This window comes from Desulfogranum marinum, from assembly GCF_963675105.2.
Taxonomy (GTDB): Bacteria; Desulfobacterota; Desulfobulbia; order Desulfobulbales; family Desulfobulbaceae; genus Desulfogranum; species Desulfogranum marinum.
Genome location: NZ_CAXXRO010000002.1, coordinates 872568 through 930238, shown reverse-complemented (window position 1 = coordinate 930238; position 57671 = coordinate 872568). Strand labels below are relative to the sequence as shown.

Here is a 57671-nt window from a genome sequence, read left to right as displayed (position 1 = left end):
TTACTTCAAGGGACTAGTCCTCTCCGCTATGAAAAAGAGCGTGGTTTAGCGGCTAGCTCTGGCGAAAAAAAGGTATGTTCGATCGTACATAAAGACAGTGACGATGCATGGATGACACTTGCCCGGTGGGGGGAATGGAGTAATCAAAAGTATCGAGAAAATGCTTTTGACCCACGGGTCACAGAATGGACAGCCCTTGAAATAGCCGACCAGATAGCTGAAAAGGTAAAATCGTTTCTTCAGGGTGGAAACAGTGACTGCTACCCCCTTCATCCTTTGAATTTTCTTGTACCTACCAAGTGGATCGAAGAGGGGGAGACAATATTAACATGGGACCATTGGCGCGATCAGATACGTGAGAAGACGTTTTCAATAGGACTGAGGGAAGCGGAACAAATTACTGATTATCGCTATATGTTTGATTTACAAACTGCTGATAATGTTAACCCGGAACTTCCTATGATTCGTGGATTCGGCCTGTTGCTTCTGGGGCTGGTGACCCATTCATTTGACTGGCCGGCGATGTGGAATGTAAGGGGGCATGAATGGCAGTACCTCCCCTTGGTAAGTACTAGAATGCGAAATGTTCCTTTCTCGTCCTGGACACATGCGATTCTAGAAGCGTGTCTTTTGCCACGTCAGTTGGAGACAGCTCTAGTGGATGCTTGTCAGCAGGGAAAATATGATGACGATACGGCACAAGATCCACCTCAAATACTTGATTTGGCTCGTTTCCAATCCTGTGTTCAAAAAGCCAGACAGGTATTGGAAGAGTACCAGATGACCCTTCAGCATCGGGTGCCACGGCAATTGGTACCGGTGAAACTGGAACATTTTACTCGTCCGGACTGGGCAACTGACTTTGGATAACTGATCAGCGCACACTATCTATGAATAGTCTCGTTTTACCGATAGTTAGGCTGCACGGACGATCTTTTTGTTCACTTATTTGCTTAAGCAACGATCAATCCTACTTAGGGCACCTTCGATCAGTTACAGTTTCGAGATAATTATATGCCGGGGAGTTTACGATCTCCGTGATCATCGACCATTTTTTTGGGGGAGAATATGTCGGAAATACAGACTGGAAACACGAGAAGTTCACTGTCTGATTTTCTCACGATAGGACTGATACAGACGACAACCAATGCTCAGGTTGCGTGGAAGAATTATCCAAAAATGACTCCTGCTGAGTCAGATCATGTCTGGAAAGAGATTCGGCATGGGTTCCATATTCTGTCTGAGATGGATGAACCTCCGCAATTTACTATTCTTCCCGAGTTGGCAGTGCCACTTTGCTTTCGTAGTCGATTGCTGGACATGTGCAGAGAACTTGGTTCAATCGTGATTGCCGGTATGGATTATACCCTTGACCACGGAAATAAGATCGTAGGGAATCAGGCCCTGGTTATAGTTCCACAAGAGTGGCCGAAGAACCGGACCAGTAAACGTTGCAGTACGTTTTATTTCGGGAAAACGTACATGGCCCCTGCAGAACAGCTTGGCATCGGACAATCAGGGTTTGATTTTAAAGCCGATCAGACCATTTGGATGTTTGATGCCGGTCAATTCGGGCGCATTGGTGTTTGTATCTGTTATGATTTTATGGATGTTGAAAGATACATGGTTTATCGGGGAAAAATTCACCACCTTTTCGTTCTTGCCTATAATCGTGATATTGAATCATTTAGCCATTTGGCAGAGTCGCTTTCAAAGACCGTTTTCTGCAATGTGGTTATTTGTAACACAGGTTTTTATGGAGGATCCCTTGCCGTAACACCCTATTATGAACCTTTCCGCAGAACACTATACCGTCATGAAGGAAAAGACCTCTTCGCTGTTCAGGTTGTCCGGCTTCCGGTCGCCGACCTTGATGCTGCCCAGGAAGGCAACACTGAATATTACCTGGATGCAGGGGGAAGTCCGCGTCGTCAGTTTAAGAATTTGCCTCCCGGCTATTAGATCAAATTTTTCGCTTAAAATCAATATTTTGAGTTGGAGTGCAGGAATTGCTGATACTGCTGATGCACAAACAAAACACTCAGCAGCGTTTTTGAATCTATTATTTCATTATTGGATACCTTTTCATACAGTTCCTGAAACGGCATTTTGACCTGCTCAATATATTCCGATGCATCCTGTTTGGTATTTCCGGAATGTATTGGATCGAGCCCAAGAAAGAGAGTGATAAACCCGGTAGAATATCCTTCGGCATGAGCATATTTAACGATTTTATGCAAACGTTGGGGAACATACCCTGTTTCTTCTTCGCATTCTCGCCTAGCTGCCTCTTCCTCACTTTCGCCTTCATCAATCAACCCGGCTGGAATTGAGATAAGTGTCCTCTCTATTGCAGGGCGCGTTTGTCTGACAAGATGAATATTCTGGTCATCGTCTAACAGTAAAACCGCAACAGCATCGCGTACCCGCACTATTTCACGGGTGGCTTCCCTTCCATCCGGAAGGTGGACATCCAGCCGTTCAAGTTGCATATATTTTCCAGAAAAAAGAGAGTGTCGATTTACGATTTTTTCAAACGAGGAGTCATTATTCATTTATACAAATTCAGGGTGGAGGGAAGATTAAAAAAGGCTTGTAAGCAATTATTCGAATAGCGCATTGTCAAAGAAAAGGATATTTGACAAAGACATCTAAATTAAGTGTGTTCAACCCGTTTTTACTTTTCATGACCTAAGGCATGAAATTGCACATAAACAATAAAAAACGGCTGAAAGACATATTGTCTTTCAGCCGTTTTACTTTACGCCAGAGTTTCAGTGTTAAACTGAGTGGAATTATTTTTTAACAACACGCTTCAGGAAATAACCATCGGGATCGCACTCGTCTCGAAGCAACCGCAAATCTTCTTCTGTAGGCTCTGCCATTTCTTTAAGATCTGGTGAAATGAGCAGTTCAAAACCGACCTTTTCTTGAATATCCGCAGGTGTTAATCCTGGCAGAACCTCAAGCAACATCATTCTGCGAGTATCTTTGTCATAGCCAAAGAGCGCTTCATTGGTGATGACGCGGTAAGGTCCGGAACCGTATACACCAGCTTTTTCCCTGTAATCAGGAGAGCCGTCACCGTATCCGATACTGGTGACAAATTGCAGTTTTTCTGTAAATCTACGTTTTTCCAGTGCCATAATAGCAATGGTTTTTTCACAGTTTGCAGACATCGCACCAGCACCACCACTACCAGGGAAGCGAACTTTGGATTCACTGTAGGTTCCACCCTGGAATGTAGAGTTCAGGTTACCGTACATATCGATTTCCGCACCGCCAATAAAGGCGTAATCGGAATATCCGCGTTGGGTTAACTCAAAAGCACCGCATAAACCTTTGGCATAAAGGGCTTTACGGAATGCTTTCGTATCACCAACAGAAAGCGGTAAGCCCTGCTCAAGTATAGCACCAAGAGACCCAGCCTCGAAAATCATTTGCAGTTGCGGGGCATGCGTCAATTGAGCATGCAGAGAAGCGATGATTGGTAGTCCTGTACCAACAAAAACTACGGTTTCATCCTCTAAGACCTTCGAACCGGCGTACGCAATCATTTCAAATGGACCATAATCAGGCATTATACATCCTCCTTAAGGTTACAAGCTATTAGATAAATCTTGTGTTTTTGTTGTATGTTGCGCGTTAGTCGATCAGAATCGGCTGAACACCGTCGTTTTGTTTCATCTCCTTGATTTTGCTGTAAGGACGTGTGGCGAGAAAGTCGTCAAACGTTTCACAACCGAAGATATATTTGTCAAAGTAAGCTTGCATGCCGTCTTTGTTGCCTGTTTTTCTGAATTCATCACATCCCTTTCTGAATTCAAGGATCTCCGGCATGTCAAACCAGTTATACCCATAAACTGCACCTGGATATGCGCCTAATGGTTGCTCGACAACTGCATCTACGATCATGTATGGGATTTCTGTCAAGTTAGGATATTTGCGGATGCTTTCGTTAGGGATTACCTGCTCAACTGTCAAAATTGTGTGGTTAGCGGCCATTGCAATTTCAGGACATGTACAGAGTGCACCGAAAATTCGTGCATTACCGTGCATATCGGCAACCTGGGTATGGATCAGGGCAACATCAGGGTTGCATGCCGGCACCAAGTAAATATTTTCGTTGGTGAATGGGCATTTAATCATTTTACCACGGTTTACCAGTTCCATATCACTACCACCATGGTCACGGGTAGGGATAAACGGAAGACCTAAGGAGCCAGCTTTAAAACGTGCTGACATACCATAGTTGGTGTAATCATCGACAAGAATTTCTCCACGGCTAACAAGATAACGGAAAATTGGTGCAATACCAATAACCTCATATCCCCACCAAGCCATTTCAACACGCTTCACAGAGACGTGATCCGGATCCAGAATCATGGCAGCTGCTAACAATTCGGCACAGATTGAGTTGGACTGCATGGAAAGAGTAATGTCTTTGCAGCCCTGGCGAATGATTTCATGAACGGCAGCAACCGGTGTTCGGGTGTTTACGAAACCACCGAGACCGATGTTCATGCCATCTTTAACATACTTTGAGACAGCTTCTTTAAGGGTTGTTCTTTTATCGTGCAGCCCTTTTTTCTTACCGACTGCTGCTTTCCGTGCTTCTTTTGGAGTAGGCCCCCAGTACTCAAATGGGACATCGCGTTTTTTGAGCTCTTCTTCTCCGAGTTGGCTGACGTTCTTGATCAAGGAACTTGCTGTCTCCGTCATCATGATCTCCTTACGCTGCTAAATTAATAAGATTTTACCCATGCCTTATTTTTACATCAAAACCGATTATGCAGTTAGCGAGGTTAACAGCAGCTTCGCAACAATAATCGGGTTATGATCTCCTCTCAAAAGTCTAATGCTGCAGCAAAAAATATAAAATAATACAAACGATATTGAAATTCGTTTTAATAAGCTGGTCGAGTAAAGCAAAACTAAATGCTCTCCGACCAGCGTCGCATCCGGTAACGAACATTGATCACAGAATCGTTCTGCGAACAATCTTATACCTGATTTTATAAATCCTTCAATCGAATACTCCAACCTGCTGATTATTATTTATAATCCTATAAAAAATAGGTCAGTAGATTAGTTGTGAATTAATATAGTATTGCAGTATCAGTACAGAATTAGCAGAGAAAAAAACAAAACGGATTTTTGTCATATTTGCAGAACGAATCTACTTCTGAGGAACAGGTAAACAATAATTTCGTTTTCTCAAAGCCCTTTTTATTATGGGTAAAAAGGGCTTTTGGGAAAATAAAATTATGTCCTCGGATATGACGCCAGGTATTGCCAAAAAACACCTCAAAAACCACCCGCTGCATAATTTACTGTTTTGATAGTCAAAAATTGTAAAAAAGACAGGCAGGCGTTCTGCAACTCTGACAAAGACCCAAAAAACCTTACACTCCCATTGGGCTTAATCTACCTGCTAGAATCCTCCTATTTTAAGTTAAGGTTTTTGTCAACTTAAAAATAAAGAACCTATTGTTTTCCCTCATACTTTTATTACGTCATTGTACCTTATATTAAGAAGTTAAAAACCAACGGCTCGTGTATCTAAATTGCTTATGCATCTGTTCAGTTTGTTTGAATTGGGTTGGTTTTTCGGCTTATATTTTCGATAATTTTTAGTTAAGTTGTTGTAATGTTGAATAATATTTTTTATTAGAAGCTAGGAAGGTCTTTTTAGGGACAAAAAGAGAGTGTAAAAGGCAGATAACAACTTAGAAAAATGAAGATTGTAGGTGATTCCTGGTGAATATCACCTCGGATGTGTGGTAAATGCAAAAAACAGGCGTTGTAAATATAAAAGATGCTATGTGAGTAAATTGCGAGAGTGGGCGAGCAGGAGACAACACGAAACAAGGAGAGAGAAATGAAGGTGTATACCGGTGGTGGGGATAAAGGAAAGACAAGTTTATTTTCTGGTGAACGTGTTGCGAAGTATAGTTTGCGCATCGATTCCTATGGTGATCTGGATGAGTTGAATTCTGTTATTGGCGCAATTCATTCCCATCTACCAAAGAATACCGAAAGCATAAAAAATGAGTTGTTGCATATTCAGGCCCGATTATTTCAAGCAGGTGCTTGGCTTGCTACTACTCCGGAGTCTTCTGCCATTGATTTTTTAGAAGAACTTGAAGAGTCCGTCGTCAAAGATTTGGAAAATAAAATAGATGAGTTAACAGCAGAATTGACACCACTTAAGGAATTCATCCTTCCTGGAGGAACTCCAGGTGCTTCCTGGGCACATATTGGCCGCACTGTTTGTAGAAGGTGTGAACGAAAAGTTACGCAACTGGTTGAAGAGGAAAAAGGAAGTAAAATTGATAGTGCATTACAGGTTATTTTAGTCTACCTCAACCGCCTTTCAGATTATTTGTTTGTTGTTGCCAGGTTTGCTAATAAGGCTGAAGGTAGACCTGATCAAGTATGGCGACAACCATGAAAAAAGGCAGGTCTAATTTTGTAGTAACTCTGGAAAAACGTAGGTGGTTGTCTCAGGACACCTATGAAGTAACTTTCAATAAGCCTGAGGATTTCTTTTTTCGCAGCGGCCAGCATGTAATTTTTCATATGGGCGGGGAAGAGCGTGATTATACTATGGTCTCGCCGGAAAATGACAGTTGCTTGGTATTTCTTGTTAAAGAAATGAAGGGAGGGGTGGTCAGTAAGCAACTTGCTGAAATTCCCATTGGTACGGAATTGAAAATGACCGGACCTGGTGGATATTTGGTCGAAAGGCCGACTCAAAAACAACGAGTGCTTGTAGCAACAGGTACTGGGATAGCTCCTTTTTGCTCGATGATAGCCAGTGGTATGAATGCTGCTTTTTTGCTATATGGTGTACGCAATCAAGAGAGTCTTCATTATAATAGCCTTTTTGAAGGAACTACGCTTCATTATATAAAATGTTTATCTGCTCAACCTTGCATGAAAAACAGCAGCACATGCTATGATGGGCACGTGACTGGTTTTATCAAAGATATCTTGCCGGTTGGTCAATATGAATTCTACTTGTGCGGTAAATGGGATATGATAAAGGATGTTACTCACGTCATTGATACCCGTTTTCCTGATGCAAACATATATAGCGAAGGGTTTTACTAAACACAGATAGAAATTTAATTATCCCTTCGCTGATGCGTTTTTCAGGGGAAACGTAAATGTCTCCTTTTGGTGACGGTAAAAGACTCGGTTAACCTGTTATCGATGCTCCGTATTGATTTTTTCTTTTATTATTATATTGGATAAATACAAAACAACCCTTGACTGTATCGGGTTTGGTTTGGTATAGAAAATGTACCAATGACACATAGGCGCCTTTAAGGGGGATAAAATTCAGAGTAAGTCGGGATGCTCATAGGTTAATTTTGGAGTCTCAAAAGATTCTATACCAAAAAAATTTACCTGTTGGTTATTCCGGTTTTTCGGTTTTTGTCCCGTCCCATCTTTATAGGTTCCTGTCCTATCAACAACACTTCATCAAGGAGGGTTCAATAGGATGTATTCTTCGACGTACATGCATTCCGTATGTACTTTTCACTGGATAACTTTGCGATACATAGCGGTTATGGGGGCTCATTGCTTCGTTCTTCGATCCGGTGGCTTCTTATGCCCGATTTCCGGCATTATTACTCCTCTGTTTTTTTTTAATTATTCCAATGTTTAATCAATGATCAATCAATGATCTGCAGAGAGTGAAACACATCAACACGTTAGGAGGCGATTGATGGACGGAACAACAAATTATGACATTAATTTTTTTAAACCCAGGACAGCCTTTCTCAAAGAAAATGTCCGCATCATCACGATCGGTATTACCATCTGGGCAGTATGTGTCTTTGGATTTCATATTTTCATGAAAGTGATCGAAAAAAGAACTCCGGAGCCTGGGTATCTGATTTATGAGCAGGTGTATCCTAAGTTGACCGACGGTACCGCCACGGCTGAGGATAAATTGAACATTGCCAGGGTCTACCTCGGATTAATCGGCAAATCAATTGATCTGCAGAAAAATGATGCCTTGAAAGGGGCCTTTACGGCAACGGTCTATGATGTCCTTCCTTCTGCTGAGAAAGAGGCCTTTAAAGCTGCAACTCTCACAAAAACGAACAAAGGTGTTACCGGTGTCGCAAATGTTGCCAAGCTGCTGGGGATTGAGGACGACATCGTTCTCAAGGGCGTAGTCCCCTTTGCTCTGGTGGCTATGGAAGGCGCTGTTCCGCCTATGACTGCACCGGAAATCCCAGCAATAATGGAGAAGTACCTCATTCATTTCCAGTCATTTTTGACAGACACAAAATTGTTTGGCTTTCCTTTTCATTATTTTTATTCCGCGATCTTTCTTTTAACTCTTTTTAATCTCATATGCCTGATTTACTGCTATGTCATTGATGGTGTCATGAAGAAACACGGTATGGAAAGCGATAATGAATAGGAGAACCGATACAATGATGAAAATGAAAAAAACTACGTTGTTTTTTGTGACACTTGTTCTAGGGTCGCTCCTGTCTGTTATCCCGGTTTTTGCCGCCAGTGGGGCAAACCTTGAGGGGGGCTTTAAACTCGTACCTGCGCTGATTTTGATTGCGATGATTGTTTTGTTTGTAAGCATTGGCTTTTTGAATAAGGCCGAAGGAACGAGCGATTATTATGCTGCAGGTAGATCGATCTCCAGTTTCGGTTCAGGGATGGCTATTGCCTCGAATTGGATGAGTGCAGCCTCGTTTCTCGGGATGGCTGCCATCATGTATGGAAGTGGCTATCATGGATTGTCGTACGTCGTAGGGTGGACAGGCGGCTATGTGTTGTTGTTGGTCTTGATGGCTTCTCAAGTCCGTCGTTTTGGTAAGTATACAGCCACTGATTTTATCGGAGACAGATATTATTCCAATGGTATGCGACTGGCTACCGCAGTTATCGCTATTTGTATTTCGTTTAGCTACTGTGTCGGTCAGTTTGGTGGTATCGGCATCATGTTTAAATGGATTCTCGGCATTAACTACACCTGGTCCGTACTTATTGGTGCATCTGTTGTTTTAACATATACCTTGGTTTCAGGTATGCTTGGTGTTACAAAAAATCAACAGATTCAGTATGTTATTCTTATTATAGCTTTTTTGATACCATCTTTTATCCTTACCTTTAAATTTGATTATTTTTGGCTCATCCCGCCCATTGGATATGGACAGGTTGTTTCTGATATAGTCGCAGGTACCGCAACCCCATTTGTCAGTTCTCTTGGGCACCCTATGGCTACTGTTCCTACACCTGAGTTTGCAATGCCTTGGGATCCGGCAACTGGGAAAGATTTTTTTCAATGGATGGCAACCTGCTTTGCCTTGATGATCGGTACTGCCGGGCTACCCCATGTGATCCAGAAATTTTATGTTGTTCCTAAGCCGAGTGATGCACGCTGGTCGGTCACCTGGGGCCTGTTTTTTATCTGTATTCTTTACTGGACGGCGCCGCTTTATTCCGCTTTTGGTAAAATTCTGTCCTCCAACCCAGAAGTCGGTGCTTTGGCCAAGGATGCTATTGTGGTATATACGGCACAGCTTGGTTCAATTCATCCGCTGATTGTAGGTTTTCTTGCTGCCGGGGCAGTTGCAGCCGCGTTTTCAACGGTTTCCGGTTTGTTGGTAGCTGGATCATCTGCTTTTTCTCATGATATATATTTTGGCGTTTTTAATCCTCAGGCAACAGGCGAACAGCAAATGCGGATGGTAAAGCTTGCAACCATAGTGATGGCTATTGGAGTCGCAGGTGTATCGTTGCTCAAGCTTGGCCTCATTGCTCAGCTTGTGGCGGTTGCTTTTTCTCTTGCTGGGTGTACCATGTTTCCTTTGTTTCTTATCGGTATTTGGTGGAGTCGTTCCAACAGGGCTGGAGGTATTGCCAGTTTAACCACCGGAAGCTTCATTTCCCTGGTTGTTATTGCTTATTTTATTGCAGGTAAGTATGGCATCAGTCTTCCGGGTAAGGACTTCATGAATTATTGGCTTAACCCATGGTATTTCGCTTGGATAGCCGGTCCACTTGCCGTAGCGGCTAATATAGTGGTCTCTCTGATGACGGCTCCGCCGCCACTTGAGGTGCAGAAGCATCTTGCAGAAACCGTTCATGGTGTGAAATAAATCCACACATGAGATAACTTCTATTTGCCTCTGCTGCATATTTGCAGTAGAGGCTTTTTTTTATTGATAAATGAAGATAATTTCCGCTTTTCAGCGCCAATCGGGCATCGTTAAAGTTTTGTTGAGCACTCTGCTCGTGGTGATTTTTATATGCGTATATGCAGTGTTTCATTACGGACGGATAAACAGCGCCGAGGATCCTCGGGTAAGGGAGGCGCGGGAACTGCTGCTCCAGTATGAAAAAGGGATTGCAAGCGACCAGTATGGAACGGCTCTGAGCATCTTAAAGGCCATGGACCTGATTTACCGGAACACTGATGGATATGAGCAGTCTTTTGAACGCGGCGTGATTCTTAATAACATGGCTTCTGTTCATCTGGTTAAACTAGAGACCGGTCTTTTAAGCGACGTGGCAATCGATCGTGAAGTTATGCTCGAAACGCTTGAGACTGCCGAAAAATATACCCGTCAGGCCATAAGGCTATATGATCGATGGTTGACTGATATGGGTGAGATGACCCGTGATAAAGTCGAGCAAACGGTACGTCCTACATTTGCTACCGGAGACCCGGCTTTAGTGGGTGTTGATGTGGAAAACGTTATCCAGAAGAGAGTGGACGACATCATGCTGGCTCAGCTGGAAACCATCCGCAGACTCTCTGTTACCTATACAAATCTGGGCGTGATTGAGCGATACAAGGGTAATTTGGAGGAAGCGAAAATGTGTTATGAAAAGGCGATAGGACTATGGGATAGGAATTATACGGCTAAGGACAATCTTAGTGTGTTGTTAAACCAGCCTGTAAACAAACGATCAATCATAGATCGCCTGTTTCCGCCTGAGAGGGCGGCCGAGTTAAACCGGTAAGAAATGTTAGAGTGTCTCGAGTAATGAGATTTTTCAATCAAGATCAGGCAAATCTTGCCTTCCAGGCATGCTGGAATTTGCTTGCCACTGAGGAGGGAAATGTGGCATGATACCGATATTGTGGGGAAAAGATGTTGATCGAGATGCTTGTAAGTTTTTCTTGTCGGAAGATACACTTTTATGTACCGGCCGCCAGGAAGGATCGAATTTGTTGTTCTGTAAGAAAAACACCAGACAACCTTTTGTCGTTCTCCAGGATAAGGGTAGGAATCATGGTTACTTTATTTTGTAAGCTCATCAGGGGATGACGGACTACGTCAATCGGGAAAATTTCAAGGTCTTTCCGTTGCTCGGTAATATGGTTGAGGAGCTTCTCGGTGTGGCGACATCTAGGGCAGAGAGAAGATTTAAAGAAGCGAACGCAGGTTTTTTTTTGTGTCATTTCAGTTGGGTGATCAAAGAATTGTTTGTACTTTACAGGGGTTGCGTTAATAGTATTATTTCAATAAAGAGGCTCATCTTGTTTTCTTTAAGAAAATTGCCTTAGGACATTAACAAACAATTAACCATATGGGAAATGACATCTCTGTTACTCTTATCAGTGACCCGGCTTACAGTAAACATGATACCGGCGGTGGGGAACATCCTGAAATACCGGAAAGGTTACAGGTCATTGCAGATGCTCTACAGGAAAGCTCTTTAGGCCCTTATTTAAAATGGGTATCACCCAAGCCGGCCACCCGTTCGCAATTACTTGTTTTTCATACCGAAGGTTGGTTGTTTCGCTTTGAGGAGGCTGTGTTAAAGGGGAAGACTTATATCGATCATCCTGATAATCAGGTTGGATATGAATCCTATGATATTGCAACCCTTTCTGCAGGAGCCGGACTTGTAGGGGTAGATAAGGTTGAGGCAGATAGTGGGACCGTCGTATTTGGGTTGAACCGACCTCCCGGTCACCATGCAGAACCCAATATGCCTTTTGGGTTTTGTTTTTTTAATAACTGCGTGATCGCTGCTCGCTACTGGCAGGAGCAATATCATCGTAAACGGATCTGTATTCTTGACTTTGATGCCCATCACGGCAATGGTATTCAGACTGCTTTTGAGGAAGATCCGGATGCCGCCTATATTTCCATCCATGAACATCCCAGTTTCAGTTATCCCGGAACAGGATGGCCGGAGGAGAATGGGCTCGGAGCAGGGAAGGGAACCTTGCTCAACTTGCCCCTCCTTCCTGGAGCAGGCGATGAGCAGGTGAGAGAAACCTTTGCCGCCATTGTTTCTTTTCTTGAACGATTTCAACCGGAGGCTCTAATTGTCGGCGCAGGCTTTGATGCCCATGTCGACGATGATATGTCAGGCCTCGCTTTTTCAACCGATATATATTTGGAACTAGGAATGTTTGTCGCAGAGTTAGCTCACACTTTTACTCAGGGGAGATTGCTCTCTTTGCTGGAGGGTGGGTACAATATCGAAAAATTAGGGAGCTGTGCCGCCTTGTTCCTTCAGGGAATTGTCAGGTATCGGCAGGAACATAACCCAGGTTTGTAAAGGATTAGAGGAGTAAATAATACAATGTTTGTTCATTATTACATGACACCAACTCCCATTACCATCGGGCCTGAGCAAACGGTTCCCGAAGCGATCGAGATACTCAATACCCATAAATTTCGCCATATTCCTGTGGTGGACGACAATGGAGTATTGCTGGGCATGCTGACTGACCGGGATTTGCGTTCTGCGACCCCGTCCACTGTAGCACGAAGCAAGGAACGCCGGAATGTTGAACAAAAAGTAAACAATACGCCGGTTTCAGTGGTTATGTCCGTTGATTGTCTCTCACTGAACCGTCTGTCAACCCTTGATAGAGCTCTTTTGCTTCTTCAGGCTGAGAATGTCGGCGCACTTCCTGTGCTTAACGACAGTCGCCAGGTCATAGGTATTTTTTCGGCGATGGATTTAATGAAGGCCTATCGATTTCTTTTTGGGCTGGGAGAAAAAGGATCCGCACTGGTATCCATTGAGGATGACGGTGATGCAGAGGCGTTAAGTAAAATAGTCAAGGCGATGGAGAAGACCCATGTTGCTTTTACCCGTCTTATCAGGGCTAAAGGGACCGAACAGGAACCACCAATGATTTATCTTCGCATAAATACCTACAATATTCGTGCTGTACATAAGGCTATAGAAGCAGCCGGATTCACCATTCATGTCCCTAAACTCTAAAAGAGGTCTGTTGTGGAAAGACTATTCTATCCTCAGTCAATAGCAGTCATTGGAGCATCTAAAACTGTCGGAAAGGTTGGATATGAGGTTCTGAAAAATATTGTCAACGGTGGATTTGAGGGGCCGATTATCCCGGTAAATCAAGCGGGAGGGGAGTTGTTGGGACTCAAAGTGTATCCTGAAATTAACGACTACCCCGACGCAATAGATATGGCTGTCATAGCTGTACCTGCAGAACAGGTACCTGATTCGGCAAGGTCGGCTGTGTACAAGAAGGTGACCGCAGTGGTCGTGGTTGCATCCGGGTTTAAGGAGAGTGGGGTCAAGGGGAAGGAGCTGGAAGAAGAACTGGTACAGGTTTGTCGGCGGGGGAATGTGCGTCTTCTGGGGCCGAACTGTCTGGGCCTGATCAATACTGAAAATAATCTCAATGCGTCTTTTTCTAAGCGGGGACCTAAACCGGGAAGCATGGCCATTTTTTCCCAATCAGGTGCATTGTGTACCTCCATGATGGACCTTGCTGAAAGCCGGGAATTAGGGGTCTCGAAATCAATATCCATTGGGAATAAAGCCGATATAACCGAAGTGGAAGTGCTGGAGGCGCTTACCGAAGATGAACAGACAAAAGTCATCGTCGGTTATCTTGAGGATATCAGCGATGGCGATGGTTTTGTTAAGGCCGCAGAAGCGGCTAGTACCAAAAAACCAGTGGTTATTTTAAAAGCAGGCACAACTGCTGCCGGGAAAAGGGCTGCATCCATTCACACTGGTGTGGTCAGTGGCAAAGATACAGCCTATGGGGCGGCCTTTAAACGTGCCGGCATTTGCCGTGCAGACACATTTGAGGCCTTGTTTGATTATTCTGCAGCTTTGGCCATGCAACCCTGCCCGAAAGGCAACCGTGTTTTTATCATAACTAATGCTGGGGGACCAGGAACCATCGCCGCTGATGCTGTGGAGAAGGAAGGGCTCGAAGTTGCTGGAATAAGCAGTAATCTGAAAACAACCATTCAACATATTCTTCCTGCCGCAGCCAAGGTGAATAATCCCATTGATGTCTCTGCTGATGCCGAGCCTGACGATTATGCCAACCTGTTAACAGAGGCATTAAAAGATGAAAGTGTAGATGCGATTCTTTTTCTACTTGCACCACAGTATTTGAAGCACCCTAAAGATACAGCGCGAATTATCGCTGCAACCCAGGATTTCAGCAAGCCGGTACTTGCCTCGTTTCTTGGCGGTGATGATATGATGCCCAGCAGAACGGAAATGGCAGCAGGAAGACTGCCCTTCTACGACACACCGGAACGTGCTGTGGCTGCACTGAGGACAATGTATAACTATGGGGCTTGGAAAAACAGACCAGCCAGGCATGTGGTTAGGTTTCCAGTTAATCGACGCCGTGTGGAAAGGATTATTACCAGAAGGCAGCGAACCGGTAGATTGCGTTTGGGCGAGGTCAAGTCTAAAGATATTTTAAAAGCCTACGGCTTTTATACCCTGGAAGGGAGGTTAACCGTCAGTCCTGAGCAAGCGGTGGAAATTGCCAAATTTATCGGCTTTCCGGTTGCAATGAAAATTGTTTCTCCCAACATTGTCCACAAATCTGATATGGGAGGGGTGAAGCTGAACGTCGGTTCCGGTCAAGCCGTTGCTGATGCCTTTGAATTGATGATGTTACGGATTAAAAAGCATGCACCGGAAGCACATATTGAAGGCATATATGTGGAAAAAATGGCTGAAAGCGGAATGGAAGTGATTCTCGGTATGACCCGTGATCCTCAGTTTGGGCCCATGCTTATGTTTGGTCTTGGTGGTATTTTCGTGGAAATGATGAAAGACGTGGCCTTTCACCTTGCACCTATTACCGAAGAAGAGGCGGTGCAGATGCTGAAAGCCACACGTTCCTACGAACTGCTAAAAGGGAAGCGAGGTATCAAGGAGGTGGACATTAATGCCATTGCTGTGTGTTTGCAGCGAATAAGTCAGCTGGCTACCGACTTTCCACAGATAAATGAAATTGATATCAATCCGCTCATTGTCGGGGAACTCGGCAATGAACCTGTTGTTGCAGATGCAAGAATGACCTTTGCGACTTCTGTACCATTGCGCCCCAAAACAAGCTGGTAACCCCGACCCGGATGAGCAATTCGGGATAGAACGCAGCGAATTCTTCCTTTTACTTCTAGGAACACCATGGAATACGATACCGATTGGCAAGAAAAATACAGCGATATGATCTCGACTCCAACCAAGGCGCTTGCTCATTTGCGGCCGGGACAGAGGGTTTTTATAGGGACAGGATGCGGCGCGCCGCAAATGCTCATTACTGCCATGACCAGGCGGGCAGGGCAATTGGCTAATGTTGAGATTATTCAACTCATCACCAAGGGAAACGCTCCCTATGCCGAAAAAAAAATGACCGAATGTTTTGCTATTAACGCCTTTTTTATCAGCTCTAATATTCGCGAAGTTATTCAAGAAGGACTCGGTGATTATACCCCTATTTTAATGTCCGATATTCCCGATTTGTTGAATACCGGAATCATGCCCATAGATATTGCGCTTATTCAGGTAACGCCGCCTGATAAGACAGGTAAGGTCAGTTTGGGAATATCGGTGGATATTGTTCGCAGTGCTGCTGACAATGCCTCTCTGGTTATTGCAGAGGTGAATCCAAATATGCCATGGACCCACGGCGATACCTTGGTAGATGTTTATGATCTTGATATTTTAGTCCCTGTGGACCACCCAATCCTTGAACGCCAGGTAGACCCACCCAACGAAATAAGCAGGAAGATAGCCAGGGAAGTAGCAGCGTTAATTCCCAATGGTTCCACCATCGAGCTTGGTCTTGGCCGTGTACCCGGGTACGGACGAATTCCACAGGTGGTCATGGAGTTTCTCCATGAACGAAAAGATATCGGATTTCATACGGAAATGATTTCAGATACTATCATCCCGCTTATCGAATCCGGTGCTGTTACCGGGGCAAGGAAAACCATAGATAAAGGGAAAATCACGGCCAGTTTTTGTATGGGATCAAAGAAACTCTATGATTTTATCCATGATAATCCTTTGTTTAGTTTTCGACCGACCGAATATATTAACGACCCCGCCGTGATTGGTAAGCAAAAACGAATGGTGGCGGTGAATATGGCCCTGGAGGTGGATTTAACCGGCCAGGTTTGCTCTGATTCCGTGGGTGGCAGTTTCTATTCCGGTATTGGTGGCCAGATTGATTTCAACCGCGGGGCTTCTAAATCTGAGGCGGGGCGAGCCATTATTTGTCTACCTTCTCTTGATGAATTCGGTACCGGTTCGCGGATAGTCACCACCCTCCGCCCTGGATCAGGGGTGGTCATAACCCGTGGTACTGTTCATTATATAGCGACCGAATATGGTGTTGCCTATCTTCACGGCAAATCTATCCAGGAAAGAGTGATGGCATTGATTTCTATTGCTCATCCGGATTACAGGGAGCAACTGTTTAAAGAGGCGGTTGATGCCAAATATCTTCGGCCTGATTTGGCCCGCTTCGGCAGCCGTTTCTTCGTGCCCGGTGAGGAGGCCATGATAGCAGCCTACCTGATGCCTGACGGCACCAATGTCGCTATTCGTTCCATCCGGCCTACAGACGAGCCCCATATGCGCGATTTGGTTTATAATCTTTCCCAGGAAACCATCTATTACCGGTTCATGAGTAACCAACGTTTTACCCACCGCCACATTCAGGATTTTGTCTACATTGATCACCGTCGTGATGTGTGTATCGTCGGCACCATTCCCGAAGCAAGTGGTGATCAGATTGTTGCCGTCGGCAGGTATTACCTTAATGAAAAAACGAATATGGCCGAGGTGGCCTTTATTGTACGTGATAACTGGCAAAACAAGGGATTAGGTACCTTTTTCTTTCAACACCTTATCAAAATTGCAAAAAGAAACGGTATTGCTGGTTTTACAGCCGAAGTCTTACTTGACAATAAGCGGATGCAGAATGTTTTTAACAATTCAGGGTTGAGGGTCGAGAGCAAGATTGAAGAAGGTGTTTATAGTTTTGATATGGAATTTTGAATGTGATCCTTGTGGTGGTTTCGGGCAGGAGAGAATACACAGTCAACAACGTGGCCTGAATTTTCATGCACAGTGTGTTATTCGACGTTACATTGAGTTGCTTATTTTCACAATGTTCGTCATAGTTCAGGCCATCCGGCATTATTTTTTTCAGTGTTTCGGCAATAAATATAAGCAGCTGACGGAGTCTTCGCTTACCCGGAGTCTTCGCTTACCCGGAGTCTTCGCTTACCTATTCATTGCTAAAAAAATGAACCTGACGCCGCCTGAACTGACGAGAAATCCAGGCCGGGCCAGTTGCCTTTCTCGCAAATAGCTTGTATCTTCCTCCCTTTCTTTTTACGCACTGAAGCATAAGGCAACGGATACCGTGAGTAGCCAGCATTACAATACTGATACACCTTTTGAGCTTGTTACCGACTTTACTCCTTCCGGTGATCAGCCGGCAGCCATTGAAAAATTAGTGACCGGAATCAATGAAGGGGTTCGGGACCAGGTTTTGCTCGGAGTAACCGGCTCCGGCAAAACCTTTACCATGGCGCAGGTGGTTGCCGCTATCCAGCGACCGGCACTGGTACTTGCTCCTAATAAGACCCTTGCCGCCCAGCTTTTCTCCGAGTTTCGTGAGCTTTTTCCCAATAATGCAGTGGAGTATTTTGTTTCCTACTATGATTACTATCAACCGGAAGCCTATATCCCTGCTTCAGACACTTACATAGAGAAAGACTCGTCCATAAATGATGCTATTGATAAGATGCGTCACTCAGCCACTCGATCGCTGCTAACCCGTCGGGATGTATTGATTGTGGCATCTGTATCCTGTATTTATGGTCTTGGTTCGCCTGATGAGTACAAGAATATGCACCTTTTTCTTGAAGTGGGGGAAGATTACCCTATGGAGGAAGTGCAAAGGCGGCTGGTTTTTATGTTGTATGAACGGAATGATATTTCCTTCCACCGGGGAACCTTCAGGGTTCGTGGCGATGTAATTGATATTTTTCCTGTACATGAAGATAATTTTGCTGTCAGGGTAGAGTTTTTTGGGGATACTGTTGAGGCCATTTCCATTATCGACCCCTTACGAGGAGTGGTGGTGGAAGATGTACATGAAACAACTGTTTTCCCTGGTAGCCACTTTGTTACCAGCCAGGACAATCTGACCACTGCCATGCGGTCTATCAAAGAGGAACTTCGATTTCGCTTGGAGGAGCTGCATCATGATAATCAACTGGTAGAAGAGCAGCGGCTGGAACAACGAACCATGTTTGACCTGGAAATGATTGCAGAGCTTGGTTATTGCAATGGCATCGAAAACTATAGTCGACACCTGACAGGTAACGCGCCTGGGGCCCCGCCTCCCAACCTGCTTGATTACTTTCCCGATGATTATCTTATGATTATTGATGAGTCGCATATTGCGGTACCGCAGATTCGCGGTATGTATAATGGCGACAGGTCAAGGAAACAAACTCTGGTCAACTTTGGTTTTCGCTTGCCCTCAGCACTTGATAATCGGCCCTTGCAGTTTAACGAGTTTGAGAAAAGGGTCCATCAGGTGGTCTATGTATCGGCCACACCGGGAGACTATGAGCTTGACCATGCCCAAGACAGGATTGTTGAACAATTAATTCGGCCGACAGGATTACTTGATCCCCATATTGAAGTGCGTCCGGCTTCTACCCAGGTTGATGACCTGTTGGAAGAAGTTCGATTACGCGGCAGTCGTAACGAGGCTGTCCTGGTGACGACCTTGACCAAGAAAATGGCGGAAGACCTGACTGAATATTACGATGAATTAGGGGTCAGGGTGAGGTATTTACACTCTGATATTAAAACCCTTGAAAGGGTTGAGTTGATAAAAGCTTTGCGCAACAGAGAGTATGATGTGCTTGTCGGGATCAACTTGCTTCGCGAGGGACTTGATATTCCGGAGGTTTCGCTGGTCGCTGTTCTTGATGCCGACAAAGAGGGATTTCTTCGTTCCGAACGTTCTCTGGTGCAAACCTGTGGGCGTGCAGCCCGAAATGCTCAGGGACAGGTCATTTTATATGCTGATAAAGTGACTCGGTCCATGCAGTATACCATTGATGAAACAAACCGGCGCAGATCTATCCAAGACGCATACAATAAGGCGCATGGTATAGAACCGACAACCGTTATTTCCGGTATCAAGGATTCCATTGTAGAACACTTGAAAGCGTCGGGATGGGAAGAAGATATAGAGGGTATAGCTAGCGATAAGCTTGTTACCGCCGAGTCGTCCACCGTGTATCATACAGTGGACGAACTGCAAGCAGAGATAGTTCAATTGGAAAAGAAAATGCTTGAAGCCGCAGAAAAATTAGAATTTGAGGCGGCGGCAGCCTATAGAGATCAGATTAATGCCTTGAAAATGCTGGAGATTGAAGTTGGCTGATTTTTGGTACAGAATATCAGTACGGGTAGTGCCTAGGATTTTTGTAGGGTTGACCAAGGTGTGGTTCGGAACCTGCAGAGTGCGCGTTACAGGGACTGAGCACCTTGAAAAATGCGCTGCGGCAAGAGCTGCAGTGGCAGTGTTTTGGCACTATTCCTTTGCCTATTTATTTTATTATCTCAGAAAGTTTCCGGCGGCTGCCATGGTAAGTGCCAGTCGCGACGGTGAATATATTGCTGAAGTCGCCAGACTCATGGGACATATTCCTGTCCGAGGCTCTTCCAATCGGTTTGGAATAAGGGCGTTGCGAGCTCTTATTGCAGAGGTGCAGAGGGGGCATAATGCAGCTATTGTGGCTGATGGCTCGCAGGGACCGGCAAGGAAGGCCCAGGCTGGTTGTATTTTGGTGGCAAGTAAGTCCGGTGCTCCCATTTTGCCGATTGTCTGGTCAGCCAGCCGTTACTTTGCCTTTAAAAGCTGGGACCGCACAGTGGTCCCCCTTCCTTTTTCCACAATTTTTGTGCGCTATGGAGAACCTGTAAGTATTCCCGCAGATATTAAGGGAGAGCAGGTTGAAGAATATCGTCAAATGTTGGAAAAACAACTCAACGATTTGTATGATCTCGCCTGGGGCGAGACCGGGCAACACTCCCACGACGGTAAGGAAACACCGTCATCATGATTTTTTCAGATCAACTTTACCTTTATCTAATGTCTTATTATGCGATCTTCTGCCACTGCCCAATGCCGTGAAGTAAAGAGTCTTATTGTTGCCGGTTTAAGCGGTGGTTCCGGAAAATCAATGGTCAGCGTCGGCTTGACTCGTGCCCTGCTTGACCAGGGATCTACTGTTGTCCCGTTCAAAAAAGGCCCTGATTACATTGACGCCGGCTGGTTGACAGCTGCAGCTAAGACCCCGTGTTACAACCTGGACCCTTATCTTATGTCTGCTGAGAGTGTGCTGCATAGCTTTCATACTCATCTAGGGCAGAGTGATTATGCAATCATTGAAGGCAATCGAGGTTTATACGACGGGGTCAATGCAGAAGGGCAGTTTTCCACCGCAACCCTTGCTAAACAGCTGGATCAACCGGTACTTTTGGTGGTGAACTGTTCCAAAACGACCCGAACCATCGGAGCTTTGGTACTTGGTTGTTGCGCTTTTGATGATAATGTCCGTTTTGCCGGGGTCATTCTTAATCAAATTGCTACCCCACGCCACGAATTTATTATTCGACAAACCATTGAAAAATATACACCTCTGTCTGTGCTGGGCATCATGCCAAGGTTGAAACAGGATGTTTTTCCCATGCGACACCTGGGGGTGACGCCGCTTCAAGAATATGAAAATGCTGACGAGGCAGTCTGCACTTTGGCAGATTTGGTTCGCTCTAACTTTGATCTGGAGGAGCTTACTGCAGCCATGCGTCGAATACCTAGGAGGCCTGTAGCAGGAGTATCCCCGGATGTACGCACCCAAAAAGATGTCGTCATTGGGGTGCTGCGGGACATGGCATTTCAGTTTTATTATGAAGAGAATCTTGAGATGTTGAAAAATCAAGGAGCGAAGTTGGTAACCATTGATGCCATCTCCAGTAAAACTCTGCCCGACAACCTTGACGGCTTGTATATTGGAGGTGGGTTTCCTGAGACCAGTGCGAGGCAGCTCGCGGAAAATAGATCTTTTCGTGAGTCTATCCGTATGGCAGCAGAAAGTGGGCTTCCCGTTTATGCAGAGTGCGGTGGGCTCATTTATTTAGGAAGATCAATCTGCATGGAGGGAAAAAAGTATCCCTTAACCGGAGTCTTTCCTGTTGAATTCGGGCTGTCAGTTAAACCGCAGGCCCATGGGTATTCAGCATTTACGGTTGAAGGCGACAATAGTTTTTATCCTGTTGGTACGGAGATTAAAGGTCACGAGTTCAGGTATTCAACTGTTGAGCGGTGGGACGGCACTGATGATGATCTGGTACTCAAGATGGAAAGGGGAACAGGGTTTATTAACGGACGAGACGGTTTAAAGAAACATAATGTGTTGGCCATGTATACCCATGTGCTTGCTCCTGGAACTCCGCTTTGGGCTGAAGGGCTACTTAAAGCGGCACGCAAATATCAGCAACAAAAGTTCGTTAGGTGAAAGAGCAATGAGCTGGAAAGCTCTGGTTTCTTATGAACATTGTGGAAACGTGGATTGTGCAGCTGCTTGTTGTTACATTTTGGAAGCACACTGTACACAAAAGGGATTTGCCGGATCAAGATTTAAGCGACGTTGGGCAATTTCTTCATCACAGGCAGCACAGTAACCGTATTCTCCTTCTTCTATCCGCTCAAGGGCCGCATCAATACGGGTGAGTTCAATTTCCCGACGGCGTTTGTTTTCCAGTGCCATGGCCTGAGACTGCATCGCATCCATCCTTGACAGTCTGCCGACACTGGATTGATCAAGATCAACCGGGCGGGTTGAATCGTTTGCTGTTTGCTGCATGGCAAGGATATCTTTTTGCTTTTGGAGAAGGACTTTTTTGTAATGAGGTAGGTCTATATTATTCATACTATCAGGGCATAAAAAGTGAGATTGTAACCAGCTTGTTGTCCAAAGGGGTGATTATACTGATTTCAGCCGGAAAGTTCATCCATTCAATAGACTCTCTATCGGTAAAATTATGAGAAAACGTGTTCGGATAGATATAGATTATAGAAAAGACTGTTGATGGGGCTTTGATGACGTGCGGGCACGTCTGGGCAAAATGCATGTAGGCGAGCTGTTTACCTTTCTCTGTGTCCCATATATGGCAGAAAAAATGGATTGCATCATTCCTGAGTTTGGCGGAGAAATTTGTAGAAAAGAGGAGCGTGGGTATGGGATTGTTATTACAGCCGTTAAAATAGAGTTATGAATAGCTTCTTTTTTCGAAAGATTAACAGCAACAAACACACAATGCGATTAGGAAGAATGTTGGATCATCATTATGTGTTTGCTGGTCCTGTTATTCGTCAAAAAAACGGGTAAACACCTCAACCTCTTCGCGCGGTGTTCTGTAATTATTGACCGGCGCTTCTTTATTCTCGTATCCAAGAGCCATTCCACCAATAAGAATCGTTTCTTGGTCATATCCCAGTGATGTTTTCACTAATTTCGGAAATTGGCCCAATGCGGCTTGAGCGCAAGTCGCAAGGCCTTCTTCAACGGCTGCCAGCATAATAGACTGGATGAACATGCCGTAATCAAGAAAAGAACCTTTTTTCATAACCGGATCCAGAAAGAAAAAAAGAATCACAGGTGCACCAAATGCCTGGTAATTTGCAGCCCATTGGGTAAGGCGGGCGACTTTATCCTGCCGTTTTATATTCAGGGCATCGTAGAGTTGCGCACCACACGAAACGCGCCTTTTTTTATAGGGGTCGTGCCATTCAAGCGGATAATACTGATAATCCATTTCGGCGTCGCTTCCCTCCTTAAATGCATTCTCCATGGCTGTGGTGAGTTCCGTTTTTTTCTGTCCTGTGACCACGGCTACCTGCCAAGGCTGGGCATTGGTGCCGGAGGGAGCATGACGGGCAGATTGGAGAATTTGTACTATTTTTTCTTTACTCACCTTTTTATCAAGAAAAGCCCGGGTAGATTTACGGGCGAGAAGAGCTTCGTGTACGTTCATATGTAAATGTCATATAAGGGTTATTGTTATTTAGCTTACCGATATTATTTAACATGTATGCTGTGGGCTTTCTTGTTCCCAAAGTAGCAGATAGCGCAACAGTAAACATGGTATTGGGTCAAGGCTATATTTTTTGTGACATTTTTCACTTCACCACAGAGATTAAAGGCGCTTGTCGGTTGGAGGTCATAGTAAAGAGGTAAACAGCGGTCAAAATCAAATTTTGAATTTGTCTTACTTGTTTCTTGTCGATACCTTTTGTGGCCTTACGGTGGTGGGAGTGCATGTCAATCCAAACGATGATTCTGGTGCCTCGACCCAAAATAGATGGAATTTGTGAGGCAATATTGCCTGCCGCTCAACTATTAGCTGGAGAATCTTGGGAAACTGTCGCAGTTTCCGAGACGGGATTCAATTTGACAGCAATAAAGGCTGGCCTGCTTGCTGTACCGATGCGTATGCAATCGAGTTTTAGAAGGGTAGATCGCATCGAGAGCATGGCAGGGTCAGTGGTGACTCTGCCTTGGTTGCTGCTGTGTAACGCTCAGGCTCTCCGCAGATTCTCACGTTGGTCTCTTGCCTCTTCGGACGGTCACGGTTTCCCGCATAGGTAGACTATCAGAGTCTTCGTTCACCTGCGGCAAACCGCGCTAGTCCAAATATGACTTACCTGAGAGCGGTTACATCTCATAAGTAAGAAAAATTATACCGTTATAGACCAAGTTACATTGCTGTTATAATAAAATCATGATTCTGAATCTTGCTGTATGCTTTTCCCCTTATTAAATGCCCTCAGGTCTTGCGCAAAGCGGAGCAGGGTAGCCTCTACTCTGCTGTTAATGGAATCTTTCGGGTAGCCGTCTTCGCTGGGTTCACCGGCCTCCAGACCGGTGAGCAATGCTATGGCCTCGTCTACCTTTGTGACAAGGTAAATAGAAAATTGTTGCTTACCAACGGCCTCAACCACTTCTTTTTTGAGCATGAGATGGCGGACATTGGTTTCCGGAATAATTACGCCTTCCGAGCCGGTTAATCCACGCGCTTTGCAGATATCGAAAAAACCTTCAATCTTTTCATTGACCCCACCCACCGGCTGGATTTCTCCTAATTGACTCACTGAACCGGTGATAGCTATGTCCTGGCGTATTGGAACTCCAGCGAGCGAAGAGAGCAGGGCACACAGTTCGCCGCACGAGGCACTGTCGCCTTCAACTCCTCCATAAGATTGTTCAAAGACCAAGCTGGCCTGTAGGCCCAGTGGAATGTTACGGGCATAACGGGAGTTTAAAAATCCGCCAAGGATCATCACTCCCTTAGAATGAATAGGGCCAGCCAGTTCCACCTCACGTTCAATATCAACTATATTGCCTTTTCCCGGCCTGGTTACAGCGGTGATACGGGTTGGAAAGCCGAACATATTGTCACCGATCCCAACCACAGACAAGCCGTTCACCTGGCCAATTTTTTTGCCACTGGTATCTATATGACGGATGTTTTCTTCAATGGATGAAAAAATGCGGTCACCGATTCTCCCGCCTCTCCGTTCGGAAGCTTTCAGGGCCATTTCTATATCCTGGCTATCGATATGGTGTTTGTCCGTTTTACGAGCCAGGTAATCAGCCTCTTTAATAAGGTCAGCTATTTTGCGAATATGCAATGAAAGTTTACTGGAATCACCGGCATGACGCGCTGCCTCTTCGGTTACTCGGGCAACCGCAGTTTTATGCAGGGGCAGCAGATTTTTTTCCCCGGCGAGGGTACCAATCAACGCTGCATATTGTTGTTGACTGGCTGCATTACGTTCCATGTCGTATTCAAAATCTGCCTGCACTTTAAACAGGGTGTTAAACTCCGGATCATGAGCCTGCAGCAGATAATAGATCATGGGTTCGCCAATAAGCACCACCTTGACTTCGAGCGGTACCGGTTCCGGCTCTAGGGAGACCGTGCTCACCAGACCAAAAAGACGCTCGACCGGTTCTATCCTTATCTGTCGGGACCGCAGGGTTCGTTTCAACCCCTCATAGGCGAAAGGCTGCATGAGAAGTCTCCTGGCATCGATAATGATGTAACCACCATTGGCACGATGCAGAGCGCCTGGCCGGATTAGGGAAAAGTTGGTGGTCAGCATACCCATTTGCGCTTGGTGTTCAATACGGCCATGGACGTTCTGGTAGGTTGGCATGTCTTCATAAATAACAGGAGCTCCAGCCTCTGTCTGACTGACAAGGACATTGACTCCATATTGATTGAACGTCGGAGGGCCAGGCTTGAGAGAGAGAAAAGGATTTTGGTGACCATCTGCATCTTGGAGGAAATCATCCACATGTTCAACAAGCTGAGCAGTGATAGACTTGAGATATGCTATCACTTTTTCGTGATCAGCATATTTGTTCAACAAAGCGTGAATGAGTTGGCCGATAGAAAGACCGGCGGTTTCTTCTTTTAACTTTTTCTGCTGCTCCTTTGCTTCGCGATTGACCTTGTTGACTTCATGTACGGTCTTGTGCAGTGTGCCATGTAGATTCTCTATTTTTTTTTCAAATTCTTTTTTGGTTGATTCGGGCAGTTTTTTAAACGATTCCAGATCCATGGGTTCTCCCTTCTCGTCCATGGGAGAAAACATCATACCCTGGTCATTTCTGATAACGGCAATGGACTGCTCTTTGCCTTTGTTTATCAGTCCTTCATAGAGTTTGTCCACTTTTTGCTGCAGTTGTTCGCCCAGAGCTTTTATTCTGATACGGTAATCGTCTCCTTCGAAAATGGTGGGTAGGGTGGTTTTAACCGCTTCGATAAGCTCGGACATTTCCTTTTTAAAAACTGGGCCCTGTTGGGGAGGGAATTCAAGAACCAGGGGTTGGTGGGCACTCTCGAAATTATAGACGTAGCACCAGTCACTGGGGGTGGTTTTGTTTTTTGCCTGTTTGTGGATAAAAGATTGAACTACACTGTGGCGCCCAGAACCTTCCGGACCGACAACGAACAAATTGAAGCCCCGTGAAGGCATGGATATAGCAAATTCGACAGCCTCTAAAGCACGTTCCTGGCCAATGTAACTTATAAGTTCTTTTATTTCTGCTGTGGTTTCAAAAGGGAAATCATCAGGATTGCAGTGGTGGTAAGCTTCTTCCTGGGTAACGGTGCGTATTTTCATAAGCTCTCACAGTGTAAGGGTTGAACTTTTGCACGTCAGGTCGTTTTTTCGATGGTGATTGCAGGAGTCCTTTTGTTACGCATACTTGGGAAACATGCATCGGTCCGCAACGTTCGCCAAGTATTTTTTCAGCCCTGCCACCATTTCTATTTTAGCAGGTGCAGTAAGGACAGTTCAAGTTATCAGTCTTTAGTTGCCGAAAATTCTGTTTTTTTATCAAAAATTGAACTGATCAAATCAATGGGCAGGGGAAAAATAATAGTTGATGCATTTTCATTGGAGATATCATTTAAAGTCTGCAAATATCGCAGCTGCAAGGCCTGAGGATTGCGGGAGATAATGTTGGCGGCTGCCAGTAATTTTTCCGAGGCCTGCAGTTCTCCTTCAGCATGAATGACTTTTGCTCGCCTTTCACGTTCCGCCTCAGCCTGTTTGGCGATGGCGCGGATCATGTTGTCGTTAAGGTCCACATGCTTGATTTCCACATTGGTCACCTTGATACCCCATGCATCTGATTGCTTGTCAATTATTTCCTGAAGGTCGGCGTTCATCTTTTCCCGTTCAGACAACATCTCGTCCAATTCATGTTGCCCCAGGACGGACCGGAGCGTAGTTTGGGCCAGTTGACTGGTTGCGTTAAAATAATCTTCCACCTGGATAATCGCTTTTTCCGGTTCGACGACTCTGAAGTACAGCACCGCGTTGACCCGTACGGTTACGTTGTCTTTGGAAATAACATCCTGGCTGGGCACATCCATGGTGATTACACGCAAGTCAACCCGAACAGCCTGTTGAATGCCAGGAATGATAAGACGAAGCCCTGGTTTTTTCACCGTTTGAAAGCGACCCAGGAAAAAAACAACCAGCCGCTGGTATTCCCGGACAACCTTGATGGAGATGGCCAAAAGACTAAGCAAAAGAAAAAGGGAAACAACAATGGGAAGGGAATAAGCAGTATCAATCATTTTTTTCCTCCTCAACGCATTCAAGTTCCAGTATAAGCCCGTTTCGGGCGGTAACCTTGACTGTTTGACCTTGTTTAACCGGCTTGGAGCAGCGACCCCGCCAAGATTCGCCGTGAATCCAAATGCGACCTTCAGTATCAAAATCTTCCATGGCGTGGCCAAGACTGGCAAGCATTTGCTCACTGCCGGTAATTATTTTCCTGCGGCGAATGGTTATTAGTTTCCCCGCTAACAGAATAAGGAGCCCGGCCGACGTAAAGGCAGTTGCACTGATTATGGGGATGGATATTTTAAAAGCAGGCTCATCCATAAGAATGATTGAGCCAATAACAAAGGCGATAATGCCTCCTATTCCTAAGGCACCGAAACTAGGGACAAACGCTTCGGCCACCATGAAAGCCATACCAATAATGAGCAACAATAATCCTGCATAATTAACGGGCATAATCTGAAAGGTGTACAAGGCAATGACTACTGATATTGCTCCGATAACGCCTGGTAAAATATATCCGGGATTTGCCATTTCAAAAATCAGCCCATAGATACCGAGCAGGAGAACGATGTAGGCAACATTAGGGTCAGTGAGCATCATCAAAAGACGAGTGCGCCAGTCAGGCTGCTGGAACTCAAGGGTTGCCATTTTGGTTTCCAGGATCTGTGCACCGGATACCGTGTTTACTTTTCTGCCGTCTATTTGTGTGAGCAGGTCGTTAAGGTTGTTGGCTACGATATCTATCACTTTTAAACGCAAGGCCTCTTTTGCAACCAAACTTTCACCTTTGGTGACAGCTTTTGCCGCCCACTCACTGTTGCGTCCGCGTTTATCTGCCAGGGCCTTGATATATGCTTCGGCATCATTGATCATTTTTTTCTGCAACGTGTCCGGTAACGATTCCTTGTTAGTTTTTTGTTGTTCTGGGTCGTCCTCTTCTGATGGAAGTGCGGGGGTAGGAAGCCTGCCGAAATTTACAGGGGTGGCGGCTCCAAGGTTGGTTGCCGGTGCCATTGCCGCGATGTGACTGGCGTAGAGAATGTAGGTTCCTGCGCTGGCGGCCCTGGAACCTTCAGGGGCGACAAATGAGATAACCGGAACCGGAGAAGCTAGAATGCCTTTGATAATTTCTCGCATGGAGGTGTCCAAGCCGCCAGGCGTGTCTATGCGGAGAACAACGGCTTTTGCCTGTTGTTGATGGGCTGTTGTTAAACCTTTTTGAATATACTCGGCGAGCGCAGGCCCGATCACTCCTTTTACTTCCAGGACCAGCACCCTGTTAGTGGTTTGAGCAGTTACAGGCATGCTTAGGCAGAGTAGTGCAAGGATAAAAAACAGGATACGGTGGACAATACGCTGTAAAATGGCCTGTCTCCATTTGTTCATTTTGGAAAATCCCTCCTCGGCAGCCATCTGCGTATAAAAAACATATTATATTACATATGTTACATTTTAAGCATCGGTCATGGGATGTAAACAGTGTGCTGGTGAAAGTTTTATCGACGCATTGGCTGTTGGAAAAGGCTCCGAGAGTATGAAGGCCGTATCCCAACTCTCCACGAGCTGCTCGGCCGGCATTCCTATGTGTCGAAGTCGTGGCTTACCTGCTGAACAGTTATAGTTAGGGGTAGATTGACTGTTGTTAGATCTTCGCTGAATGGTTACTGGAAAACAGTTTTGATGGTGAGCTGGTTCGCTGCGCTCTCAGTCTTTTTGTTTTTTGCGAAGCCCAAGCCGGGTTGCCAGGTTATGCAGATTGCTCCTGTTCATGTCCAAGTCACGGGCAGCGGCAGACCAATTTCCATTGTTTTTGTCCAGGGCGGATTTGATGAGCCGAATTTGCAGTGCTTTCAGCTCTTCACGCAATGAGATTTTGCCGATAATCTTTGAAGAAGGCTCTTCTGCTTGAGCAGGGTTTGTATAGATTGTTGTTCCCAGGTCTGCAGTTAAGTGTTGCGGACGCATGGTGATCATGTCGTGATGATCTACGCCTGCTGATGCCTTTAATATCGACCTGGAGATAATGTTTTCCAGTTCGCGGACATTGCCTGGCCAGTTGTAGCGGAGGAGCAACTGCAGTGCGTCTTCACCTATTCGAACTCTTTTCAGCCCTAATCGAGCCATGGACCGTTCTGCAAAATATCCTCCCAGCACGGCTACATCTTCTTTTCGTTCTCTGAGCGGTGGTACTTTGATGGGGTAGACATTGAGGCGGTGATAGAGGTCTGCCCTGAACCTACCCGCTGCGACCTCATTTTCCAGGTTTCTATTGGTTGCTGCAAGCAGCCGCACATCCACATGCGCCATTTTTTCGGATCCAACTGGTTGAGTTTCGCCTTCTTGGATGACGCGTAATATCTTGGCCTGGTTTTCAAGTGAGAGTTCACCGATTTCGTCCAGAAACAGGGTGCCTCCGTCGGCAAGCTCAAATTTTCCGGTACGGGTATGGGTGGCCCCTGTAAAAGCCCCTTTAACATGACCAAAAAGCTCGCTTTCGGCCAGCGAGTCAGTCAAAGCCGCACAGTTGAGATATAATAAGGGCTTTTCCCTGCGCAGGGATTGAGTGTGAAGAGCTCTGGCCACAAGTTCTTTACCCACTCCTGTTTCGCCTAAAATGAGTATGGTAAAATCAGATTTGGCTACCAAGCTTATCTCTTGCCGAAGTTGCTCAATAACCCTACTGGTGCCAAGAATCTCCGTACCCTGCTGGGCGAGAGCATCCTGCATTAAATCGGTGGCTATCTGTCCTTGGCGTTCGGCCTTCTTTTCCAGGGCTATAAGCAGGTCAGCTGTCTGCATTTGTGCGCCTGCCATCAAACCGATAACTTTTAGAAATTTTTGGGGAAGATGGTCAAAGGCGCCAGGGTCGAGGGCGTCGGCGGTCAGCACGCCAACAAGTCTGTCCCCAACATGAAGGGGGCACCCCAGGCACGCGTGTATGTGCTGGGTTGATTCTGGTACCGGAGCAATTAATCCATCAAAAGGATCGGGCAGAGTTGAGTCCTTGGAGAAGAGCACCGGCTCACTGGAGTTGCAGATAATATCGAGTCGGGGGTGAAGTTTGCGTTGATATTGGCGTCCCAAGGCGTCGGGAGTTAGTCCTTTGGCTGCCAGCGGTATCAGTGTATCGTCTTGGATTCTTAATAATGCTGCAGCGTCATAAGGGATAGCAATGTGTAGTGCATCGAGCAGGCGCTGGTAACGGTCCTCTGCGCTTAAGATGGCAGTGAGATTGGTTGCTATTGCTGCAAGGGTATCAAATTTGCTCATAATATGGCCGGTCAGGGGACCTTTTGTTCCTTTTTCTTGATCAGCCAGTCGATCACATCTGCCGGGGCAGGCTCATGCTGGAGTATTTCCTTTTGTTTCTTGAGTGAGGAATGGATCATTTTGATTTCCCCTTTTAAATCTGGTTGTTCTTTGTTGATGTTTTTGTTGAGATCAACGAATGCTCCTCCTGCCAGAAAACGTTCCAAGTGTTGATTCCTTTTGCCCGTTTCGGGAAGGGGCAATTCTTGTTTATTCTTGGGGATATTTTCTTTGGGTGAGAGAAGAACTACTTCTTCTCTTTTTTTCTGCTCAGTAGCAAATTGGACCGGTTTTTCCTGCAAAAGGTCACTGGTCGTTTCCTGAAGAAGGTCCTCAATTTGGTCTTGAAGTTGAGGCATAACCAGTTTATCTCCTTCACCGTTTTCTTCAGCAGTTTGTGTTTGTTTAAGGAGTGGAATTGGTTGAGGAGTGAGGGAATCCTCCTGTAAGAGCACATTTTCTGGATTATCCGTTTTTGTAAGGGGAGCTTTTTTCTGTGCAATGGGGAGCGTGTCATCAGCCTGATCTGACGATGTGGTAGATGAAGAGGCTGAGCTTCGTCCTTGATCAGGAGGCAAGCTGGCTAAAGACATCTGACTGACAGGTTTTTCCGTTTGTTGTGCCTGGGGCTGCTCCACTTTTATCTGGGGTAATCCTTCCGGTCTCTTTGCCCATTGATTAAAATACACATAAACACCGACTCCAAGTACCAGGATCAGGCATAATCCAAGTCCAGGTAAAGCAATAGATTGTTTTGGCTCTGGTTGTTGCTTTTCTTTGTCTTTGTCCATTTTGGCAAAAACTTCCAGGGCAGAAATTCTTTGTTTTTCTGCAGTTTTTACCTGTTGAACAGGTTTGGTGTTTTTTGAGGTATTTTTTGGGCTTTCATCCTTGCCTGCGGTATCGATGCCCTTGCGAAGTTTCGGTACGTCGCCCCGGCGGCGGGTTGGGAATTGGAGTTTGTCGACGCTGGCGAGGATAAGCGGTGCATCAATTTCCGTTGTTTGTTTGCTTTCGCCCATAAACAAGGCCAGGTCGCATATATTGTTGATTTGTACCGGATACCCGTTGGCGTGTTGGTGGATTTCCTGAATAGCATCGTCGGTAAAAATTTTACGGGTGCTCCCTGCAACCTGGAGACGATGTCGAATATAGTCAGATGTCTCTTCCAGGGTCATTGCTGGAAGATGGTGGAGAACCATGTCATGCTTTTCGAAAAAGGTAAGGAGATGACCTTTTAAACACTCGGCATTGTCAAGTTGGCCAACCAGGCAGACGGACAAGCCTTCAAGCTCTTGAGTAGCAAGGGCGATGATTGCTTCTATTTCCTCTATTAATTGCGGAGAAAGCTGCTGGGCCTCATCCAGTACCAATAGGACATGCTTCTCCTGCTCTTCTGCTTTGTGCAGCAGGGCCAGCATTTGTTTGTGGAAGATTTTTCGGGTAGGAAGAGGTCCTGGCAGCTGTAAGGCGTGGCCGGTTAAATCATAGAATTCACGGACAGAAAGCCGGGAGTCCTGAACCAGAGCAATAAGTACGGATGGATCTAGCGAATCAAGGACCGCACGAATAACGCTGCTTTTACCGCAGCCAGGATCACCCGTAACTAAACTGATTCGTGTGTGCCGTTCAAAATCAAACTTGAGGATCTTGAGTAATCTATGAATTTTTTTCCCCTGCCAAAAAAAGGCAGGGTCAAAAGAACTCTGAAAAGGAGCTTTGTTGAGATCATAAAATGGTAGATACATGATCAGCCGGTGTCCATTTATATATCACCGCTTGTGCCCTACATATTTTCAAAGTAGCCTTGAATTATAAAAAAGTGATTCATTATAACAGAACTCCAGCTAAAAAAGAACGCCTGATAGCTAATTTTGCAACACATCCTTAATTGCTTCCAGAACCGGATTTACTGTCTCTGTTTGCTTGGTGGCTGCCGGTCTGGCTGCCAGTCGTTTCTGTACACAGTCATACTGTTCCCAACCCTTTAGAGGAAAATCCAGATCCACTGCATTCCACTTGGGGTGACCGTTTTCCTGTAGCCATGCTAGATTGTCATAAATGTAGCGTCCTACCCGGCCAACATTTACACAGTTCTTATTACGAAAATTGTACGAAACCAAAACAGCTTTTACTGCTTTTGTTGGTACGGTTTGCTGTTGCCAGCCATAGGTCCCGGCGGGGATATCTGTTTCCGGATAAAATTCACCTATTGCCTCGTTTCGAATAGGGACCAATATCAAGTTGTCGCTTTCACTGATTTCATCGGAAAAAAGCTTTACCGGGTATCCAGCCACATAGAACATGGCATCTATCTGACCAGCTTTTAATTGTGTGAGTGCTTCGTTGGTCCCAATGGTAACGATTTTTCCAGGAGTTACTCCGGAAATTTCAAAAAGGAGGCGGGCAGTAAGGTAGGTGCCGCTTCCTTCAGTGCCGATTGCGACCTTTTTTCCTGTCAGGTCGGCAAATTCTGTTAACGTATTATTGCCGATAAGGTGAATCTCTTCATTGTAGAGCGGAAATACCAGTTTGATTTTTCTGGCGATCTGCTGCAATACAGGATCTGTCTCTATCCGTGACACAAAGGCCAGAACATCAGCCTGGACAATGCCCAGTTGCGTTCGGGGACGTTTAAAAACGGCGTAAACATTCTCCACCGAACCTTTTGAGGGAGAAACGGAGAGCTGTATGTTTTTTGTTTTCACAAGCTCGGCAATGTTCAACCCAAACTGATAATAGGTACCTTTAGTGCTACCGGTTACTATTCCCATTGAAACGGGAGGAGCCGCATTGCTGGTAGTTGTGATGAAGAGGAAAAGGCTCAGGTTGAACAGGATGATCGTGCAAATTCGTTTCATGGCCGGCCTCCTTTGGGAGTAATAAAAGAGCATTTAGACGTAGCAGCCAGCCATGGAACTTCATATGTTTCAAATCTAAATCTGTGAGCGTGCAGGAGCAGCGCGGAGGCTAGGTGGCAACATGTTTATTATACTGTATAAGTATGTCGAAACGTTGCCGGCATAGCAGGTGCGCCGCTTTTTGACGCCCTGTAAGGCGGCTTGGTGTGTCTGAGCTTTTTAGTAATTTGCAGGAATGTTATTTTATAACAAACAATAAACCATACTCAGCTCCTGGGCCGCCACAGATTCAGGTAACAGTTTAGGCTGGTCATATAGAATTTATAACATGCCGCTTATGAGGAATTATGTCAAGAGTTACAAAGTGTTAAAATGGTTTTGAGTGTGTTTGTTGTATTTCCAGCTTGCTTTGTTATAGAGCATTGGCTATGCCGCTACCGGCAGACTTTTTTTCAGCAGCAAGATAAGTAAAAATTTGACCCGGTTTTATCGATATTTATGCTTTTCTCTTAAAATCATGTACACAAACATATTTTGCCGCAACTATTTAAATAATCTTGGATTCGTATACAATGTGTAACCATTCTGGAACACTCCAGCTCTCCATGATCTGCCCGTCCGGCATATCGATGTATCGAAATCGGGGCTTACCTGTTAAATCGGTCAGCTTGTGAACATGTGGAGCACTGCTGAAAGGTAGAGTTTTGGGGGCGATTGACAGTTTTGAGATATTCGCTGAATGGTTCTGAAAATATTATCAAAGAGGTGAGCAGGGGTATGGAAGACGGCACTGTGGGGCACACTGAAATTGAGCAAGAAAAAATGAGACGGGTGAAGGCCGAAGAGACTCTTGCTTCCATGCAGCTTTTTTTATACGATTATTTTCACAGGCTAGGGCCGGATCCAATGCAAAATATTGATATTATAGTAGAAACAAGTTGCAAGGCTCTTCACTCAGCGGTCGCGTTGTATAATCGTCTTGAAGATGGTGTTCTTAAAACTTGGTCGATATACAATGGACCATCAGATTTTAAAAGAGAAGACAATCCTTCCGGACATATCTGTTATGATATGACCATCAGGAAGCGATCAGCAACAAATGTATCCCCTATTGTTTTCGAAAATTTGGAAGGAACAAAGTGGGAAGAACTTGACTCCAACGTAAAAACGTATGGCATTAAATCGTATATAGGTTTTCCGGTCATCTTAGAGAATAAGGTCGTTGGGTCTTTGTGTGTTGTTGATCTCAAAAAAAGGAACTACTCGCAGATAGAAAAAGATATACTGGCTGCCTTTTCAAAAGCTGTTGTATTGGAGGAAGAAAGGAAGCTGGCACAGGACAGGTTGACCCTGTCAAACAAGGAACTGCTCCAAAAAAACCAGGAAATTAAGCAAGCCTTTTCAAAAGTTAAGACGCTCAGTGGCCTGTTACCTATATGTGCTGCATGTAAGAAAATTCGTGATGATGAGGGCTATTGGAACCAAATTGAAGCCTATTTGTCGAAACATACCGATACAAAATTCAGTCACGGTCTTTGTGAGGAGTGCGCTGAAAAGCTATATGGCGATCAAGAGTGGTATAAATATCCTTGTCAACCAGGATAAGGCGTTGCTAGAGTTGAACAAGGAGTTCGTGGAGCAGGCTCTTGTCCTTCTCGATCCTGTTGTTGTTCTCACGTGAGTATTTAAGATTGACGAAGAGAGGGAGGTAATGCTTGGCAGGAAAACAAAATCGGTTAGCTCGGGAAAAGAGCCCCTATCTTTTGCAACATGCTGCCAACCCAGTGGATTGTTTTCCATGGGGAGAAGAAGCTCTTCGTGTTGCCGTCGCAAAAGATCGACCCCTGTTTGTGAGTATAGGATACTCAACCTGCCACTGGTGTCATGTGACCGCCGGCGAGTCTTTTGCTGATTCGGAAATTGCTGCTTTGCTTAACAGGTGGTTTGTCAGTGTAAAAGTGGACCGGGAAGAACGGCCAGATGTGGACCAGCTGTATATGGCGGCCACTGTGACAATGAATGGTAGTGGCGGCTGGCCTCTGTCTGTTTTTTTGTTGCCTGATGGCCGACCGTTTTATTGCGCCACCTTATATTCCTCCAGACTCCATGCCTGGACGTTTGGGGTTTATTGAGGGTAAGGCAAGGTTTCATTTATTATGCGCTGCATAGAGTTGCAAGAAAATAAACAGGAGATTGCACGAAAGACCGATCGCTTTGTGCGAAGTGCTTGCACCATGCTGAGAATGCGTCTCCCGGCCGAAGAAAGGAAAACGCGTTTCTTCAGCCGAGGGTGGACACAGATGGAATTGTTTTAATTTTTTTTAAAGGGTTCCGTCAACCACTTCCTGGGGAAGAGCATGTTTAACGTCATAGATGACACACTGCTCACGGCAAATATTTTTCAGGTTTGTTGCAGAAAATTCCTTAAACTCTTGGTGGGCAACTGCAAGGACAACCCCGTCATAGTGGGCATCAGGTAATTGTTCAAGCATGGAGACCTTATACCTGTCCCGTGCCTCTTGGTTATCGGCCCATGGATCGTAGACGTCCACATCGGCACCGTAACTCTCCAGTTCTTCGATAATATCAATTACCCGTGTGTTGCGCAGATCAGGGCAATTTTCTTTAAAGGTAAGCCCTAATATTAAGATTTTGGAATTAGCCACATGAATCCGTTTTTTTAGCATGAGTTTAATTACTTCCGATGCTATGTACCGACCCATGTCATCGTTAAGGCGTCGACCAGCCAGGATCATTTCCGGATGATAGCCAACCTCCTGAGCTTTGTGGGTGAGATAATAAGGGTCTACCCCAATGCAGTGTCCACCAACCAAACCTGGACGGAAAGGAAGGAAATTCCACTTGGTGCCCGCTGCTTTGAGTACTTCAAGGGTATCGATTCCCAATTTATTGAAGATGAGCGCCAGTTCGTTGATCAGAGCGATGTTGACATCCCGCTGGGTATTTTCGATAACCTTTGCCGCTTCTGCAACCTTTATGGAACTTGCTTTAAAGGTACCGGCAGTGATGATGGCACCATACAGCTCGTCTACAAATGTGGCAATTTCAGGAGTGGAGCCGGAAGTGACCTTCATTATAGTCGGTAACCGATGCTCATGGTCACCCGGGTTGATACGTTCCGGGCTGTATCCTGCAAAAAAGTCTTTGTTGTATATTAAACCTGCCTGTTGCTCGAGCAGAGGTATGCAGACTTCTTCTGTCGCACCCGGGAAAACCGTTGACTCGTAGATAACCACATCGCCTTTTTTTAATACCTTTGCTACTGTGCGTGATGCTCCCTCTAGCGGTGAAAGGTCTGGCCGCTTGTTGCTGTCAATAGGGGTCGGCACGGCAATGATAAACACATTACAGTCTTGGAGGTCGTCAACTGAAGAGGTGAACCGGAGTGCGCCTGCCTGTTTGAGCTCTGCAGAGCTTACCTCCCTGGTAGAGTCTTTTCCATTTTTGAGTTCTGCTACTCGTTCCTGTTTGAGGTCAAAACCGATAGTTGGCATTTTTTTGCTGAATTCAACAGCCAACGGCAGGCCTACATAACCAAGACCAATAACAGCTATTTGTGAGGATTGTATTTCAGGCATCGGGGCTTCCTGGTAGAATTCGAAATGTTAAGTGTGATGGATTTTTTACGAGTCCATCAAGTGTGGTTTGGAAAATACCATGCTGTGAGAATAGTATTGTTGAGACGGAAGTGGTTGCGAACTGATTAGTCACCGTAGTAAATAACACCGCTGGAGTCGGTTTCACTAATCTCAACAGCATAAAGGCTATATCTCTCTGTGTGCAAAGTTTCCCTCAGCTGGTTAAAAATATAGGTGGCAATGTGCTCTGAGGAAGGGTTGTTAACTGCAAATGCAGGGTGCTCGTTAAGGTCGCAATGGTCAAGAGTGTCTATGACTTCATTGACATGGACCTTGAGGGTTTTGAAATCAATGCCCATGCCAAGATGGTCTAGTTTTGCGGCGCGCACGGTAACTTTGACTTTCCAGTTATGACCGTGTGGCTTTTCGCAGGTTCCTGGATAGTCACGTAGATGGTGTCCTCCGGAAAAATGGGTCTTAATAAAAATATCCATTTAATGGTATGCTTCCTTTTTAATATAAATAAGAGTTGTTCCGCAGTACCCCGCGACATCCGCTCATCTTGAGCACTGGTGAACAGTTATAATGAATAAATTTCATGAATTACTGATAGGAATCCAGAAATTAATATTGATAGCGAGTAGATGAAAAAAACCTTTGATACTTTATTTCAAGGGCAGTTACATTGCAACCAGTATGAGCAGGGATATCGATTTTCAGTCGATGCCGTGCTGCTTGCCCACTTTTGCCGGTTGCAAAAAAGTGATGTTCGTGTCCTGGATCTTTGCTGCGGGTGTGGTGTGGTAGGCCTGATACTTGCCTATAGGCACCCTTGCGTAAACATCTCAGCAGTCGACTTGCAGCCTTGCATGATTGAACTAGTGGTTGAAAACGTTCGAAGCAACGGGTATACCGACCGTTTCACTGCTATCAACGGTAACGTCGGCAACATAGAGCAGTATAGCCGGCCAGAGTCGTTTGATCTGGTAGTGTGCAACCCCCCATACGGGAAGATTGCCGGCGGACGGCATAATTTGATTGAGGAGGTGGCTATTGCCCGTCATGAAATTATCGGTGATTTACAGAGCTTTGTCCGCGCCGCAGCCTTTGCCGTAAAAAACCGGAAAAAAGTTGTTTTTGTTTATCCCGCAGCACACACAGGAATGCTTATTTCTGCAATGTATACTAAACGTCTTACCGTGAAAAGAATACAATCTGTATACTCCTATCCAGGTTTGCAAAATGCACGACTGGTACTGGTAGAGGCTGTTAAAAATGGTGGCGAACAGTGCGAGGTGCTTCCGCCTTTTTATATTTATAGCCAAAAAAACGGCGGGTATTCGCCGGCAATGGAGGCCATGTACAGGGAGTGATATGCTAGCCAAAGTAAAAAGTGGTGCTGTTGCCGGTGTCAACGGATTGATGGTGGAAGTGGAGGTCGATCTGGCCCAAGGGTTGCCCGCTTTTTCTACGGTTGGTCTTGCCGAGGGCGCTGTGCGGGAGGCAAAAGACAGGGTCAAGGCGGCCATTAAAAACGGGGGATATGAGTTTCCACAGCGGAAAATTACTGTTAATTTAGCTCCTGCATCAATTAAAAAAGAAGGGGCAGGGTACGATCTTCCCATTGCTCTGGGGATCCTCGCTTCTTCAGGGATTATTCCGTCTGACACTTTTGCTGACACTGCAGTTGTAGGAGAACTTTCTTTAGATGGTTCGGTAAAGAGAATTCGCGGGGTGTTATCAATGGTACTTGCTGCCAGGGATAATGGAGTGAAACGTTTTTTAGTGCCCGCTGAAAATGCCTCAGAGGCTGCGGTTGTTAAAGGTATAGCTATTGTCGGTATCGAGCGAATTGATCAAGCCGTAGAGTATCTGGCCGGAGCGCTGGCTATCGAGCCGGTGGAAGTTGATCTTGATGTTTTTTTTGGTGCGACTAACCGGTATCAAGACGATTTTAGCGAAGTCAAAGGCCAAGAGCATGTAAAACGAGCATTGGAAGTGGCCGCAGCAGGCGGACATAACATTCTGCTCAGCGGGGTGCCTGGAACCGGCAAGACCATGATGGCAAGGCGATTGCCTGCTATTTTACCAGACCTGACGCTGGAAGAAGCGCTGGAGACAACAAAGGTTTATTCTGCAACCGGAGCCTTACCGCCCGAAATACCGTTGATGGTGACTCGTCCGTTTCGCGCACCCCACCACACCGTTTCTGATGCCGGTCTTATCGGCGGTGGGCATATACCTCGGCCGGGCGAGGTGTCGCTTGCCCACAATGGAGTTCTTTTTCTGGACGAACTGCCTGAATTTAAGAAAAACGTGCTTGAAGTGTTGCGACAGCCAATGGAAGATGGGCATGTTACCATTTCCCGTGCAGCAATGAGTCTTTTTTTTCCTGCCCAGTTTATGTTGGTTGCAGCCATGAATCCATGTCCATGCGGGCACCTTGGGGACCCGTTCCATGAGTGCACCTGCAGTCCGGTTCAGGTGCAGCGATACCGGAGCCGGCTGTCAGGACCCCTGTTGGACCGAATCGATATGCATGTGGAAGTGCCGGCTGTCCAGGTGGAAAAGCTTACTCAGGCATCTCCAGGTGAATCTTCTGCTGCAATCAGGCAACGGGTAAACACTGCAAGAGCGGTTCAGTCTGAGCGGCTTCACTCGGATAAGTATGTGTACTGCAATGCGCAGATGTCTTCCCGCAATATAAAAAAATATTGTCAGATTGATGACCCATCCCGTAAGCTTTTAGAGAATGCCATTGCCAGGCTAGGCCTTTCAGCACGGGCGTATTACAGGATTCTCAAGATTGCCAGAACCATTGCCGATCTTGAGGGTGTTGAGGATATCCAGGTTTCTCATATTGGAGAAGCTGTACAGTATCGCCGGGTCCAGTATGAAAAATAAGGCGCCTTTTGCCCAGTTGAAGAGCGTTTGCAGGTTATGGCATTTTTTTTGTATATACGGAAAATGTGTTTATTGTTTTGCGGATCATCTCTACATCTGCACGACATGTGCGTACTGCTCTAACCCGAATTTCTCATGAACATTGTGTCAGCCTGTCAAATTACAAACAATTCTTATATGTTATAGAAGCTAAGATGAAGTTGAAAGTTTTTCACAATGTTCACCAACGGTCAGTCCATCCAGCACCATTTTCTTCAGTATTTTGGCAATGAATATAGGCGACTATCGGAGTCTACGCTTACCTATTCATTACCAAAAACTTTGAACCTGGCGCTGCCTGAACTGATGAGAAATCCAGGCTAAAACTATGCTGCTCAAATATACTGCAATTCATAAAAATATAGTGAGCGCTTTTGTGTTGCTCATAGTGCTGGCGGCAGCATGTTATGTTTTAACTGTCAACCTGACGCCTGTACCTGATCCGGCAGACCTGGTCCCCGCAAATACTGTTGCATTTGTTAAGGTGAAAGACCTCGCAGATGTGGCGCTTGCCCTGAAAAAATCTCCGGTGGGCAAACAGTTGATGGCCCCGGAACTCGGTTCTATTCTAGATGAGCTTGGCGCGGAACAGGGTTTACGAGAGAAGGTTTTAGAAATTGCTGCAGTTTTTAAAAAGCTGGTTGAGCATCCTTTGCTGCACGTCATTTTTGGCAGGCAGGCTGGTTTGGCTCTTTTGCCTGCTGAAGTTAACGCAGCTGAGCCTGCGGTTCACTTTGCTCAAAACTTAGTTCTTGTTGCCCAAACAAAAGTGCCGATTGCTCCCGGCTTGCTTTTCTCCAGGTTTGTGCCGGAAAATGTTTCTACCAGTAGTAGTCTTTATTATGGAACTACGATAACATCAGTAGTGTTGGAAAATGGGATCACCCTTTACTACGCACTCCTTGAGCAAAATCTTATTTTTGGGCTTGACCCTCGGCCGGTACAGCGATGTATTATTCTTGCCGGAGACCGGTTGCTGCGGCCGGGGTTGACCCTCTATCAGGAAAAGGCTTATCAGCAGGTTTTGGAGGATTCGAAACATAAAGAAAATGCACTGTTGTATGTTAACTTGGCCGGTGGTGTGTCGCAGTGGGCTGGACTTACAGGGAAGAGTGATAACAGGATACGGGTTGGTGAAGAGGAACGACTTTTTTTGTTGCAGCGGTCAGGGATCAATAAAAATACTATTCGGCTGGTTCTCAAAGGATATGGGCAACGGCCAACCGGTATTATCCAGCGTTACCAACTGGCATCTCCGATTGTAAATCCCCACCTACAGCAAATACCTTCCGGTACTGCTGTTTATTTTTGGAGCAATTGGCTGAATTTTTCCAAGTTTTGGTTAGTCGCATCCCAAGCACCTACCTTGAAGACAGCAACGGTGATGTTTTATATTGCCCAGCAATTCTATGAACATACCGGGACCGATATTTCGACCTTTGCCTCCCTGCTGGGTGAGCAGTTTGGTTTTTTTATTAAAGAGGTGCCATCTGCAACGTTTGCAACCGTCCCTATGCTTTGTTTGCAGTTACAAGTACGCGACCCTGCTGCGATGAAAAAAATGCTGAAAAAACAGCTGAGTGGGGTGAAAACCCATGTAACTCGAATAGATAATGTTGAAGCGGTTTCCGTGGTGATGGCAGGGGGGCTTATTCAACCAACCTATATTATCATAGATGAGTGGCTTATTATTGCTGATCACATAAACCAGATCAAAGAGTTTTTGGAGAGTAGAAAAAAAACGCTTTTTTCCGATAAAGCCTTTGTAAAGGTCAATAATGGGTTTACTCAGAAAAGCAATGTACTCCATTATGCAAGAATTGATAAAGTGAATCAGGGACTGCTGCATTTATTATATTGGGGTATAAGTACCATGGAGGGAGCTCATGGGCTTACCAGCAAGCAACAACGTTTGCTTATGGAGCGGTGCGTACTTCCTGTGTTTAAGAGTCTTGCCAAGGTCCGGTCTCAGGGAATACGCGTTGTGAGGCAGGCCGAAGATCTGGTGGTGGAAGTTAATTTGTTGTACACTTTGCAACGAAAAAATGAAAAGATAAAAAAGTAGGTGCTTTCAAGGTATCTGCTGTTACCTATATATAACTATGGAAAAACTTGTAGCTGATCTGAAAGAAATACTTCCTTTTAAACAGACAACTGGTGTCGGTGATGTGGTTATTGTGGTTGCCAAGGAGCCGCAGCTTTTAACGTATGCAATGATCAGTAAAATAGAACGTGATGATACCAGGAAGAACGAATGGTGGCATGTGACCATGCAGTTTCTAAGTATTCCTTTGCAGGAGGTTACCTGGACACTTCGCACACCGCAATTTACCGGGCAAGAAATTTTTACTATGGGAGGTGAAGGGCGTTTTATTCAAGCCGTTGATTTTAACTTCGAAGATGAGGCAGTACAGCCGGAACCGATCAAAGGCAGTACACCGATTCCCATGAAAAAAGGCATCCGAAGAATAAAGTGAGCCAGGTTATTGCGTCATATAACATAGGCAACAGCAAAGGTGTACATGGCCGGGTGGCTACCAAGCTGGCGGAAATAGCCCTTGAATTTGATGTGGAGGTCCTGATTGAACATAATGGTTCTCAGGTGAGTTGTGATTCTATTCTCGATGTACTTTCCATGGCGTTGGTCCATGGAAGTGAGGTACAGGTAATTTTGTCAGGAGAGAAGGCTCGATCAGCCTTGGTTGAGATAGGGGCTGTGTTAACTGCAGAAAACGATCCGTGAGCATGGAAATCGAAAATAATAATGCTACGCCTTCACTTTCTGGGGAGAGCACTCCCAACCTCTTGCAGGGTATAGGTGTATCGCCAGGCATTGTTATCGGCAGAGTTGTTGTTATAAAACGTCACACCTGCCGTGCCGGTCGATATCATCTGCCACCGGATCACATTCAAAAAGAAGTAGCACGGTTCCATCAGGCCGTTACCAGGGCAGAAGATGAATTGGTAAGATTAAGAGAAAATTTTGCCGATGATCTAGCCGATGCGCTTTCCATTATTGATTCCCATATCTTAATGCTTAAAGACCGGATGATTTACGATCAGACTATCCGGTTTATTAAATCTAAAAATGTTAATGCGGAATGGGCTCTGGCCCAGTCATTAAACCACATTAAAAACAGGTTTGATAAAATCGCCGACCCTTATATTAAGGAAAGGTACGCAGATATCAAGCATGTAGCCGATAGGGTGTTCAGCATTCTTTTCGGCCATAAACCATATCAGCTTGTACAGGAAAACGAGCCGGTTATTGTCGTGGCCAATGATTTCTCTCCTGAAGATACCATGCAGCTGCATACCGAAAACATCCTTGGCTTTTTGTCGGAAAAGGGTGGCGTTACCTCCCATACCGCTATTGTAGCCCGTTCGTTGAATATTCCAGCTGTTATTGGACTGACCCATATTACAGGATCTATAGCCACCGGGGATACCATTATTCTTGACGGTGGCCTTGGTCAGGTGATCATTAAACCTGACTCGGAACAGGTGCAGGTATATAGACGTAAGGCCCTGCAGAGCGAGGTGATCGCTGATGAACTGGCACCCTATGTCCATCTTTCTTCGGAAACTTTTGACGGCTATAGTGTTCGCCTGAGTGCGAACATTGAAATGATCGAAGAATTGCAAACGGTGCATAGGTATGGCTGCGAAGGAATAGGCTTGTTTCGTAGTGAATTTGATTTTTTTCATCAGCAGCCTCAACCCGATGAAAATGCACTGTTGGCAACATATCGACAACTACTTGACTCCATGTCGCCACATCCGGTGACAGTGAGAACGCTAGACGTAGGAGGGGACAAATTTTTAGATCACCTTCCTGATCATTCGTCCCAGCTCGATCCTGAAAGAAATCCGGCTTTAGGCCTACGTTCAATTCGTTTTTCTCTGCATGAAATCAAACTGTTTACCATGCAGTTACGGGCGTTGTTGAAGGCCTCGGCTTATGGACGGCTACGTATTTTATTCCCTCTTGTATCCTCCCTGCCTGAATTACATCAGGCAAAGGCTATTTTACGAAAGGTCTCCTCAGATTTAGACAAGGAAGGGGTGGTTTACGGCTCTGATATTGAATTGGGAGTTATGGTGGAAGTGCCAAGTGCTGTCATTTTGGCAGATGTTTTTTCAAAAGAAGTAGATTTTCTTGCCATTGGTACAAATGACCTTATCCAATATTCTTTGGCAATAGATCGAAGTAATCAACATGTGGCCCATATGTATGATCCCTTTCATCCTGCCGTGTTGAGAATGATAAAGCAAACAATTGATGCCGGCCATGCCCAAGGAATCTCCGTTTCTGTATGTGGGGAAATGGCTGGAGATGTTATCTGTGCTGTCGTTTTATTGGGACTGGGGATTGATGAGCTGTCCATGCGGCCTGCTGTCATCCCGCACATAAAAAGATTGCTTCGCCATTTTCATTATGAGCAACTGCAGCAATTAGGAGAAGATGTCTTGCGCTGTGTAGACGGACAGCAGACAAAAAATTTTATCAAGGCCTATTTAGCCCAACATTACCCATACCAGTGTAACAACTATTGAAAGAACGAGACATTATACAACATATAACCAATTTGGCTCCAAGCAAGGGTGAAGGGGTAGTGCAGGGAATCGGTGATGACTGTGCTGTGATTGAAAAAGATGACAACACCGTATGGCTGTTGACCATGGATACCCTGGTGGAGACGGTTCATTTTGATCGTAAGTGGCACCCCCCTGAACTGCTCGGCCGAAAATCGATTTCAGTCAATGTCAGTGACGTTGCCGCAATGGGTGGAAAACCCTTGTTTGTGCTGCTTTCAGCAAGCTTACCCCAATCATTTGATCAGAAGTGGTTTTCAGCGTTTTCCGAGGGTATTGCTCAAGGTTGCCGGGATTATGGTTGCATCCTGATTGGTGGCGACACTGTATGCAGTCCGGAAGGATATAGTTTTACTGTCACTGTTATCGGAGAAACAGCAAAAGAAAATGTGCTGTATAGAAGTAGTGCATCACCCGGTGACGAAATTTGGGTGAGCGGCTGGCTGGGCCATGCTGCTGCCGGCCTGGAGATTTTTTCCCGTGGAATAGATAGCAATGCTCAGGAGTTTGAGCCCCTGCTCAATGCGCACCTTAACCCAGAGGCTCGAACCCAACTGGGGCTGGAACTCGGCAGATGCGGACTGGTTAGTTCCATGATGGATCTTTCCGATGGTATGGCAACGGATCTCGCTCATTTATGTCAGCGCTCAAAAGTGAAAGGTGAAATTTATGCTGACCGGTTACCCTTGTCAGCATTGCTGGTAAGGGCTACTGATATTCTTGGTTTATCACCCACGATGCTTGCGTTGAACGGCGGAGAAGATTACGAGTTGCTGTTTACAGCTCCCCCTGGTGCCGCTTTTACTGTGGAACAGATAGGTCAGGCTTGCGGTCTTGATTTGTATAGGGTGGGGCATATCTGCGAAGGTTCGGGCGTCGTGCTGCTCACTCCTGATGACCAGAACAATATCAGAGAACAGAGGATTGCCTATGGGGGGTTCGATCATTTTGGAGCGGATAAAAAGCGGCATGGAAATACGAAGTAAAGCCGCTGTCTTTTTGCTGGTGCCCCTTTGATTATTTTTTCGTCTTTTTCCTAACCCATGCTATACTCAGCTTAGACGATATCTGTAAGGTACGCATTCCGTCTGCCAATTTTTAGCCCGAATTTCTCATGAGCATTTTGTTGTTTCCAACAAAAAAAACAGTAATTTCGGAGCTATGCTATTATAATCAATCAGCTGTAAAATTAACAAAATGCTCACCAAAGGTCAGTCCATGCGATACCATCTTCTTCAGTATTTTGGTAGTACAAGGTAAGTGTAGACTCCGATAGCCTACTATGATTGACTACCAAAAACGTTGAACCCGGCACCGCCTGAATTGATGAGAAATCCAGGTTAGGACCTGCTGGAGTGATCTCCTGTTTTGGGATGGTACATTAACGGGTATCTTGAATAATTAGCATTTAGCCCGATTTCTCGGGGGCTTGCGATTAATTTTTATTATGCTTGAAATTTTATCCTCGGAGGTCAGCGAACACTCCGATAGTAAGTATATGCCTTGTGGTGAAATTTATCGCATGCCTCGGAGTCATGGCTCCTCTGACCTCGAACTAAATTGCTAATCATTTAAGATACCCAATGCTGTTGATGGGACGTCTTCATGTTTTTTATTAATAAAATTACTCTTTCTCTGCTGCTGCTTTCCTCCACTATCATTATTGGTGCTCTTGGATTCAGTTTTATCGATAAATACCCATTTATTGACGCCCTTTATATGTCGGTGATCACCATTACCACGGTTGGTTTTGGTGAAATCTACCCGCTTTCTGAATGGGGACGTTTATTTACCGTTGTTTTTATATTGCTTGGTTTTGTTGTCCTGGGTTTTGTGGGCCATTCGATTGTAGAGTCACTTTTGGAAAAGGTGTGGAGTGGGAATGTTTTGGAGAAGAGAATGAAAAAGCAAGTTGCATCGTTAACCGGCCACCATATAATTTGTGGCTTTGGTAGAGTAGGCGAAGTCGCTTCTGAGCATCTGGAAGAAGCTGGTGCTGATTTTGTTGTTATAGATGCTGCTTCCGGCACACACGAAAAATGTCAGCAAAAAGGGGTGATTTCGGTTGAAGGCGATGCAACGCGTGAGTCTGTCTTGCTGGAGGCAGGCATAAAAAAAGCCAGCGGTCTTCTTGCATTGGTTGATTCTGACCCCTTAAATTTGTTCATTGTCCTCACTGCGCGAGAACTTAACCCCACTCTACACATCATCGCCCGTTCAGAGGAAAAGCAGACAGAAAAGAAAATCCTGCGTGCCGGAGCAGATTCGATAATTTCTCCTTTTGATTCAGCAGGTCGTCAGATAGCGGGTGACTTGCTTACAGCTACCGGAAAAGTTAGGGATGGCTTGGTGCAGCGAGCAAGAAAAACTACATCTCTCCCTGAGTGGGTTGTTGTTGGGGCGGAGTCGGATATTATTGGAAAGTCGATCCATGAAGTTGAGATTTTACTAGCGTGTGAGGTCCTGGGTCTGCGAAATAACACTTCAGATCTGTTGCAGCCGGCAGAGGATATCGTCGTCAAGCAAGATGATCAATTGTTTGTAGTGTCGAACGGGGAAAGTGTTAAATGCCTCGCAGTAAATGGGGTGTCACCGAGAAAGATTGTCATAGTTGATGACAATCCTGTGATAATACGATTGTTCACCAGGTTGTTTCAAAAGGAAGGGTATCATCCTTTTTCCGCAACAAATGGTGAGGAGGGCTTTGAGCTTATTTTACAAGAAAATCCAAGTGTCGCTGTTATTGACTACATGCTTCCAGGTATTTCAGGGCTTGATATCTGTAGAAAATTGAGGGCAATTAATTTTGGCGATCAGTTGAAATTGATTGTTTTTACAGCAGAAAACAACGGGGATCTTCGTCGGCAATGTCTCGAGGCTGGGGCAGATGCCGTTATCGTGAAGAGTTCTGAGGCGCAGGAGATAATCAAGACAGTGAGGCAAATGGCGAGGTAAAAGCTGAAAAAATATCAGTAGTTGAAAAGTGAGTAGCTGGGGAAGCAAAAAGGGGGATCACGGTTTGATGGTCTCCCTTGTTTACTTTATAGACGAGGACTCACTGCTGACAAGGAGTTCCTGCAGGTAGGTAACTATACTTGGAAACAGAGACAAAAAAACCAGGCTGACAATTTGTAATATTATGAATGGCATAATGCCTTCGTAGCTATGCATCATAAAATGGGCTACCGGTGCAATTCTCTTAAAGTAGAACAGTGTATATCCAGGTAGAGGGGGCAAGAAGAAGGTTAGCAGATTCAACCACATGAAAAGAGAGAACTAATCAGAATTCTAATGAACAATATGATGTTAAAGTCAAGTTAGTTTTTATTGGAGAAAACGTCCATCGGGGCGCTAGGCGAGCAAAGACCAATTGCTCTGCAGGTCTCGCAACCCAGCAAGGATTGCGCTCGTTACTGCAGGTATAAGATTCAGGCGAGTAACCAATAACTTGAGAGTCTTTGCTTTCTATTGATGCGACGCGCATCAATATCAAATTTTTCGAGTGTAGCTGTATCAGCTCCATTTGCCGGCAAACCAAACGCAAGTTCAATGGGTAGCATTACCATTAAGAATCGTTTACTTGAAAAGTCTCCTTAAGGGACGGGAAGGTAAATTACCTTAACTCCAGCGTTGGAATTGGTTGACGGGGGGCTGTTTTTTAAATCCTCTATTGGTATAACCAATTGTGCAGCACTGAAAGTAGGAGCAACCAAGAAATGGCTTGATAAATAAAAATGTCGTGATATTAGTATGGTGGTAGGTATGACGGTGTTCTCTGGATACTGGACTTCCTGGTTGTTTTCTTGTGATTGGTATTACCGGTTATTTGTACGGATTAATCCAATTTTAAAGGTATCTGCGCAGGGAAATCGTTAATTAATCGGCAGAGTTTAGCGGAAAAGTTTCAGGATGTGAAATGAAAGGCTCTGATACTTGCTGCGGCATGGGGGAAAGTTTTAATATTCAATATTATACCATCTAGTGCAGTATAGGTTTATAAAAAGATATGCAACGAAGAACTATATAAAACCGGCAATTTAACGCGAACTGCAACTGTTCATCAGTGCTCCGAATGTTGACAAGTTGATCGATTTAGCAGATTAGCCCCGACTTTGATAGACCTGTATGCCGGGCGGGCAGATCGTGGAGAGTTGGAGTGTTGCTGAGCAGTTACAAAAAAGAAAAGCTATTGCCTAAACAGGGTCCAATATGGTAGCAACCGGCTGCCCTGCATGGATGATGAAGATATCCGATATGTTGTTTCAGCAGGGTGATTGTATATCTGTTAAGCATTTTGTTGAACTGTATGCGGAAACAATTTCCTGAGGAATGTATGAATTTACGCCCGATTAAACCCAAAAGAATTTCTGATCAGGTTTTTGAGCAGATACGAGAACTTATATATCGTGGCGAATTAAAGCCTGGCGAGCAATTGCTTCCAGAACGGGAGCTTGCAAGTAGTCTTGAGGTCAGCAGAACGACAGTACGTAACGCCATTAATAAATTGGTTACTTTAGGTTTGCTGGAACATAGGCAGGGGCAGGGCACTTTTGTGACGATTCCCAATGGGAACCAGGGGAACCCACTGGCTACTATACTTGCCGTTGATGATGTTACGATTCATGATCTGCTCGAAGTGAGGCTCGGCCTGGAGTGTAATGCCGCCAGGATGGCGGCATCCCGTGCGATGCCGCAGGATATCCTTAATTTGGCAAAAGCTAATAAGGAAATGGCGGAAACCGTGGAAACGGGGGCTCTTGGTAATGAGGCCGATGCAGCCTTTCATATGGCAATCAGCTTTGCTACGAAAAATCCGGTACAGATTCACTTGATGAGGAATTTTTACGACCTCCTTTTTTTGGGGATCAAAAAGAATTTAAGCCATCTGTGGGATGACCCTGAGAATATTGATATTGTTCTGGCTGCCCATTCTAAAATTTACGAGGCGATTGCCAACAAGCAACCCGATGCAGCTGAGGCTGCGATGCGCGAACACATCGAATATGTACAGGAGTGGTTTCGTAAGCGGTGGTAGATTCACTCTAGCCGGCTCTTCTCATGAACATTTTGTAAAATGGGAAAATATTATTTTGCAGCAAATGGTTGGATTTAAAAAGAAAAGATGACTATTTTTCAAAATGTTCACCAAAGGTCAGTCCTGGCGGCGCCATCTTCTCCAGTCTTTTGGCTGTAAGCACAGGCAGCTATCGGATTTTACGCGTATCAGGAGCCTACGCACCTATCCACAACCAAATATTTTGAAACTGACGCTGCATGAACTGGTGAGAAATGCGGTCTAGCTATTTTAAAAATTGCTCATTCGCTTGATTTCTTGGTTTCGCCCAGAGTTTAATCTTCGGCATATCGGAATGCTGGAATATTAATTATATGCCTGTGGTAAAATTTTGGATGCGCCTCGAGTTTGAACGTATTTGCTCATTTTTCAAGACACCCTCTAGCTGAATCGACGGGGGGCCTCTTTTTCAATGGATATGCGACATTGTCATATTATTTTTTGTATAATTTGAAAATTTAGCTTTTTTATTTTCAACTGTTTATATTATAAGAGGTTATAATTATTACTACAGCTGGAAAACAACGAATGAAAAGCTTTACAGCTCCGACGCTACTTCCCGAAAAGCGACGCCATACAAGGGTTATTTTCACCCGGACTGTCAGGATGTCTGTCAATGATAGTGTTGTGGGGGAGTTCCCTGCTCGGAATCTCAGTATGGGAGGGCTCTTCATCGGCGATGCAGCATTGGCGGATGTTGTAGAAGAGGAATGCCAGCTTGAACTCCGAGAAAAGGGAGAGCATTCAAGCCTTATTCTGAAATTTTCAGCTAAAGTGGTCCGTGTTGAACCTGCTGGTATTGCAGTAGAATTTACCGATATGGAAGATGACAGTTTTATGTTTCTTCAAACCATGGTGCTGTATGCCTCAGATGATCCCATTGGGATTGCCAAAGATTTCCTCGAAGATTTTTCCCTCATTTCAAATATCGAAAAGACCGATTCTGCAAGTGGATAGAAAATAACGGGCCGCACAAATAGAGTGCATGAATTTTCTTTTCCTGTATCCTAGTTTCCCTAGTTTGTATTTTCCAGTAGAACTCAATGACGACATTTTGCCATGAATGCTGAAACAACAAAATTATCGACTCTTGTGGGTAGCTTTTTAGGAGCCATTGGCGATGGGTCTATTTATTTCTTACGGGACCTTGGCAGGATGGGTATCTTCCTTTTTTTCTCCCTTATTAGTATATTTAAGCGTCCTTTTAGAAGCCAGGAGTTGATTAAGCAGCTCCATTTTATAGGGACAGGGTCTTTGACCGTTATATTTTTTACCGCATTATCTTCAGGTATGGTTCTTGGGCTTCAAGGGGTCTACTCACTGAGCAAGTTCGGCGCAGAAGGTATGTTGGGCTCTGCAGTGTCTTTGACTTTAGTTATGGAGCTTGGCCCTGTTTTGACAGCGTTGATGGTCACCGGTCGGGCAGGATCAGCCATGTGTGCTGAGATTGGCATTATGCGAATATCAGAGCAAATCGACGCCCTGGAATGTATGGCTATTGACCCTTTTCGTTATTTAATTTCGCCTAAGGTGCTGGCTACAATTATTGCTGTGCCGTTATTAACAGCTTTTTTTGATGTTGTTGGTATATTTGGCGGATATCTTGCCGGGGTGAAGCTTATGGGCGTGAATGCTGGTGCCTACTTTGCCAGCATGGAACAAAGTGTCACCAACCATGACATTCGGCTCGGTGTTGTGAAGTCTTTTGTTTTTGCATTACTGATTGTCTGGATATGCGCTGGTAGAGGGTACTTTGTTCAACAGATTCGAGGTGCCGGTTTTGGCGCAGAAAGTGTGAGTAAAGTGACTACCCAGGCTGTGGTGGTCGCGTCCATCTCAATTCTAGTTTTTGATTACCTGCTGACTGCAATACTGATCTGATATACGATTTATGGAAAAGAACCAGAACCCCCAAGAATATGCCATTCGATTTGTAGACGTAGTGAAATCATTTGGTACCCGCGACAGTAAGCACGTTGTTCTGGACCATGTCGATTTTTCCATTCCAAAGGGGCAGACAACCGTTATTGCAGGTGGCAGCGGTCAAGGGAAAAGTGTTATCCTTAAATTGATATTGGGGTTGCTGCAGCCTGACAGTGGTGCCATCTATATTGGCAACAAAGACGTGAGTAACATGGGGTACAAGGCTCTGCAGGATTTGAGAATGTCGTTTGGTGTCCTCTTTCAGGGCTCGGCACTTTTTGATTCTTTATCTGTCTTTGAAAATATAGCCTTGCCGCTGCGCGAACGAACTCAGCTTGATGAATCTGCTATCAGGGTAAAGGTGGCCCAGACGCTCAAACAACTTGAATTGGAAGGACATGACCAGAAATTTCCTGCACAGTTAAGCGGTGGTATGAAGAAAAGAGTTGGCTTGGCCAGGGCATTGCAGCTCGAACCGGAAATTGTCCTTTACGACGAGCCGACTACCGGACTTGATCCGGTGATGACCAGAGAAATTTATGATCTTTTTACCAGTGTACAAAATCGGCTGGGCTACACTGCTGTAATTGTGAGCCATGATATTCCGCAGGTCTTTGATCTGGCAGACCGAATTATCCTCTTGAATAAAGGGCAGCTTGATGTCTTTGGGCATGTGGATGAAATTATTTCTTCGAAAAAGCCATATATAGCTGAATTTGCTGAAAAAACTCTTGGGCTTGCCCGTGAAACTGAAATAAAAGGTGAGTAGAATGCGGTATTCCCGTTTCGACGTGTTGGTAGGTGTTTTCCTTATTGCCGGTTTTAGTGCATTTGGTTGGCTTGCGTTGCAACTCGGCGAGGTCCCATGGCTTACAGGGGTAAAACGATATGATATCCAAGCAGAATTTCATAATATTTCGGGTATAAAGACCGGCGCAGACGTCCAGATTTCAGGGGTGAATGTGGGCTTGGTAAAGGAGCTCGAACTCAGTGAAGACGGATTAGCCGTGGTGACTATGCAGCTTGACAACAGTGTTCAGTTACCAATAGATTCCATTGTATCTGTTAAATCACAGGGAATTATCGGCGATAAATTTCTGCAGATTTCCTTGGGTGGTGATGATGAGTTATATGGGCCCGGTGATTTGATTGTTGACACGGAATCCTCGGTTGATCTTGAATCCCTCATTTCGAAATTTGCATTTGGACAGGTTAAATAGTGGGTTATGGTTTACCGGAACTTAATAATCTATCGTATAGTTATCCTCTTTTTTTTGTTGTTGATAACTGCGCCGACGTTGAGTGCTGAAGAAGTTGACTTCCTTGATGATGACTTCTACCTGGATGAACTGGAAAGCGCGGCTGTTAATGATCCTATAGAGCCGTTTAACAGGCTTATTTTTGATTTTAATGATTCTGCATACATGTACCTGTTGAAACCGTTGGCCACGGGATACAGTACAGTGGTCCCTACCGACATACGGGGTTGTGTCTGGAATTTTTTCCGAAATTTGGAAGAACCGCTTCGTTTCGTGAATTGTATTTTGCAGGGGCGTTTTGAGGAGTCCATGTGGGTGTTATCTCGTTTTGCGATTAATTCTGTTGCTGGAGTTTTTGGACTTGGTAATCCAGCTACAAGAGAATTCGGGATACCCATGATTGAAGCTTCTCTTGGCGAAACACTCGCAACCTGGGGAGTTGGTGATGGCTTTTACCTGGTTGTTCCTCTTTATGGTTCATCGACCTTAAGAGATATCACAGGGACAGTAGTAGATGCTATGACAATGTCTCCCTATTATTTCTGGTCGGATGATTATCTTACTCTTGCGGCTATTTATGCTGGAAAAGAGACAAATAAGCTCTCGCTGTACTTGAATGTGTATGATGATTTGAAAAAGTTAAGTTTTGACCCTTATGTAGCTTTGCGGAATAGTTATTTTCAAAATCGAAAAAAAATAAGAGACCATACTGATTTTCAAGTAGAATTTTAAGCTCTAAGGATATAACTCCATGGATTATTTTCGAAGTATACCATTCCAAAGGCAAGAGCGACGGCGCAGCACATGGACGGCTTTGTATCTTCTTGTTCTGTTGGCAGCACTCCTGGTACCTGGCTCAAAAGTATGCGCCTCCGCTCCAGATCCTACCGAACAATTGAAACCCTTTATTGAAAAGGTAATCGCTATTCTACAGGACGAGGAGCTTAGAGAAGGGGCGAGGTGTACCCTGTGTCAAAGGGTTATCGATGTTGCAAGAGAGCGATTTGATTTTCAGGAAATGTCTAAGCGAGTTCTGGGAAAACACTGGAAGCAAATTTCAAGTGAGCAGCAAGCCGAGTTTGAAGAATTATTCACCCGTCTTTTGGAGCACGCATATATTGGGAAAATAGAAGAATATGCCGGCCAGGAAATTGAATACAAAAAACAACGAATCCGCGGGGAGCGAGCTGAAGTGCAGACGTTGCTTATAGATTCAGGTAAAAGCATCCCTGTGTCGTATATTATGTTACTGCGGAAAGACCAATGGATGGCTTATGATGTCGTGGTTGAAGGGGTTAGTCTGGTTCGCAACTATAAGGAACAATTCGATCAAATCATAAGTGCGGATGGCTACGAGTATCTAGTTGGGGAGATTGAAAAAAAAATAACGGCTATAGAAAAAGAGACTACAGGCGAAGAGTAGGAGCCGTGTTGTAACTAGAAAAACGTGACAGGCTTCTTCATCTTTTTCAGCCTCTCATAGGGGACGCCTTGCAACCCGAATAAAGAGATATTTCATTGCAGGGGAACATCTCAAATCACCTACCCTTATTTTTCGTTGGCTTTCTTCTTCATTTTTGTGTATATAAAGCAGCTTTGACGAAAATTACCACTGTTACCACGGGGTAGTGTATCATGCGCCTTCGATTTACCGAGATTTCACCCCATGGAAATCAGGTTGAACTATTTGAAGTTACTGGCTTAGAGCAGGCAGAGATCGTTTCCATAGAGGGTGAGAGCCGTTTTACTTTTACCCTTAAGAGGAAAAGTGAAACCCAGGTTGAGATGAGCGGAATCTTGCTTGTTACACCTGTTATCAACTGTGATCGATGCCTGGTGCCATTTGCCTATCCTATAAACACCTCTTTTCATATTTTATTTGAAACAGGTGGCACTGAGAACTGGCAGCTTAAAGAAGTCGAATGTACTTCCAGTGAGATGGATATAATTTTTTTGGATGAACCCATCATAGATTGCGATGAGGTCTTTCGTCAGCAAATCCTACTGGCATTGCCCCAAAAGAAGCTTTGTTCCCCAGGATGCAAAGGCATCTGTAGCCGGTGTGGTGAGAATTTGAATATCACTGTTTGTGATTGCGAAAATACTCCTACCAATTCACCGTTTGCAGTGCTTTCACGTTTAAAAAAAAATGATTGATTGTTTTCAGCACCTGTTGTCAAGACGTGTGCTGAAAGCGTTGAGTATAAATAAGGAGAATAAAAAATGGCCTTACCTAAAAGAAGACATTCCCGATCACGCACCAGGCAAAGACGCGCTCATGATTCATTGAATCAACCAAGTGTGAGCAAATGTCCAGAGTGCGGTGAACCCAAAATGCTCCATCAGCTTTGTGGTGGGTGCGGTGTTTATAAAGGAAAAAATATCATCCAGTTAGAGGATGAACTTAACTAGGCGGCAACTGTGCGAATAGCCCTCGATGCCATGGGTGGGGACCATGGACCGGAAATGCTTATTCAAGGTGCTATTGCAGCCGTTGAAGAGCAGAAGGATCTCGTAGTTATCTTAGTTGGTCCCGATTCCCTCCATGGTCAACTCGCCGGCGCTGTAACAGGTAAGCCTGGAGATATAGCCGATCGGCTGAAGATTCAACATGCTCCCGAGGTCGTCGGGATGGATGAATCTCCAGTTGACGCCGTGCGAAAGAAAAAAAACTCCACTGTTATGGTGGGTTTTGATCTGATTAAATCTGGAAATGCAGACGCTGTCGTGTCCGCTGGGAACTCTGGGGCGACTTTAGCCGCAGGTGTGCGTAAACTGGGTCGTCTTTCCGGTGTGTCAAGACCTGGTATTGCCAGCTTTTTCCCCACATTACAACGTCCTGTTATGTTGATGGATATTGGTGCTAATGTGGATTGTCGCCCACAGCACCTGTATCAATTTGCTGTCATGGCTTCATCTTGTTCCAGTCTTTTACTTAATATTAGAGACCCTCGGATTGGTTTACTCAGTATCGGTGAAGAAACCGGAAAAGGCAACGCGCTTGTCAAAGAGACATATGACCTCCTTAAGCACGGCCCCATGAACTTCGTTGGTAATGTTGAAGGGCGGGATGTCTATAAAGGTGATGTCGATGTAATTGTCTGTGATGGGTTTGTCGGCAATATTTCACTGAAAATAAGTGAAGGGCTGGCCGAAGCCGCTATGCAGATGTTGAAAAAAGAAATTATGAAAACCTGGCGAGCCAAAATCGGATACCTGCTTATTCGCAAGGCCTTTGCTGATTTTCGCAAACAGGTCGATTATGCTGAATATGGTGGTGCACCTTTGCTTGGTATAAACGGGACGGGTATAATTTGTCATGGGACATCCAATGCCACTGCTATCCGTAACGCCATAAAAGTTGCATCAGATATGGTCTGCAATAAGGTAAACAATGTTATTGTACAGGCGCTTCGGCAATAATAAGGCCTTCTCGAGGCAAAAGAATGAGTAAAGCTTTGATATTAGGGACAGGTTCATGCCTGCCTCAAAAAACGTTAACCAATGCCGAACTTGAGCAGATAGTTGACACCTCTGATCAATGGATTACCAGTAGGACAGGGATAAAAACCAGGCGGATCTCCGGCGAAGGTGAAGAGAACTTTCGACTGGCTACTCTCGCTGGGCAACGCGCTTTGGAAATGGCGGGTTTGTCACCTCTTGCGTTGGACATGATCATTGTGGCAACCCTTTCTCCACATAAAATAATGCCTTCTACAGCCTGTTTTGTGCAGGCTGAACTTGGGGCCACCAACGCCTTTGCCTATGATATCAATGCGGCCTGCACAGGTTTTACCTACGGTCTTGATCTGGCAAGTAAATATATTCAAAGCCAACCTGAAATGAAGGTGTTGGTTATAGGATCAGAAACTCTTTCAACCAGAGTTGACTGGAAGGATAGAAACACCTGTGTGCTTTTTGGCGATGGTGCCGGCGCGGCAGTACTTGGCGGGAGTGAAGACGGCCGAGGTGTTTTAGGGAGTAAGCTCCATTCAGACGGCCGACTATGGAACCTGTTGCATATGGATGGACCAGAGAGTCAAAATCCTGAATTACAGGGGAGTGATTGGGAAGGCGCCCTCATACGCATGAACGGCAGTGATATCTTCAAACAGGCCGTTCGCGCCATGGACGATGTCGTTGTAGAATTATTAGAACAACAGCAGCTGACAATTGAAGATATTGACTTGGTGATACCGCACCAGGCAAATATCAGGATTTTGAACAAATTGCAGCAGCGACTGAACATTCCCGATGATAAATTATTTATCAATGTAGATAAATACGGCAATACTTCTGCCGCCAGTATCCCAATAGCTCTGGATGAAGCCAATAAGCAAGGAAGGGTCAAAGAAAACGACCTAGTTCTGCTTTGTACTTTTGGTGCCGGTTTAACCTGGGCATCGTTACTTATGCGTTGGTAAAAACACCAAGGAGAGACTCGTGGAGTATTTTTTAACTGAAGAACAACAGATGATCGTTGATACCGCCAGGGAAATTACCAACGAGAAGATCATCCCCGTTCGAGCCGAACTTGATGAGAAAAATGAATTTCCCCGCGAAATTTTGAAGGATATTGCCAAGGCTGATCTTTTCAGCATTTTT

At 45.1% G+C, this 57671-nt stretch carries 51 protein-coding genes (2 of these 51 cut by a window edge); 37 read left to right on the top strand and 14 right to left on the bottom strand.

From position 1 onward, the window contains the following. Both ACHZCY_RS04940 and ACHZCY_RS04935 read left to right on the top strand, forming a co-directional pair. Positions 1 to 870, top strand: the 3' portion of a protein-coding gene (locus ACHZCY_RS04940) for a hypothetical protein (protein ID WP_319548047.1). Its footprint begins 2427 nt before the window's first position; 870 of the gene's 3297 nt are visible here — the last part of the coding sequence; the start codon falls outside the window, past its left edge; the stop codon is at positions 868 to 870. Positions 871 to 1068: 198 nt separating this feature from the next. Further along, a complete protein-coding gene (locus tag ACHZCY_RS04935) occupies positions 1069 to 1962 on the top strand; it encodes a hypothetical protein (RefSeq protein ID WP_319548046.1) in 894 nt (297 codons plus the stop codon). 20 nt (positions 1963 to 1982) lie between these two features. Here the strand turns inward: ACHZCY_RS04935 and ACHZCY_RS04930 are convergent, their stop codons facing one another. From ACHZCY_RS04930 to ACHZCY_RS04920, 3 genes are all read right to left on the bottom strand, one after another. Further along, positions 1983 to 2492, bottom strand: a complete 510-nt coding sequence (locus ACHZCY_RS04930; protein WP_205222328.1) for an NUDIX domain-containing protein — start codon at positions 2490 to 2492, stop codon at positions 1983 to 1985. Positions 2493 to 2795: 303 nt separating this feature from the next. Continuing rightward, positions 2796 to 3581: a CoA-transferase subunit beta gene (locus tag ACHZCY_RS04925; RefSeq protein ID WP_319548045.1), complete on the bottom strand. Its 786-nt coding sequence runs from the start codon at positions 3579 to 3581 to the stop codon at positions 2796 to 2798. A gap of 64 nt (positions 3582 to 3645) precedes the next feature. Next, a complete protein-coding gene (locus ACHZCY_RS04920) occupies positions 3646 to 4725 on the bottom strand; it encodes a CoA transferase subunit A (protein ID WP_319548044.1) in 1080 nt (359 codons plus the stop codon). Positions 4726 to 5881: 1156 nt separating this feature from the next. Here ACHZCY_RS04920 and ACHZCY_RS04915 point away from each other — a divergent pair. From ACHZCY_RS04915 to ACHZCY_RS04895, 5 genes are all read left to right on the top strand, one after another. Continuing rightward, positions 5882 to 6454: a cob(I)yrinic acid a,c-diamide adenosyltransferase gene (locus tag ACHZCY_RS04915; protein WP_319548043.1), complete on the top strand. Its 573-nt coding sequence runs from the start codon at positions 5882 to 5884 to the stop codon at positions 6452 to 6454. Continuing rightward, positions 6451 to 7116 carry a ferredoxin--NADP reductase gene (locus ACHZCY_RS04910; protein ID WP_319548042.1) on the top strand — a complete coding sequence of 222 codons (666 nt, stop codon included), beginning with the start codon at positions 6451 to 6453 and terminating at the stop codon, positions 7114 to 7116. Before ACHZCY_RS04915 ends, ACHZCY_RS04910 begins: the two co-directional genes overlap by 4 nt. Positions 7117 to 7738: 622 nt before the next feature. Continuing rightward, a complete protein-coding gene (locus ACHZCY_RS04905) occupies positions 7739 to 8446 on the top strand; it encodes a hypothetical protein (protein WP_319548041.1) in 708 nt (235 codons plus the stop codon). Next, a complete protein-coding gene (locus ACHZCY_RS04900; protein ID WP_319548040.1) occupies positions 8439 to 10145 on the top strand; it encodes a VC_2705 family sodium/solute symporter in 1707 nt (568 codons plus the stop codon). Before ACHZCY_RS04905 ends, ACHZCY_RS04900 begins: the two co-directional genes overlap by 8 nt. 70 nt (positions 10146 to 10215) lie before the next feature. Then, positions 10216 to 11013: a tetratricopeptide repeat protein gene (locus ACHZCY_RS04895; protein ID WP_319548039.1), complete on the top strand. Its 798-nt coding sequence runs from the start codon at positions 10216 to 10218 to the stop codon at positions 11011 to 11013. 178 nt (positions 11014 to 11191) lie between these two features. Here the strand turns inward: ACHZCY_RS04895 and ACHZCY_RS04890 are convergent, their stop codons facing one another. Then, positions 11192 to 11506 (bottom strand): thioredoxin family protein, encoded by a 315-nt coding sequence (locus ACHZCY_RS04890; RefSeq protein ID WP_319548322.1) that lies wholly within the window; start codon positions 11504 to 11506, stop codon positions 11192 to 11194. Between the two features lie 77 nt (positions 11507 to 11583). Between ACHZCY_RS04890 and ACHZCY_RS04885 the strand changes: the two genes are divergently transcribed. The 7 genes from ACHZCY_RS04885 to ACHZCY_RS04855 all read left to right on the top strand — a co-directional run bounded on the left by ACHZCY_RS04885 (position 11584) and on the right by ACHZCY_RS04855 (position 21869). Next, on the top strand, positions 11584 to 12567 hold the full coding sequence (locus ACHZCY_RS04885; RefSeq protein WP_319548038.1) for a histone deacetylase family protein: 984 nt from the start codon (positions 11584 to 11586) through the stop codon (positions 12565 to 12567). 24 nt (positions 12568 to 12591) lie between these two features. Further along, complete coding sequence (locus tag ACHZCY_RS04880; protein ID WP_205222335.1) at positions 12592 to 13242, top strand: CBS domain-containing protein; 651 nt, start codon at positions 12592 to 12594, stop codon at positions 13240 to 13242. Positions 13243 to 13254: 12 nt separating this feature from the next. Beyond that, complete coding sequence (locus ACHZCY_RS04875; RefSeq protein WP_205222336.1) at positions 13255 to 15372, top strand: acetate--CoA ligase family protein; 2118 nt, start codon at positions 13255 to 13257, stop codon at positions 15370 to 15372. A gap of 66 nt (positions 15373 to 15438) precedes the next feature. Further along, positions 15439 to 17316: a GNAT family N-acetyltransferase gene (locus ACHZCY_RS04870; protein WP_319548037.1), complete on the top strand. Its 1878-nt coding sequence runs from the start codon at positions 15439 to 15441 to the stop codon at positions 17314 to 17316. Positions 17317 to 17686: 370 nt separating this feature from the next. Then, the gene (gene uvrB / locus ACHZCY_RS04865) at positions 17687 to 19732 is read left to right on the top strand and encodes an excinuclease ABC subunit UvrB (protein ID WP_319548036.1); all 2046 of its coding nucleotides are present in this window, start codon (positions 17687 to 17689) and stop codon (positions 19730 to 19732) included. Then, entirely contained in the window at positions 19725 to 20414 is a 690-nt protein-coding gene (locus tag ACHZCY_RS04860; RefSeq protein ID WP_319548035.1) for a lysophospholipid acyltransferase family protein, read from the top strand. The genes uvrB and ACHZCY_RS04860 overlap by 8 nt, the downstream gene beginning before the upstream one ends. Positions 20415 to 20453: 39 nt before the next feature. Beyond that, entirely contained in the window at positions 20454 to 21869 is a 1416-nt protein-coding gene (locus ACHZCY_RS04855) for a cobyrinate a,c-diamide synthase (RefSeq protein WP_319548034.1), read from the top strand. Positions 21870 to 21941: 72 nt separating this feature from the next. Here ACHZCY_RS04855 and ACHZCY_RS04850 read toward each other — a convergent pair whose 3' ends face one another. Both ACHZCY_RS04850 and ACHZCY_RS04845 read right to left on the bottom strand, forming a co-directional pair. Beyond that, the gene (locus ACHZCY_RS04850; protein ID WP_205222341.1) at positions 21942 to 22283 is read right to left on the bottom strand and encodes a TraR/DksA family transcriptional regulator; all 342 of its coding nucleotides are present in this window, start codon (positions 22281 to 22283) and stop codon (positions 21942 to 21944) included. Between the two features lie 436 nt (positions 22284 to 22719). Beyond that, positions 22720 to 23388, bottom strand: coding sequence for a nitroreductase (locus ACHZCY_RS04845; protein ID WP_319548033.1), 669 nt, complete (start codon positions 23386 to 23388; stop codon positions 22720 to 22722). Between the two features lie 284 nt (positions 23389 to 23672). Between ACHZCY_RS04845 and ACHZCY_RS04840 the strand changes: the two genes are divergently transcribed. After that, positions 23673 to 24002: a hypothetical protein gene (locus tag ACHZCY_RS04840; RefSeq protein ID WP_319548032.1), complete on the top strand. Its 330-nt coding sequence runs from the start codon at positions 23673 to 23675 to the stop codon at positions 24000 to 24002. A gap of 131 nt (positions 24003 to 24133) precedes the next feature. On the opposite strand, the gene ACHZCY_RS04835 is transcribed toward ACHZCY_RS04840, so the two are convergent. From ACHZCY_RS04835 to ACHZCY_RS04810, 6 genes are all read right to left on the bottom strand, one after another. Next, a complete protein-coding gene (locus tag ACHZCY_RS04835; RefSeq protein ID WP_319548031.1) occupies positions 24134 to 26545 on the bottom strand; it encodes a Lon protease family protein in 2412 nt (803 codons plus the stop codon). 182 nt (positions 26546 to 26727) lie between these two features. Further along, positions 26728 to 27510 carry a slipin family protein gene (locus ACHZCY_RS04830; RefSeq protein ID WP_319548030.1) on the bottom strand — a complete coding sequence of 261 codons (783 nt, stop codon included), beginning with the start codon at positions 27508 to 27510 and terminating at the stop codon, positions 26728 to 26730. After that, complete coding sequence (locus ACHZCY_RS04825; RefSeq protein ID WP_319548029.1) at positions 27503 to 28888, bottom strand: NfeD family protein; 1386 nt, start codon at positions 28886 to 28888, stop codon at positions 27503 to 27505. Before ACHZCY_RS04825 ends, ACHZCY_RS04830 begins: the two co-directional genes overlap by 8 nt. 318 nt (positions 28889 to 29206) lie before the next feature. Further along, entirely contained in the window at positions 29207 to 30772 is a 1566-nt protein-coding gene (gene norR / locus ACHZCY_RS04820) for a nitric oxide reductase transcriptional regulator NorR (protein WP_205224893.1), read from the bottom strand. 11 nt (positions 30773 to 30783) lie between these two features. Further along, a complete protein-coding gene (locus ACHZCY_RS04815; protein ID WP_319548028.1) occupies positions 30784 to 32559 on the bottom strand; it encodes an ExeA family protein in 1776 nt (591 codons plus the stop codon). A 120-nt stretch (positions 32560 to 32679) separates the two neighbouring features. Beyond that, a complete protein-coding gene (locus ACHZCY_RS04810; RefSeq protein WP_319548027.1) occupies positions 32680 to 33672 on the bottom strand; it encodes a TAXI family TRAP transporter solute-binding subunit in 993 nt (330 codons plus the stop codon). 777 nt (positions 33673 to 34449) lie between these two features. On the opposite strand from ACHZCY_RS04810, the gene ACHZCY_RS04805 reads away from it, so the two are divergent. Together ACHZCY_RS04805 and ACHZCY_RS04800 are read left to right on the top strand one after the other, a co-directional pair. Beyond that, positions 34450 to 35277 carry a GAF domain-containing protein gene (locus tag ACHZCY_RS04805; protein WP_319548026.1) on the top strand — a complete coding sequence of 276 codons (828 nt, stop codon included), beginning with the start codon at positions 34450 to 34452 and terminating at the stop codon, positions 35275 to 35277. A gap of 110 nt (positions 35278 to 35387) precedes the next feature. Then, on the top strand, positions 35388 to 35804 hold the full coding sequence (locus tag ACHZCY_RS04800) for a DUF255 domain-containing protein (protein WP_232371264.1): 417 nt from the start codon (positions 35388 to 35390) through the stop codon (positions 35802 to 35804). 189 nt (positions 35805 to 35993) lie between these two features. Here ACHZCY_RS04800 and tviB read toward each other — a convergent pair whose 3' ends face one another. Together tviB and queD are read right to left on the bottom strand one after the other, a co-directional pair. Further along, entirely contained in the window at positions 35994 to 37271 is a 1278-nt protein-coding gene (tviB, locus tag ACHZCY_RS04795; protein WP_319548025.1) for a Vi polysaccharide biosynthesis UDP-N-acetylglucosamine C-6 dehydrogenase TviB, read from the bottom strand. Positions 37272 to 37396: 125 nt separating this feature from the next. Continuing rightward, a complete protein-coding gene (queD, locus tag ACHZCY_RS04790; RefSeq protein WP_205224962.1) occupies positions 37397 to 37765 on the bottom strand; it encodes a 6-carboxytetrahydropterin synthase QueD in 369 nt (122 codons plus the stop codon). Positions 37766 to 37915: 150 nt separating this feature from the next. On the opposite strand from queD, the gene ACHZCY_RS04785 reads away from it, so the two are divergent. From ACHZCY_RS04785 to ACHZCY_RS04690, 20 genes are all read left to right on the top strand, one after another. Beyond that, a complete protein-coding gene (locus ACHZCY_RS04785) occupies positions 37916 to 38644 on the top strand; it encodes a tRNA1(Val) (adenine(37)-N6)-methyltransferase (protein ID WP_319548024.1) in 729 nt (242 codons plus the stop codon). 1 nt (position 38645) lies between these two features. Then, positions 38646 to 40175 (top strand): YifB family Mg chelatase-like AAA ATPase, encoded by a 1530-nt coding sequence (locus tag ACHZCY_RS04780; RefSeq protein WP_319548023.1) that lies wholly within the window; start codon positions 38646 to 38648, stop codon positions 40173 to 40175. A 367-nt stretch (positions 40176 to 40542) separates the two neighbouring features. Next, complete coding sequence (locus ACHZCY_RS04775) at positions 40543 to 42279, top strand: hypothetical protein (protein ID WP_319548022.1); 1737 nt, start codon at positions 40543 to 40545, stop codon at positions 42277 to 42279. A gap of 37 nt (positions 42280 to 42316) precedes the next feature. Further along, on the top strand, positions 42317 to 42691 hold the full coding sequence (locus ACHZCY_RS04770) for a hypothetical protein (RefSeq protein ID WP_319548021.1): 375 nt from the start codon (positions 42317 to 42319) through the stop codon (positions 42689 to 42691). After that, positions 42688 to 42957: an HPr family phosphocarrier protein gene (locus tag ACHZCY_RS04765; protein WP_319548020.1), complete on the top strand. Its 270-nt coding sequence runs from the start codon at positions 42688 to 42690 to the stop codon at positions 42955 to 42957. The genes ACHZCY_RS04770 and ACHZCY_RS04765 overlap by 4 nt, the downstream gene beginning before the upstream one ends. Positions 42958 to 42959: 2 nt before the next feature. After that, positions 42960 to 44771, top strand: coding sequence for a phosphoenolpyruvate--protein phosphotransferase (gene ptsP, locus ACHZCY_RS04760; RefSeq protein WP_319548019.1), 1812 nt, complete (start codon positions 42960 to 42962; stop codon positions 44769 to 44771). Further along, on the top strand, positions 44768 to 45796 hold the full coding sequence (thiL, locus tag ACHZCY_RS04755; RefSeq protein WP_205223642.1) for a thiamine-phosphate kinase: 1029 nt from the start codon (positions 44768 to 44770) through the stop codon (positions 45794 to 45796). The genes ptsP and thiL overlap by 4 nt, the downstream gene beginning before the upstream one ends. A gap of 619 nt (positions 45797 to 46415) precedes the next feature. Next, positions 46416 to 47765, top strand: coding sequence for an NAD-binding protein (locus ACHZCY_RS04750; RefSeq protein WP_319548018.1), 1350 nt, complete (start codon positions 46416 to 46418; stop codon positions 47763 to 47765). Between the two features lie 1378 nt (positions 47766 to 49143). Continuing rightward, entirely contained in the window at positions 49144 to 49845 is a 702-nt protein-coding gene (locus tag ACHZCY_RS04745; RefSeq protein ID WP_205223640.1) for a FadR/GntR family transcriptional regulator, read from the top strand. A 567-nt stretch (positions 49846 to 50412) separates the two neighbouring features. Beyond that, a complete protein-coding gene (locus ACHZCY_RS04740; RefSeq protein ID WP_205223639.1) occupies positions 50413 to 50841 on the top strand; it encodes a PilZ domain-containing protein in 429 nt (142 codons plus the stop codon). Positions 50842 to 50943: 102 nt separating this feature from the next. After that, a complete protein-coding gene (locus ACHZCY_RS04735) occupies positions 50944 to 51765 on the top strand; it encodes an MlaE family ABC transporter permease (protein WP_205223638.1) in 822 nt (273 codons plus the stop codon). A 10-nt stretch (positions 51766 to 51775) separates the two neighbouring features. Further along, the gene (locus tag ACHZCY_RS04730; protein ID WP_205223637.1) at positions 51776 to 52576 is read left to right on the top strand and encodes an ABC transporter ATP-binding protein; all 801 of its coding nucleotides are present in this window, start codon (positions 51776 to 51778) and stop codon (positions 52574 to 52576) included. Between the two features lies 1 nt (position 52577). Continuing rightward, on the top strand, positions 52578 to 53027 hold the full coding sequence (gene mlaD / locus ACHZCY_RS04725; RefSeq protein WP_205223636.1) for an outer membrane lipid asymmetry maintenance protein MlaD: 450 nt from the start codon (positions 52578 to 52580) through the stop codon (positions 53025 to 53027). A gap of 6 nt (positions 53028 to 53033) precedes the next feature. Further along, positions 53034 to 53798, top strand: coding sequence for an MlaA family lipoprotein (locus ACHZCY_RS04720; protein ID WP_205223635.1), 765 nt, complete (start codon positions 53034 to 53036; stop codon positions 53796 to 53798). 19 nt (positions 53799 to 53817) lie between these two features. Beyond that, complete coding sequence (locus tag ACHZCY_RS04715; RefSeq protein WP_205223634.1) at positions 53818 to 54489, top strand: MlaC/ttg2D family ABC transporter substrate-binding protein; 672 nt, start codon at positions 53818 to 53820, stop codon at positions 54487 to 54489. Between the two features lie 212 nt (positions 54490 to 54701). After that, positions 54702 to 55223: a YceD family protein gene (locus tag ACHZCY_RS04710; RefSeq protein ID WP_205223633.1), complete on the top strand. Its 522-nt coding sequence runs from the start codon at positions 54702 to 54704 to the stop codon at positions 55221 to 55223. Between the two features lie 66 nt (positions 55224 to 55289). After that, positions 55290 to 55478, top strand: a complete 189-nt coding sequence (rpmF, locus tag ACHZCY_RS04705; protein ID WP_205223632.1) for a 50S ribosomal protein L32 — start codon at positions 55290 to 55292, stop codon at positions 55476 to 55478. A 9-nt stretch (positions 55479 to 55487) separates the two neighbouring features. Further along, positions 55488 to 56489, top strand: coding sequence for a phosphate acyltransferase PlsX (plsX, locus tag ACHZCY_RS04700; RefSeq protein WP_205223631.1), 1002 nt, complete (start codon positions 55488 to 55490; stop codon positions 56487 to 56489). A 23-nt stretch (positions 56490 to 56512) separates the two neighbouring features. Further along, entirely contained in the window at positions 56513 to 57490 is a 978-nt protein-coding gene (locus ACHZCY_RS04695) for a beta-ketoacyl-ACP synthase III (protein WP_205223630.1), read from the top strand. A 19-nt stretch (positions 57491 to 57509) separates the two neighbouring features. Continuing rightward, a protein-coding gene (locus ACHZCY_RS04690; RefSeq protein ID WP_319548017.1) for an acyl-CoA dehydrogenase family protein crosses the window boundary here: on the top strand, positions 57510 to 57671 show its 5' portion. The gene runs 987 nt beyond the window's last position; the window shows 162 of its 1149 coding nt (coding positions 1-162); the start codon lies at positions 57510 to 57512; the stop codon falls past the right edge of the window.

Bases quoted from the DNA above. Each gene is read 5' to 3' on its own strand.
- ACHZCY_RS04935 (WP_319548046.1), top strand. From the start codon at position 1,069: ATGTCGGAAATACAGACTGGAAACACGAGAAGTTCACTGTCTGATTTT.
- ACHZCY_RS04930 (WP_205222328.1), bottom strand. From the start codon at position 2,492: ATGCAACTTGAACGGCTGGATGTCCACCTTCCGGATGGAAGGGAAGCC.
- ACHZCY_RS04925 (WP_319548045.1), bottom strand. From the start codon at position 3,581: ATGCCTGATTATGGTCCATTTGAAATGATTGCGTACGCCGGTTCGAAG.
- ACHZCY_RS04920 (WP_319548044.1), bottom strand. From the start codon at position 4,725: ATGATGACGGAGACAGCAAGTTCCTTGATCAAGAACGTCAGCCAACTC.
- ACHZCY_RS04915 (WP_319548043.1), top strand. From the start codon at position 5,882: ATGAAGGTGTATACCGGTGGTGGGGATAAAGGAAAGACAAGTTTATTT.
- ACHZCY_RS04910 (WP_319548042.1), top strand. From the start codon at position 6,451: ATGAAAAAAGGCAGGTCTAATTTTGTAGTAACTCTGGAAAAACGTAGG.
- ACHZCY_RS04905 (WP_319548041.1), top strand. From the start codon at position 7,739: ATGGACGGAACAACAAATTATGACATTAATTTTTTTAAACCCAGGACA.
- ACHZCY_RS04900 (WP_319548040.1), top strand. From the start codon at position 8,439: ATGAATAGGAGAACCGATACAATGATGAAAATGAAAAAAACTACGTTG.
- ACHZCY_RS04895 (WP_319548039.1), top strand. From the start codon at position 10,216: ATGAAGATAATTTCCGCTTTTCAGCGCCAATCGGGCATCGTTAAAGTT.
- ACHZCY_RS04885 (WP_319548038.1), top strand. From the start codon at position 11,584: ATGGGAAATGACATCTCTGTTACTCTTATCAGTGACCCGGCTTACAGT.
- ACHZCY_RS04880 (WP_205222335.1), top strand. From the start codon at position 12,592: ATGTTTGTTCATTATTACATGACACCAACTCCCATTACCATCGGGCCT.
- ACHZCY_RS04870 (WP_319548037.1), top strand. From the start codon at position 15,439: ATGGAATACGATACCGATTGGCAAGAAAAATACAGCGATATGATCTCG.
- ACHZCY_RS04855 (WP_319548034.1), top strand. From the start codon at position 20,454: ATGCGATCTTCTGCCACTGCCCAATGCCGTGAAGTAAAGAGTCTTATT.
- ACHZCY_RS04850 (WP_205222341.1), bottom strand. From the start codon at position 22,283: ATGAATAATATAGACCTACCTCATTACAAAAAAGTCCTTCTCCAAAAG.
- ACHZCY_RS04845 (WP_319548033.1), bottom strand. From the start codon at position 23,388: ATGAACGTACACGAAGCTCTTCTCGCCCGTAAATCTACCCGGGCTTTT.
- ACHZCY_RS04840 (WP_319548032.1), top strand. From the start codon at position 23,673: ATGTCAATCCAAACGATGATTCTGGTGCCTCGACCCAAAATAGATGGA.
- ACHZCY_RS04835 (WP_319548031.1), bottom strand. From the start codon at position 26,545: ATGAAAATACGCACCGTTACCCAGGAAGAAGCTTACCACCACTGCAAT.
- ACHZCY_RS04830 (WP_319548030.1), bottom strand. From the start codon at position 27,510: ATGATTGATACTGCTTATTCCCTTCCCATTGTTGTTTCCCTTTTTCTT.
- ACHZCY_RS04825 (WP_319548029.1), bottom strand. From the start codon at position 28,888: ATGAACAAATGGAGACAGGCCATTTTACAGCGTATTGTCCACCGTATC.
- norR (WP_205224893.1), bottom strand. From the start codon at position 30,772: ATGAGCAAATTTGATACCCTTGCAGCAATAGCAACCAATCTCACTGCC.
- ACHZCY_RS04815 (WP_319548028.1), bottom strand. From the start codon at position 32,559: ATGTATCTACCATTTTATGATCTCAACAAAGCTCCTTTTCAGAGTTCT.
- ACHZCY_RS04810 (WP_319548027.1), bottom strand. From the start codon at position 33,672: ATGAAACGAATTTGCACGATCATCCTGTTCAACCTGAGCCTTTTCCTC.
- ACHZCY_RS04805 (WP_319548026.1), top strand. From the start codon at position 34,450: ATGGAAGACGGCACTGTGGGGCACACTGAAATTGAGCAAGAAAAAATG.
- tviB (WP_319548025.1), bottom strand. From the start codon at position 37,271: ATGCCTGAAATACAATCCTCACAAATAGCTGTTATTGGTCTTGGTTAT.
- queD (WP_205224962.1), bottom strand. From the start codon at position 37,765: ATGGATATTTTTATTAAGACCCATTTTTCCGGAGGACACCATCTACGT.
- ACHZCY_RS04785 (WP_319548024.1), top strand. From the start codon at position 37,916: ATGAAAAAAACCTTTGATACTTTATTTCAAGGGCAGTTACATTGCAAC.
- ACHZCY_RS04780 (WP_319548023.1), top strand. From the start codon at position 38,646: ATGCTAGCCAAAGTAAAAAGTGGTGCTGTTGCCGGTGTCAACGGATTG.
- ACHZCY_RS04775 (WP_319548022.1), top strand. From the start codon at position 40,543: ATGCTGCTCAAATATACTGCAATTCATAAAAATATAGTGAGCGCTTTT.
- ACHZCY_RS04770 (WP_319548021.1), top strand. From the start codon at position 42,317: ATGGAAAAACTTGTAGCTGATCTGAAAGAAATACTTCCTTTTAAACAG.
- ptsP (WP_319548019.1), top strand. From the start codon at position 42,960: ATGGAAATCGAAAATAATAATGCTACGCCTTCACTTTCTGGGGAGAGC.
- ACHZCY_RS04750 (WP_319548018.1), top strand. From the start codon at position 46,416: ATGTTTTTTATTAATAAAATTACTCTTTCTCTGCTGCTGCTTTCCTCC.
- ACHZCY_RS04745 (WP_205223640.1), top strand. From the start codon at position 49,144: ATGAATTTACGCCCGATTAAACCCAAAAGAATTTCTGATCAGGTTTTT.
- ACHZCY_RS04740 (WP_205223639.1), top strand. From the start codon at position 50,413: ATGAAAAGCTTTACAGCTCCGACGCTACTTCCCGAAAAGCGACGCCAT.
- ACHZCY_RS04735 (WP_205223638.1), top strand. From the start codon at position 50,944: ATGAATGCTGAAACAACAAAATTATCGACTCTTGTGGGTAGCTTTTTA.
- ACHZCY_RS04730 (WP_205223637.1), top strand. From the start codon at position 51,776: ATGGAAAAGAACCAGAACCCCCAAGAATATGCCATTCGATTTGTAGAC.
- mlaD (WP_205223636.1), top strand. From the start codon at position 52,578: ATGCGGTATTCCCGTTTCGACGTGTTGGTAGGTGTTTTCCTTATTGCC.
- ACHZCY_RS04720 (WP_205223635.1), top strand. From the start codon at position 53,034: ATGGTTTACCGGAACTTAATAATCTATCGTATAGTTATCCTCTTTTTT.
- ACHZCY_RS04715 (WP_205223634.1), top strand. From the start codon at position 53,818: ATGGATTATTTTCGAAGTATACCATTCCAAAGGCAAGAGCGACGGCGC.
- ACHZCY_RS04710 (WP_205223633.1), top strand. From the start codon at position 54,702: ATGCGCCTTCGATTTACCGAGATTTCACCCCATGGAAATCAGGTTGAA.
- rpmF (WP_205223632.1), top strand. From the start codon at position 55,290: ATGGCCTTACCTAAAAGAAGACATTCCCGATCACGCACCAGGCAAAGA.
- ACHZCY_RS04695 (WP_205223630.1), top strand. From the start codon at position 56,513: ATGAGTAAAGCTTTGATATTAGGGACAGGTTCATGCCTGCCTCAAAAA.